Raw genomic sequence first — 54,318 nt, forward strand, 5'->3', positions numbered from 1 at the left:
GCCTGGTCGAGCTATGCCGACATCGCCTTCCAGCAGGTCGTGTCGACGGTCGAATCCGATATCGATCTCACCCTGAACAGCATCGACGGTCTCGGCAAGGTCGTCGGGAATGCGACCTATTCCTATAGTGGACAGCGCCTTCAATCCGTGACCGTCGCCTTCGACAGTGGAGAAGGATGGCACACGGCGAAGGGCCGCGTCGTCAGCAATCAGAACGTCGATCTTTCCGCCGTCGCCCTTCACGAGATCGGGCATGCGATCGGGCTCGACCACTACAATGCCAAGCCGGAGGTGATGAACGCCATCCTGGATCCCACCATCTCCAGCCTCGCGGCCGGCGACATCGCGGGCGTCCAGGCGCTGTACGGCGCTCGCAGCGCCCCGATTCAGGCAGCACCGCCCGCCCTGGTCGTGCAGGCCGAGGTCACGGCCGTGCACCGTTTCTACGACACCAAGACCGGGGACCATTTCTACACCACGAGCGGCGCCGAGAAGGCGCAGATCCTGCAGACCCTGCCGTGGTTCACCTACGAGGGAACCCCGTGGGCGACCCCGACCCCGGGGGCCGACACCGTCGACGTGTTCCGGTTCTTCGACACCGGCACGAACGCGCATTTCTTCACGACCAGCGTCGGCGAGCGCGACCAGATCATCAAGACCAACCCGTCCTACATATACGAGGGCGTCGCGTTCGAGGCCTACGCGGATGCCAGCGCGCCCGGCACCGTGACGCTGGAGCGGTTCTTCAACACCAAGACCGGCCAGCATCACTTCGCCGGCAATGCCGAGGAGGCCGCCGGCATCAACCAGGGCGCTGCCGGTGCGGGCTGGATCGACGAGGGCAAGGGCTTCACCGTGCACGCGCCCAGCGACGGCATGCTGTTCGCCTGACTGCGCTACGACGGTCGCCCTACTCGCCCTCGGCCTCGAACATCTCGTCGAAGGAATAGCCCGAGCCGCGCACGGTGCGGATCGGGTCGCTCTGGCGCGGACGGTTCAGGGCCTTGCGCAGGCGGCCAACATGGACGTCGACGGTGCGCTCGTCGATGTAGACGTCGTGGCCCCAGACCCCGTCGAGGAGCTGCTCGCGGGAAAACACCCGGCCGGGGCTCTGCATCAGGAATTCGAGCAGCTTGAACTCGGTCGGCCCGAGATGGATCTCGCGGCCCTCCCGGCGGATGCGGTGGCTGACCCGGTCGAGCTCGATGTCGCCGGCCACCAGCAGGTTGGCCACGTGGGCGGGCTTGGCCCGACGCAGCAGCGCGCGCACCCGCGCCAGCAGTTCCGGAACCGAGAACGGCTTGACGATGTAGTCGTCGGCGCCCGTGCCGAGACCGCGGATGCGGTCGCCCTCCTCGCCGCGCGCCGTGAGCATGATCACCGGCAGGCGCTCGGTCTCGCGCCGGGCCCGGATGCGGCGGCACAGCTCGATGCCCGACAGGGCCGGCAGCATCCAGTCGAGCAGGACGAGGTCGGGGACCTGCTCCTGCAGGCGCAGGTCCGCCTCGTCGCCGCGCGCGGCGGAATCGACGATGAAGCCCTCGGCCTCGAGGTTGTAGCGGAGCAGGAGGGTCAGGGCCTCCTCGTCCTCGACGATCAGGATACGCGTACTCATCGTGCGCTTTCGATCAGGCGGAGTCAGGCCGCGCCAGGCATGTCCACCGTGGCGTAGTTGGACGCGTCGTTCTTGGGTCGCTCCCGCTCCGCCAGCAGGTTCTCGCCGGTGACCAGGTAGTGGATCGTCTCGGCGATGTTGGTGGTGTGATCGCCGATGCGCTCGATGTTCTTGGCCACGAACAGCAGGTGGGTACAGAACGAGATGTTGCGCGGGTCCTCCATCATGTAGGTCAGGAGTTCGCGGAACAGCGAGTTGTAGAGCGCGTCGATGGCGTCGTCGCGCTCCCACACGTCGAGCGCCGCCTTGATGTCGCGGCTGGCATAGGCGTCGAGCACGTCCTTGAGCTGCTCCTGCACGAGGTCGCTCATGTGCTGGACGCCGATGACGATCTTCTGCGGCTGGATCTGGTCGGCGATGGCCACGACGCGCTTGGCGACGTTCTTGGCGAGATCGCCGATGCGCTCGATATCGTTCGAGACGCGGATCGCCGTCACCGTCTCGCGCAGGTCGATGGCCAGCGGCTGGCGCCGGGCGATCAGCAGGATCGCCCGCTCCTCAATCTCGCGCTGAAGCGTATCGAGGCGGGTATCGGCCGCGATGACGGCCTGAGCCAGGGGAGAGTCGCGGCGCACCAGGGCCTCGCCGGCCTCGGTCATCATCTTCTCGGCGATGCCGCCCATCTCGGAGATCGAGCGGCGCAGGTTCTCAAGATCCGTGTCGTAGGATTTGACGATGTGGTCGGGCATGGGTCGCACTCCTCGGTCGGGCCCGCCTGTCCGGTGCCCGCCACGGCATGGGATCTGGCATGGGTTCTGGCATGGGGTCTGGCGTGGACCGGATCAGCCGAAGCGGCCGGTGATGTAGTCCTGGGTCTGGCGCTTCTCCGGATTCATGAAGATGCGCGTGGTGGGTCCGAACTCCACCAGTTCGCCGAGATACATGAAGGCGGTGAACTGCGAGATGCGCGCCGCCTGCTGCATGTTGTGGGTCACGATGACGATGGTGAATTCCGAGCGCAGCTGCTCGATCAGCTCCTCGATGCGACCGGTCGAGATCGGGTCGAGGGCCGAGGTCGGCTCGTCGAACAGGATCACCTCCGGGCGCTGGGCCACGGTGCGGGCGATGCAGAGGCGCTGCTGCTGACCGCCGGAGAGGCCCATGCCGGATTGCTTGAGCTTGTCCTTGACCTCGTCCCAGAGGGCGGCCTTGCGGAGCGATTCCTCGACGCGCACGTCGAGGTCGGCCTTGGGCAGCTTCTCGTAGAGGCGCAGGCCGAAGGCGACGTTGTCGTAGATCGACATCGGGAAGGGCGTCGGCTTCTGGAACACCATGCCGATGCGCGAGCGCAGCTCGTTCAGGTCGACGTTGGAATCCAGCACGTTCTGGCCGTCGAGGAGGATTTCGCCCTCCGCCCGCTGGTCCGGATACAGGCTGTAGATGCGGTTGAAGGTGCGCAGCAGGGTCGACTTCCCGCAGCCGGACGGGCCGATCAGCGCCGTCACCTGGCGGTCGTGGAAGTTGAGGTTGACCGACTTCAGGCCGTGGAAGCTGCCGTAATAGAAGTTCAGGTCCTTGACGGCGATGCGGATCGGCGAGGTCTCGTCGGCCTTGTGGCGTCCGGTGAGCTGCGCGGAGGTGATCCCGGGGGCGGCGTTCATCGGTTCAGCATCCTGTCGAGCGAAGGGGAAGAAGCGGGAGGCGGGGCGCTGGAGGTCAGCGCGACCGCTCGGTCTTGATGACGAACCGGGCCACGATCGACAGGGCGAGGATCGTGACCGTGATCAGGAGGGCGCCGGCCCAGGCGAGCTGCTGCCAGTTCTGGTAGGGCGAGAGCGCGAACTGGTAGATCATCACCGGAAGGTTCGGGACGCCGCCCATCAGGTTGGGGGAGAACCAGCTGTTGTTGTTGAGCGCCGTGAACAGGAGCGGCGCCGTCTCGCCGGCGATGCGGGCGAGCGCCAGGATGATGCCGGTGACGATGCCGGCGCTGGCCCCGCGCCAGGTGATGCTCTTGATCACGATGGAGGGCGGCGCGCCGAGTGCCGCGCCGGCTTCGCGCAGGGTCGAGGGCACGAGGCGCAGCATGTCCTCGGTGGTGCGCACGATGACCGGGGTGGCGATGATGGCGAGCGCCACGGCGCCGGCCCAGCCCGAATAGGAGCCCATCGGGCGCACCATCAGGGTGTAGACGAACAGGCCGATGAGGATCGAGGGCGCCGACAGAAGGATGTCGTTCAGGAAGCGGATGACGTCGGCGAGCTTCGAGTTGCGGCCGTACTCGGCCAGGAAGGTGCCGGCCATCACGCCGACCGGGGTCGCCACCAGGATGGCCAGGACGGTCATCACGAGGCTGCCCAGGATGGCGTTGGCGATGCCGCCGCCCTCGGAGCCGGGTCCCGGCGTCGGCTCAGTGAAGAGCATCGGCGAGAAGCCCTTGATGCCCTCGACCACCAGCATGAACAGGATCGAGCCGAGCACCACGATGCCGACCAGCGTGGCGATCGTGCTGGCCAGGATCAGGGTCCGGTCGGCGATCCGGCGGCCCGAGCGGACCCGGCTGATCCGGGCCGGGGTGGCGGAGAGGGGGTTGGCACTGAGGGGGTTGGCGGCGTCCATGATGGGGTTCCTGACGTCTCGAAGCGCGGGGTCGCGGGCCTTGGAGGGATCCGGCTTCAGGCGACCTTGGCGCGGCGGGTGAGGATGCGGGCGATGATCAGGACGAAGAAGGTGATCACGAAGAGGATGCAGCCGAGCGCCATCAGGGAGTTCAGCTGCAGGCCGTCGGCCTCGTTGAACTCGTTGGCGATGCGCGACGCGATGGTGGAGCCCGGATCGAAGACCGAACCCGAGAGCCGGTTGGCGTTGCCGATGACGAAGGTCACCGCCATGGTCTCGCCGAGCGCCCGGCCCAGGCCGAGCATGATCGCGCCGATGATCGAGACCGAGGCCTGCGGCACCAGCACGTGGCGCACCACCTCCCAGGTGGTGCAGCCGATGCCGTAGGCGCTCTCGCGCAGCACGGTCGGGATCTGGTCGAGCATGTCGCGGGTGATCGAGGCCACGAAGGGCACGATCATGATGGCGAGGATGATGCCGGCGGTGAGGATGCCGACGCCGGAGGGCACGCGGGCGTAGAACAGGGTGCCGACGATCGGCATGCCCTCGACGAGGTTCGAGACCGGCACCTGCACGAAGCGGGCGAACAGGGGGGCGAACACGAACAGGCCCCACATGCCGTAGATGATGCTCGGCACCGAGGCGAGAAGCTCGATGGTCATCGAGACCGGCTTGCGGGCCCAGCCGGGGCAAAGCTGGGTCAGGTAGACCGCGATGCCGAGCGACAGCGGCACGCCGATCAGCAGGGCGAGGACCGCCGAGGCCAGGGTGCCCACGATGGCCACCAGGGCGCCGTACTGCTCCTGCCCGATATTCCAGGTGCTGGAGGTGATGAAGCCGAAGCCGAACTCGTTGAAGGCCGGCCAGGCGCCGTAGGCGATGGAGCCCAGGATGCCAGCCAGGAAGAGGAGCACCAGGAGGGCCGAGCCGTAGGAGGCCGTGCGGAACAGGCTGTCGCCGAGGCCGCCGGGCTTCTTGCGGACCGAGGCGCGGTCCCGCGTCAGGGCGATCTGGTCAGTCAAGGCGGCCATCCGAGTGTCTTCTCTTCACCGGGCGGCGTCCTACCCTGCGCCGGGCGTCGGCGCGAGAGGGGATCACCGGATCGTTGCCAGGGGGGGTGCGCCGGCCGAACCCGGCGTCGTGACGCCGGGCCGGTCTGGCACGCTTGCGCGAGGTGGCTCGCCCCGCGGGGCTCGCGGGCCGGAGCCCGCGAGGGTTTCGGCTCACATGTTGAAGACGGGCTTGCCGTCCTTGCCCTTGATCTCCTTCCACGCGTCGTGGATCTGGCTCACGACGGCGTCGGGCAGCGGCACGTAGTCGAGGTCGACCGCGAGCTTGTCGCCATTCTTGTAGGCCCAGTCGAAGAACTTCAGGACTTCGGCCGTGCGGGCCGGGTCGGTCGGGTCCTTGTGGACGAGGATGAAGGTCGCGGCGGTGATCGGCCAGGCATCGTCGCCGGGCTCGTTGGTCAGCGAGATGCCGAAGCCGGGGGCGGCTTTCCAATCGGCGCTGGCGGCGGCGGCCTGGAAGGCCTTGTCGTCGGGCTGCGGGAACTTGCCGGCCTTGTTCTGGATCAGAGCGTAGCTGAGCTTGTTCTGCTTGGCGTAGGCCGACTCGACGTAGCCGATGGCGTTCGGGACCTGCTTGACGGTGGCGGTGACGCCCTCGTTGCCCTTGCCGCCCTGGCCCACGGGCCAGCTGATGGTGGTGGCCGAACCGTAATCCTTCTTCCAGGGCTCGGAGACCTGGGACAGGTAGGTGGTGAAGATGTTGGTCGTGCCGGAGGCATCCGAGCGGTAGACCGGGGTGATGTTGGAATCGGGCAGCTTCAGGCCCTCATTCAGCTTGGCGATGCGGGCATCCGACCACTTGGCGATCTTGCCGGCATAGATGTCGGCGATGACGTCGCCGGTGAGCTTGAGCTTGCCCGGCTCGACGCCCGGGATGTTCACCACGGTGACGACGCCGCCCATGACGGTCGGGAACTGGACGAGGCCGTCCTTCTCCAGGGCGGGGCCCTTCAGCGGCGCGTCGGAGGCGCCGAAATCGACGGTCTTGGCCTGGATCTGCTTGATGCCGCCGCCGGAGCCGATCGACTGGTAGTTGAGGCCGAGACCGCTCTCCTTGCGGTAGGCTTCGGCCCACTTCGAATAGATCGGGAACGGGAAGGTCGCGCCCGCTCCCGTGATCTCGGCGGCCTGGGCCGGTGCGAGGGAGGCAAGGCCAAGTCCCACGAGGGTGGCAAGGGTAGTGAACTTCATCGAAGGATCTCCTGGAGGAGTGCGCACCGGATCACATGCCGCAGCGCGTCGTCCGGTGTGCACCGCGCCATACGGTGCGTTGGGCCAAGGCGGTATGACGATTGCGCGACAGTCTCATGACACACGCATCGGCGGTGGTTTGGCGCATTACAATCTGCGGGATTGACCGGTCGAGGCCAGCCCGGAGCGGTGCCGGGCCGCGCATGGGGTCGATGCCTTGAAACCCTGTCGCGGGACCGGTATCGCCGGCTCCCAGGGTGAGTCGGTGCCGAGGGGGCGTCGAGACAGGCCGGCATCGCCGCCGGGTCCGGTGACGTCGCGCCCGACCCCGCACCATCGTCGAAGGGATGCGCCATGACCGAGATCCGCCCTCGCCGCAGCGTCCTCGCGATGCCGGGCTCGAATCCCCGCCTGCTGGAGAAGGCCCGCACGCTTCCGACCGACGTGGTGATGATCGACCTGGAGGACGGGGTCGCGCCGGAGACGCGGGCCGCGACGCGCGAGGCCGTCGCCCGCGCGGTGGCGGAGCGGGGCTTCGGCCGGCGCGAGGTCGTGGTGCGGATCAACGCCCTCGACACGCCCTATGGCGAGGCCGACCTCGCCGCCATCGCGCCCGCCGGCCCCGACGCGATCGTGGTGCCGAAGGTGACGGGCGCCGATGCCCTGGTGGCCGTGGGCTCGCGCCTGCGCCGCCTCGGCGCACCGGACCGGACCCGCACCTGGGCGATGATCGAGAGCCCGATGGCGATCCTGCATCTCGCCGACATCGCGAGTTCGGCCCGCGACGTCGACACCCGCCTCGCCTGCCTGATGGTCGGGCCGAACGATCTGGCCAAGGCCAGCCGCCTGCGCCTCGGCGTGCCGGGCCGGCCGGCCCTGATGCCGTGGCTGATGAGCGTGATCGCCGCCGCCCGCGCCTACGAGATCGACGTGATCGACGGGATCTACAACGAGTTTCGCGATGCGGCGGGCTTCGCGTCCGAATGCGCGCAGGGGCGCGATTGCGGCTTCGACGGCAAGATGCTGATCCACCCGGACCAGATCGCGCCCGCCAACGCCGCCTTCGGCCCGAGCGAGGCGGACATCGCCTGGGCCCGACGCATCCTGGCGGCCTTCGCCGAGCCGGAGAATCGCGACCGCGGCGTCATCGGCCTCGACGGCAAGATGGTGGAGCGCCTGCATGCCGCGGAGGCGACCCGGACGGTCGCGCTGGCCGACGCCATCGCGGCGCGGACCGCATGACCGCCGAACCCGATGGTGCCGAGGGCCTCGCCGTCGACCTCTCCATCGGCCTCGCCGTCGACCTCGCCGTCGACTTGCGCCTGCTCGATTCCCGCCTCGCCGGCTGGGGATTTCCGCGCTGGGGCTCGGCCCAGGCCGCCGGCCTCGATCTCCACGCCTGCCTCGACGCGCCCCTGATCCTGGCGCCGCAGGGTCCGCCGGCCCTGATCCCCGCCGGGTTTTCCCTGGCGATCCGCGATCCGCGCTGGTGCGGCCTCCTCTTCGCGCGCTCCGGCCTCGGCCACCGCGAGGGCCTGGTCCTCGGCAACGGCACGGGCGTGATCGACGCGGACTACGAGGGGCCGCTGCTGATCTCGGCCTGGAACCGCAATCCGCCCGGCCCGGACGCCGCCGGCATCCGGATCGAGCCGGGCGACCGCATCGCCCAGCTCGTCTTCACCCGCGTGACGCGGCCGACCTTCGCGATTCGGGACGACACCGGGCATGACGGGCCCGGTACGGCTCCGCGCATCACCGAGTCCGGCCCCCGCGGCACCGGCGGCTTCGGCTCGAGCGGGCGCCGCTGAGGGACGCCGCTTCGCCCTTACACGATGCCGCTGCCCTCGAACGGCCAGGGCCGCCCGAGCTGCGCGGCGACGGCCTGGGGATCGTGCCCCACCGCCGCGACGGCCGCCTCGACCTCCTCGCGCGGCACCTCGAAGCGGCGGGCCCAATAGGCCAGGGTCCAGGGCTCCGAGACGTTGACGGTGGCGGGCTCGTGGTCGTTGTCGGGCGTGGCCGTGCTGCTCATCGGGCGGTCTCGCTTCGGTTGCTCTGCGCAGCGTCAACGCGCGGCGCCGCGCGCGGTCCCACCCGAACCCGGCGTTTCGGGGGAGAAACGATCCAGCCCCACGCAAGCCATCCTGGTTAGGTCCGCTCCATCGGATTTTTCCATCCCCAGCGGAGGCGTCGAGCCTTGGGCGTTCTGATCGGCCTCGTCATCGCAATCGGCTGCATGCTCGGCGGCTTCGTCGCCATGGGCGGCCATCTGGTCGTGCTCTGGCAGCCCTGGGAATTCGTCATCATCGGCGGGATGGGGGCCGGCACCTTCGTGATGGCCAACCCGATGAAGACGGTGGTCGACTCGGGCAAGGCCAGCCTCGATGCGCTGACCGGCAAGGTGCCGAAGCGCAAGGATTACCTCGCGCTGCTGGGCCTCCTGCACGCTCTGATGCGCGAGCTGAAGGCCAAGCCCCGCAACGAGGTCGAGCCCCACCTCGACGACCCGGCCAATTCCGAGATCTTCAAGGCCTACCCGGACATCGCCAAGAACGCCGACCTCGTGCTGTTCATCTGCGACTATGCCCGTCTCATCCTGATCGGCAACGCCCGCGCGCACGAGATCGAGGCGCTGATGGAGGAGGAGATCAGCGGCTACCGCAAGGATCGCCTCAAGCCCTACGGCGCGGTCACCACCGTGGCCGAGGCGATGCCGGCGCTGGGCATCGTGGCGGCGGTGCTCGGCATCGTGAAGGCGATGGGCGCCCTCGATCAGTCGCCCCAGATCCTCGGCGGCCTCATCGGCGCGGCGCTGGTGGGCACCTTCTTCGGCGTGTTCATGTCCTACGGCGTGCTCGGCCCCTTCGCCATCAAGATCAAGATCATCCGCGAGAAGCAGAACCACGTCTACGTCATCGTCAAGCAGAGCCTGATCGCCTACATGAGCGGGGCCGTGCCGCAGATCGCCGTCGAGCATGGCCGCAAGGGCATCGCCCTGAGCGACCGGCCCACCATCGACGAGGTCGAGAACGCCACCGTCAACGGCGGCGCGCAGAGGGAGGCCGCCTGAGCATGAACGTCCCCACCGGGAACGCCGCCGAGGTCCGTGCCCGCCTGATCGAAGCGGGCGGGCTCTCCCTCGACCGCATGCCGATGCTGCACGTGGTGTTCGACCGGCTCACCTCGGGCTGCTCGGACAACCTCAAGCCCCTCGTCTCATCGCCGGTCTACTTCTCCTTCAGCGGCGTCACCAGCGGCCGCTTCGGCGAGATGCTCGACGCCTACGAGAACAACGCGATCGCGGGCATCTTCCACGCCCCCGAATGGGACAGCCACATCCTGGTCGGCCTCGACCGCGACTTCCTCTTCACCCTGGTGGAGGCTCTGTTCGGTGCGGATGGGGCCGAGCCGCCGGTGGAGGACGAGCGCCCGTTCTCCAGCCTCGAGATCCGCCTCGCCCAGACCATCCTGGAGCAGGTCGGCAAGGCCCTCGAATCGTCGTTCGCCCTCGTCTCGATGACGCCGTTCCGGTTGGAGCGCACCGAGACCCGGATGGAGTTCGCGGTGATCGGCGGGCGCAACAACAAGGCCGTCGAGGCCAAGTTCTCGGTTCAGGCGCTCAATCGCGGCGGCGAGATGTTCCTGATCCTGCCCCAGTCGGTGATCAACCCGATGCGGCCGGCCCTCGCCAAGGTGCTGACCGGCGACTCGGCCGCCCGCGACCCGAAATGGACGCAGCAGATCGCCGCCGAGGTGCAGAAGGCGGAGGTCACCCTGCGGGCGGTGCTCGAGGAGCGCACGCTCACGCTCGGCGAGATCGCGGACCTCAAGGTCGGCCAGGTCATCGGCCTCGACGCGACGCCGTCGACGCGGGTGAAGCTCGAGGGCAACGACCGGGCGCTGTTCTGGTGCCACATGGGCCAGGCGCAGGGCTCCTACGTGCTGCGCGTCGACGAAGCCATCACGCAGGACCAGGAGGGCGTGCCCCATGACCCCGTGGGTTGATACCATTCTGCTCCTCGCCCTCATGGCGACGAGCGCCTGCGTGGTGCCGATGTACCTCAAGCTGAAGCGCCTCGACCGGACGCAGGCCGAATACGGCCGCATCCTGACGCAGTCCGGTCAGGCCCTGGCCCAGGCGGGCGAGGCGGTGCGCAACTTCAGCACCGAGGGTCGCGAGATCCTCGAAGCGCTCGACCAGCGCATCGGCGAAGCGCGCCAGACCCTGGCCGAGCTGGAGGCCAGCCGTCGCGAGATCGCGGGTCGCGAAGGACCAAGTGGCGAAGGACCGGATCGCGAAGGACCGGGCCGCGAAGGACCGGGCCGCGATGTGGCGGCCACAGGTCGGCACCAACTGACCGCCTGACGCCGATCCGCTTGCGTGCGGACCGACTTTCCCCGATCCTTATCCCTTCCGCACCCGGCCGGCCTCCTGTCCGGCCTTCGATTGCAGCCCCTGACGAGCGGATGATGAGCAACAGCCCCTTCGACGATGCGGACATCGCCGCCGCCGGCACCGCCCCGGTGTTCCCCAGCGTGTCGGTCGACGTGCCGGACGGGAACGACGCGCGGATCGGCGACGGCCGCAACCTCGATTCGATCCTGCGCATCCCCGTGCTGATCCAGGTCGTGCTGGGCTCCGCCACCATGCCGGTGGCCAACCTGATGAAGCTCGGGCGCGGCGCCATCGTGCCCCTCGACCACCGGGTCGGCGAACCCGTCGACGTCACCGTCAACGGTCGGGTCGTGGCGCGCGGCGAGATCGTCGTGGTCGAGGAGGACAATTCCCGCTTCGGCGTCTCCCTGACCGAGATCGTCGGCCCGGCCGACGCCGGCCAGAACGGCTGAGGACGAAGACCGTGGCGAGCGTGCCGATCCCCCAACGGGCCCCGGGCGCCCATCGGCCCCTCAACCCGGTGGACGAGGTCGCGGCCCTGCTCCTGGCCATGGGCAAGCCCGCGGCCGGGCGCCTGCTGAAATATTTCGAGCCGGACGAGATCCGCCGCATCACCCGCTCGGCGACGCAGCTCGGCACGGTCAGCGCGCATCAGCTCGACGACATCGTCGAGATGTTCTCGCACGAGTTTTCCGCCGACGGCCGTCTGATCGGCACCGCGTCCGAGGTGGAGAAACTGCTCACCGGCCTGATGCCCGCCGATCAGGTGGCCGCCATCCTGGCCGATGTCCGGGGCGATGCCGACCGCTCGGTCTGGGAACGCATGGCGGCGGTCTCCGAGGGCGTGATCGCGAGCTACCTCGTCAAGGAGCATCCGCAGACGGCGGCCCTCATCCTGTCGCGCCTCAAGCCCGCAGCGGCCGCGAAGGTGATGGCCCATCTGCCCCAGCCCACCCGCAACACGGTGATGCGGCGGATGCTGAGCTTCAAGCCGGTCTGCGACGAGGTGATCGCCACCATCGAGCGCGCCCTGAACGAGGACCTGCTCGCCAACGGGGCCCGCAATGCGGGGGCGGACACCCACGCCAAGATGGCCGACATCATCAACAAGATGGAGCGCACCCAGATCGACGAGGTGCTGTCCAGCCTGTCCGAATCGCGGCCGAAATCCGTCGAGATCCTCAAGGGCCTGCTCTTCACCTTCGACGACATCGTCAAGCTGGCGCCGCGCGCCCGCACCACCCTGTTCGACGCGGTGCCCAACGATCGCCTCGTCCTGGCCCTGAAGGGCACCGATGCCGAGTTCCGCGGCGTCATCCTGAGTGCGCTCTCCGCCCGCGTCCGCCGCATGGTCGAGCACGAATTGAACGGCGGCGAGCCGGCGGCCCAGAAGGACGTGACCGAGGCGCGCCGCAGCATCACCGATCTCGCCCTGGAGATGGCCGGGCGCGGCGAACTCGAAATCAACGCCGAGGGCGAGGTCGAGACCCTCGTCCGCTAGGGCGAGCGGTCCCGACCCGGTCATGCGATGTCCGACGACGACAAGGAGAGCAAGACCGAGGCGGCGACCGAGCGCAAGATCCGCGAGGCGGTCGAGAAGGGCAACGTCCCATTCTCGCGCGAGGCGCCGATCTTCGCCTCGATTCTCGGGCTGCTCATCGCCCTCAGCTTCGGTCTCCGCGAGTCCCTCACGCCCCTGATCCAGGCGCTGGCTCCGTTCCTCGACCACCCCCGCGACTTCGCCCTCGAGAACAACCAGGACGTAGCGCGCCTCCTCGAGGCCACCGCCCTGGCGGCGGCGCGCTTCCTGGTGCCGATCGTACTGGTCATCGGCGGCTGCGGCCTCGTCTCGGCGCTGATCCAGAACGTGCCGAGCCTCGTCCTCGAACGCATCCGCCCGCAATGGTCCAGGGTGTCGCCGATGGCCGGCTGGGGACGGATCTTCGGAAAGGCGGGTCAGGCCGAATTCCTGAAATCGGTCCTTAAATTTTTAAGTGTCAGTCTCATTGCCCTGCTGCTCCTGCGCTCGGAGGGCGGCAAAGTCGTGAGTGCCATGTTCGCCGACCCGAGCCAGATCCCGGATCTCATCCTGACGGTGTCGATCCGGCTCATTTCGGTCGTGTGCATCGCCACGATCGTCATCGTGGCCGCCGACCTGGTCTGGTCGCGGATGCGCTGGCAGCGCTCGCTCCGGATGTCGAAGCAGGATCTGAAGGACGAGCACAAGCAGACGGAGGGCGATCCGCTGGTGAAGAGCCGGCTGCGCTCGCTGGCGCAGGATCGCTCGCGCAAGCGCATGCTCGCCAACGTCAAACAGGCCACCGTGGTGATCGCCAACCCGACGCACTACGCCATCGCGCTGCGCTATGCCCGCGACGAGCAGCCCGCGCCCCTCGTGCTGGCCAAGGGCAAGGACCTCGTCGCCCTGCGCATCCGAGAAATCGCCGAGGCGAACGGCATCGCGGTGGTGGAAGACAAGCCTCTCGCAAGGTCCCTGTACGACAGTGTCGAGGTGGACCAGATGATTCCCGCGGAGTTCTACAGCGCAGTGGCTCAGATCCTGTTCTTCCTGTTCTCGAAGGCGCGCTGATGACCGAAACGTCGTTTTCCGCCGAAGCCTCGCCCTGGCACGAGCCGGACGTGCTCGCCGATGCCGAGCGCGTCTTCGCCACCGCGATCCGCGACTTCATCGCCGAACTCTGCCTGCTCGACGGCGGCATCCTGATCGGATGGGTTCAGGCTGCGCGACACGGCAACATCGCCGACCTCGTCGCCTCCTCGGCCGAACCGTTCTTCAAGGAAGCGACGATCGCCTATGCGGACGGCGCCGACGTGCAGTTCGACTGGGGCCGCTCCCTCACCGTCGTGCTCGACATGGAATTCGTCACCGAACCCGTGACCGTCTTCTTCAAGCTGATCCTCGACGGGGTCTATGTCGGCGTCGCCATCCAGCGCATCCTCGCGGACCGGGACATCCGCGCCGACCAGGACATTCACGCCGACCAGGACATCCGCGCCAAAAAGGACATCCGCGCCAAAAAGGAACTCGGCTTCTGCCTCGCCGAATTCAAGGCGGCCCTGGAGGATGCCAGGCTGGTGCGCGCGGCGGCGTGATGCGGCACGATCTCGGGCGCGGCAATTTGGTATGCCAAAGCGGTTCGATCACGTTCGCGTGTGCTCATTAAGCCATTGACGGCGCGGCCGATGCTCGACATTGCTAAATAATAGCCGAATCGAACCGCCCTGCTTTGTCTCCGCCTACATTGACTAAGCGCCGGCGGAACTTTCAGTTGTCTTGCCTATGCGCGTTGACACGTTCGCCTGTGATTGACGCGCACGGTGACCCGGAGACTGTCAATGTACGTCCTGGTCGATGAGCGGCCATCAGTAAATTCCGGATACAAGGCCAGCTTCGATCGCGAAGGCATCTCCTCCCTCGGGCTCGATCCGCAGGAATTCACGCACTGGTTCCAGTCCTCATCGCCGGTCGACCGGGAGGCGATCCAGGGCTTCCTGCTCGGGGATTTCGAGGGCCGGGCGCGCTGCGCCGGTCTGATCCGGAAGATGTCGCGCGCCCCGATCATCGCGCTGAGCGATGTGCGCTCGCTCGACCAGACCCTCCAGCTGTTCGAGGCCGGCATCGACGACGTGCTGCCGAAGCCCGTCCACATCCGCGAGATCCTGGCGCGTTCGGAGGCGATCTGGCGCCGCGTCAATGCCGAGACCCAGCCGGTCCGGGAAACGACGCCCGAGGCCGCGCGCCTGAAGGTGCATTTCGATGGCCGCGACCCGGAGGTCGACGGCGCGGTGCTGCCCCTGCCGCGCCGGGAACGGCACATCCTCGAATGCCTGGTGCGCCATCGCGGCCGCCGCATGACGAAGGCGCAGATCTACAACATCGTCTACGGCGTCTACAGCAACGGCGTCGAGGAAAGCGTCATCGAGGGCCACGTCAGCAAGCTGCGCAAGAAGCTCAGCCAGCGCCTCGGCTACGATCCGATCGAAGCCAAGCGCTTCATGGGCTACACCTTCGTCGGCTGATCTCCCTCACTGGCAGAAGCTGCGCGCCCCCGGGGTCCAGGCTCCGAAGCCGGTGGCGATCATGTTGGCGATGACCCGGCAGACATACTGCTTCTGCGCCGGGTTGTTGTTCGGCCCGGCATGGTAGCGCGCCACCGCCAGGGTCCAGCTGCCCTCGCGCGCCTTCAACTGCTTCAGGAACAGGGTGGCGTACTCGACGTTCTGGCGCGGATCGATCATCGCCTCCAGGCTCGCGAATTTTTCGCGGTGGTAGTGATGGTTGATCTGCATGCAGCCGAGATCGACGAGCTTGATCCCGCCGGCCCGGGCCTGGGCGAGCTGGCTCATCACGTCGGCGGCGCTGGTCCCGAAATAGGCCCGCCCCTGGATGTTCATGGCGTAGGGCTGCAGCGAGCCGCGCCTGCCGCTCTCGGTCAGGCCCACCGCGTAGAGCACGCCGAGCGGTACCCCGTGCCGGGCCGAGGCGCCCGCCATCTCGCGCTCGCAGATATTGGCCGAGGCGGGCAGCGCGGCGGCCTTGGCCGGCGCCGGCGGCGCGCTGTTGGCGACCGCCGCGCCCGGAAGGCTAGAGGTAAACGCCGCTGCGATCAGGGCTGCTCGAAACGCTCTCATGCATCCGCTCTCGGGAATCGTGGGAGGCCGCACCGGACTCGTCCGGGGCACGCCGGCCCGACTGGTCGGGCGTCGCACGGCCGTGGTTCGCGCCGGACTCGCCCTGCGCCGGGAAGCCTTGTGCGCCCTGTCCCTGTTGCGAGCCTGGATTGGCCGACCCGTCGCCCTGCGGGCTGGCCGGCAGGATGGTGACCGTCACGGCCTCGGAACGATATCCGGCCTGACGCAGGAGGTCGTTCAGGACCGCACCGCCCTCGCGCAGGAGACGCGCCGTGTCCTCACGACCAGCCTGCAGGCTCAGCGCGAGCTGACCGTCGCGCAGCCGCATCCGCACCAGGACGGTGCCGAGATCCGCCGGGTGCAGTTGCAGCGTCAGGAGCCTCAAAGGCCCCTCCCCCTGGGCTGCGCCGGGAAGCACAGGCGGGCCGGGTGGAAGCGCCGCCACGACGGCGGCAGCGACCTGCTGCGCGGGGGCGGCCGCGGGGCCGGGCAAGGCCCCGGTTACAAGGCCGGGATCGGCGATTCCCGGCAGGGACGGAGCCGGGCTCGGCGCGGACGGGATGGCGGCGTCGCCAGCCCCGGAGGCGACCGCCGGCGCGATCCGCCACCCGGCATCCGCCATCGTCCGGGCGAGGCCGGCGGACTGGACCGGCCCACCGCTGGACGGCAGCGGACCGCGCAGCGCGGAGGCGACGCCGAGATCCGGCGTCCGCGCGGCCGCGCCGGCTCCCCGAGTTTCGCCGGGGCCGGTTTGGGCATCCGCCCGCGCCTCGGCATCCGGGGATGCGGCCCCGAGCCCGGCCGGGGGGCCGGAGGGCGCGCCCGGGAGCGGAGACTCGTTCGCGCCGGCACTCTGCGCGCGCGCCGCCGCCAGCCGCGCCGGATCGGCCAGGGCTGCGGCCACCGCTCGGTCCGGGTCCTGAACCGGGCTCGCCGAGCCCGAATGAGCCGCAGCCGCGACCGGCGCACCGCCCGGAGGTGACACGGACGGGGATGCGGGCATCGCCGCGGCATCGAGCAGACCGGCGGCCTCATGCGCCAGAGATGCCGCATCGGGCGGGCCGAAGGCCGGGGTTCCGGCGATGATCGCCTGGCTGCCCGTCCCGGCTCCCGATGGAGAGGTGCCGGGCAGGAGGTTCGGGCGAACCGGGGCGAAGTGGGTTTCGCGCTGGAGTACCGTGACGCGGGTGCGCGCCTCGGCCGTTCCGGCCGCGGCCTCCATCCCCGGTGCCCCGATGGCGAGGCTGGCGTCCGACCCGGCCGCCAGAGCCACGCCGTCAACCTGCACGGCCGCCGAGGCAACGCCCTGGCCCGGCAGGGCGCGGGCCACCAGCGTTTCCAGCGTTTCTTGAGGCAGGTCGTGCGGTCTCGGTGCCGGCGTCCCGCCGGACGGCATCAGGAGGGCGAGGAGGGCCATCGGGCCGGAGCCCTCGCCGGGTGACGGCGCCTGTGCGTCGGCGGACGCCGGATGGCCCTCCGCCTCCGCCGTCTTGTCCTCCCGCGATGCTGTCTCGCCGTCCCGCGACGCTGTCTTGTCGTCGATGCCGGCGGCGTCCTCCCCGCGCTTCCCGCGCTCGGCCTTCGGCGGAACGGTGTCGCCCGGGGCTCGCGCACCGTGCAGGGCTCCGAGCACGGTCCCGAAGGCGTCGGCGCCGGGCTCCGGCGTCTCGTATCCGGTTGAGCGGGACCCCGCCGGATCGGTGAGGGGTCGGGAACCGGGATAAGTGGCACCGAGCGCGTTCATCGCTCACTCCTCCGCATGATCTCGTCGACGCGCCCGAGCGCGCCCTGCGCCCGCGCGATGGCGGGGGCGACGGGCAGAACCCGGGCGCCCGTCGGCTCCGCTGCGGCCGGAATCGGCGCCGGGGCCGGCGCTGGGGCCGGGGCCGGGGCCGGGGCCGGGGCCGGGACAAGGGCCGGGGCAACGACATTCGCCCGGATTCCGCGCGCGGTCGACAGGGCCGCATCGAGCAGGTCGCGGTCGGCGGGCTCCAGCAGGGTGCGATCGGTCATCCGCAGAGTCTCGATCGATTCCTCGAAGCGCCCGTCCACCACGACGAGGGCCGCCGCCCGGTAGAGGCGCGCCCGCATGGCATCGACCGAGCCGGGCTCGGTCAGGGTGACGCCGCGCTCGGCGGCGAAGACCGCCGTCCCGCCCTTGCCCTGGTCGAGGGCCGCGCGGGCGACGAGGAGGTAGAGTTCGCGCCGTCCCTCGACCTCGATCTCGTCGAGCATGGCCTGGAGGCGCCCGAACCGGGTGTCGTCGCCGGTGAAGTCGAGCCGGGTGAGCGCGGCGGCGAAGCGCTGGCGGAAATTGCCGGCATAGACCGAGTGGCGGAAGCGGCGCAGATACTGGATCGCCAGGGTCTCGAACTTGGACAGGTCGTTGGCCTGGGCGAGGACGAAGATCTCGCGGCGCAGGGCCCCCTCCTCCACCAGCGTACCGGGCGCCAGCAGACGCGCCAGGTCGAGCAGGCGGACCGATTGGGTCGGATCATCGCGCACGACGAGCGCGGATTGGGCCAGGGCGAGCTGGCCACCGAGGCTGACCGGCACCGATTGCGGGTCGATCTTGACCAGCAGGGCCCGGGCCTCCTTCTCGCGCCCCTCCAGATAGGCGAGCGCCCCGAGGACCAGGGGCGTTTCGGCCTCCGGCAGCTTGCCCGAGGCGACGAGGTGGCGCAGCACCGTCGGCCCACCGCCGCCCAGAGCGAAGCTGACGGCCGCATTCAGGGCGGCGGAGTCGGTCCAGACCTCGGGTTCGAGGGCGAGCATGCGCGATTCCGCCAGCGCCAGAAGGGCGCGCTGGCCCTGATGCGCCTGGGCCGAGCCCTGGGCGATGCGGTCCTGCAGCAATTGCAGGGTCCGAACGAGTTCGACCGGGACCGGGCGCGGCTTGACCGGCAGCGGCTCGATCGGCGCGGCCGCGGCGGCGCCACTTCCGTGATCGCCGATAGGAGAGCTTGCCGGGGCGTTTGTCGCTCCCCCCGCAGGGGAACTTCCGTGGCCGCCCATCGGGGAACTTCCATGAGCATCGGCCGCTCCGGCCGGTGCGGCGAGCATCGCACCGGCGACGAAAAGGCCGCCGGCGAGCCACGCCCGGCGCAATCCGGCGCCCGCCCTCATTCGGGGCGCGCCCGCAGCAGGATCTCGATGCGCCGGTTCTCGGCGGCCTTCGGGTCGGCGCCGTTGCGCGGCTGCCGGTCGGCATAGCCCTCGATGCGCTCGAGGCGGGCATCGGCGACGCCGCCGCGCACCAGCATGTAGGAGGCCATCTGGGCGCGGGCCGAGGACAGGCGCCAGTTGTCGTAGACCTCCGAGCGGAACGGCCGCGCATCGGTGTGGCCGCGCACGATGATCCGCCCGGGACGGTCCTTGAGGATGCGGGCGACCTGCTCCAGGGCGCGCACCACCTTGGCCTGCGGCTCGGCCGACCCGACGCTGAACATGCTGAAATTGACCTCGTCGGTGAGGCTGATGAGGATGCCCTCGCCGGTCCGCCGAACCTCGGTCCGGGGTGCCGGAGCGCCCCCTTGCGACGGCAGGACCTTGGCGATCTCCGCCTTGATCTCGGCCATCGCGGCGGTCTCGGCCGCGTCGGCCGCCTGCTTGGCATCCCGAAGAATCTTCTCCGCCGCTTCCGCAGCCACCTTCGCTTCGGACGCCTTCGCTTCGGACGCCTTCACCTCGGACGTCTTCACTTCGGAGGCTTTGGACTCCGACGAGGGCTTGGAATCCGGCACGGCCTTGCCGTCCTTCGGACCCGCGACCGGATCGGGTTTGCCCAACATCGCCAGGACCTTGGAATCCGTCTCGCCGGGCAGGGCCGACGCGACCCGGATCGGCGCCGGCTTCGGGCCGGGGGCCGCCCCGCGGGCATCGGGCAGACTGTCCTGGCGCAGGGGCGTCACCGTCGCGGTGGAGCCGGCCTGCTCGGTCCGGGTCTTGGCCAGCGGCGCGACCTGCCAGTAGAGCGGGTCGAACGGATCGCGCGCGGCCTCGCCGCCCTTGATCCCGGGCTCGCCGGTCTCGATGGCGACCGCGTCGGCGGAGGCGGTCTCGGGGCCGGACTCGATCTCGGCGGCGAGCTTGGCCAGCACCGCGTAGGGGTCCTGGAACAGGGCCGCCTCGCGCGCCCGGGTGCCCGGCGCGGCGGAAGCGCCCTTGCCGTCGCTCTTCCCATCACTTTTGCCCCCGGTCTTGCCCTCCGTGCTGCCCTCGCCCGTGCCTCCGTCCGGCTTGCCCTCCTCGGGGGTCGGCTCTCCGGGCTTGTTCTGGGGATCGCGCAGGCCGCGGCGGTCGAAGCTGGAATCGGCGAGCTTCACCGGGTTGAAGTATTCGGCGATGGCGGATTTCGTCTCCTTGGTGGTGGAGCCGATCAGCCAGAGCACCAGGAACAGCGCCATCATGGCGGTCATGAAGTCGGCCAGCGCGATCTTCCAGGCGCCGCCGTGATGGCCCTCTTCCTCGCCGCCCCGGCGCCGGATGATGATGATCTCCTGGAGCTTGTCGTCCGCCATGGCGTCAGGCTCCCCCGACCGCGGCGGTCATGAGGCGGCCCCAGGCGCCGAGCTGGGTCTCGATCACGGTCTGGTCGGCCTGGACCGACACGTCGGCGGCATCCGACGGCACGAAGGCGACGGAGGCCTCGAAGGGGCCGAGCTTGCCCGCCACCGCCTCGAGGAGGTCGGCCGGGCCGCTCACCCGGACGGGCGCGCGCACGTCGCCGAGGATGCGGGCGAGGCTCCGGGCGAGTTCGTCGATGGCCTGGCGCCGCAGCGCCTCGGTCAGCACCGGCACCAGCAGATGGCCGACGCGGTCGGTCAGACCGGCCCCGAGCGTTTGGAGGGCCTCGGCGAAGCCGGCCGCGAGGCGGTCGCCCTCGTCGGCGCACCAAGCCTGGCGCATCTCGACGAGGCGGGCGTCGTAATCGGCCTGCAGGCAGGCGAGGACCGAGGCGGTCTCGGCCGCCGCCTCGGCCCGGCCGAGGTCGCGCCCGCGCGCCAGGCCCCTGGCCTCGGCATCGCGCAGCAGGGCCTCGCGGTCCTCGGGCGGGGCCGCCGGCTTGCGCAGCAGAGCCGCGAGGCCGTCGACGGGCCGGAGTGCCGGGGCGGCGGGCGGCCGGGCCGCCGGGGCGGTGCGCGCCGGCGCCACGGCGTCGGAGAAGTCTGGCAGGAAGCGGGCGATCGCGGCGGCCATCACGCGGCCTCACGCAGGAGCCAGCGCTTCAGGATCTCGGCGGCCTGGGCCTCGTCGGCTTCGATCATCTGCTCGAGTCTCTTCTGCGGCGAGCGGTTCAGCTTGTCGGCGAGGTCTTCGATCATGGCGCCGACCGGGTTCGAGGCGGGAGCCGCGAGGCTCGCCACGGCGGCCGAACCCGTGGCCGGCTGGGCGCCGGGTCCCGCCAGCGCGGCGTTCGGCGCGGCATCCGCCAGGGCCTGGATCTCGGCGGCGGCGGCGAGCGCCCGCGCCTCCTCCTGCTGTGCGGCGGGGATCTCCAGGATCGCCCGCATGGCCGGGCGCAGCCCGAACCAGATCAGCAGGCCGGCCACGAGCAGAATGGTGCCGGCGTTGATCAGGGTCGCCGACTGGCGCATCAGCACGTCGGTGAGGCTCAGGGGCGCCACCGGCTCCAGCGGCTGCCCGTCATTGACGAAGCCGACGGCCGCGACCTTCACGTTGTCGCCGCGCTCCTTGTTGAAGCCGGCGGCCGAGCCGACGAGCTGCTCGATCTCGGCGACCTGGGCGTCGATGGCGGCCTTGCTGGCATCCGGCCCGGCCAGTGCCGTGAGGCGGGCGCGGTTGACCAGCACCGCCACCGAGATGTGCTTGATGTTGTAGCCGTCGCTCACCGTCTGGATCGTCTTCGAGGAGATCTCGTAGTTGGTGAGGTCCTCGCGCTTCTGGGTCTCGTTGCTGGCCGAGTCGTTGCCGTCCGAGCGGGCGCGCTGGTCCGGCAGGTTCGCCTGCGCGGTGGTCGGGCGCTGCGCGGCGTTGCGGTTCTGCGAGTTCTCGGTCTCGCGCACGGCGCGGGTGGAGCGCTCGACGCGCTGGTCGGGGTTGAAGATGGTCTCGTTCTGCACCGTCTTGTCGGTGTTCAGGCGCGCCGCGACGCTGACCTCGAAGTTACCGACACCGAGATAGGGGGTCAGCGTCCGGCGGATATTGTCCTGCACCTCGTGACCGATGGTTTTCTCCAGGGTCGCCATCTTGCCGGTGGGGACGGCGTTGGCGTCGTCGCCCGAGAGCAGCAGCGATCCGTCCGAGCCGATCACGGTGACGCGGTCGGGCTTCATGCCGGGCACCGCGGAGGCGACGAGGTGGCGGATCGACTGGGCGCCGCTGACGTCGTCGGCCGGTTCGGTGCGCACCACGACGGAGGCCGAGGGGGGCTGCTGGTCGCGGCGGAACGAGCCCCGGTCGGGCAGCACGATATGGACGCGGGCGGCCTTCACGCCCTTCATGCCCTGGATGGTGCGGGCGATCTCGCCCTCGAGGGCGCGCACCCGGGTCACCTCCTGCATGAACGAGGTCATGCCAAGGGAGCCGAGATCGTTGAACAGCTCGTAGCCGGATTTGGCGCTCTGCGGCAGGCCCTTCTCGGCCAGCAGCATGCGGGCCTGGGCGGTGTGCCCGTAGGCGACGAGCACCGCGGCGCCGTCGGCGCTGACGTCGAAGGGAATGTTGGCGTCTTTCAGGACGCTGCCGATGCGGCCGACATCCTCGCGGCTGAGGCCCGTATAGAGCGGCTCCTGGGCCGGGCGGCTCAGGTAATAGGCGCCGAGGCCGACGGCGAGGAACACCACCACGCCGATCAGCGACAGGGCGGCGATGCGCCGTCCGCCGAGCGCGAGGATGTTGTTCCAGAGCCGTTCGGCGTGCTGAAGACCGGACATTCGGTGGGCTGCTCCGCTTCGGATCCGCGATCCGATAGCGTCCTGTCGCCCGCCAGCCTTGCGCGGAGATTGCGTCGCGGAGATCGCGTCGCAGCGCCATCGGGGCCGTCCGAACCCGACCCGGACCGGCCATCGGTCCGGAATGCGGTGCGCTCACGCACATCGACGGCGCTGCGCTTCATCCCCGTCAGGTCATCGATATCTTTGTCATAGACATCCGACTCCATGCCCGGCTAACCTCTGCATCGCCGACACAAATCGCAAGGTTATGTGGCGATCAGAACCGAACTTTGACGACTGGAATACGATTTGAAAACGCATGATTTCATGTGCAAAGAGGGGGCTTTGCATATCATTGGTCGGCATAAGCCAAATCATAGGCTGAGATTTTCTCACAATATGGTCTGAATACAGCCGACGTTCAGCGGGATGTGCGCCATCGATATTCGGCGCCCGCCGCTTTCGTCAGGTATAGGCAAGATGATCAAGCCGGCTCTGCGCGATCTCGGATGTGTCGAGACAGAAACGATCCCTGGCAGATCGAGACCTCGTCCAGCACCTGCCGTCTATGTCGGCGCCCCCAGTCACGCGCAGGCGGCGGCCACGCCGGCGATGCCCCCGGCCCGTCAGGCCGCGCAGCTGGTTTCCCCGCTGATCCGACCCGGTCTGCTGGCGGATCGCTGGTTTGACACCGTATTCCGCCGCGTCTCGGAACGGCGAAGCGTCCGGGCGGCCCGCTTCGAGTACATCGAGCGCGGCTTCGGCGAGGATCTGATCGCCGAGATCGATCCGGCCCGGCTCAAGCGTCGCCTGATCGACGTTGTCTCGGACGGTCGCGACCACGTTCGCCTGTCGCACTGGTTCCTCGACGGAGCCGAGTGGACCTCGGCCCTCGTGCCTCTGGAACCCTCCGAAGTCCACCTGGAGATGGAGGCGATCTTTCAGCCGGAAGACCGCCTGCATCAGACGGTCGCGTACCAGCAGCTTCTCGCGGTCGCGGCGCTCGGGCGCCCCCAGATCCACAATGGCGTCCGTCTCGCGACGCCGGAACTGATCCGGGATTATTTCCAACATTACCGGACTCTGCGACAGAGCATCGAGCAGCACGGATTTCTGCCACGCCAGCACGTGTCGCGTGAGATCGCCGGCGCCTTCGCCAGCACCAGCGTACGGAGCGGCCGGGCCGAGCTGAAGGAACGCGAGGTCAGCGTCGCCATCGCGGCCGATGGCGAACTCGTCCGCATCGTCGGAGGGCACCATCGAACCGCCATCGCGCAGCGCCTGGGCCTGCGGCGCATGCCGGTGCAGATCCGCCTGGTGCACACCCAGTGGCTGGCCCAGCAGGTCCGTCGCACGCGCCTTGCGCCGGCAAAGGCGCTACGAGCCGGAATCCGAGACCTGAAACACGCGGTCTGGCTTCTGGCGGTGCTGTGTCAACGCTTCATCGATGAAGGCGGCGCGTCGGCTGCCGTAATCCTCTGAGGCCGCCGGCAGGGCCGGTCGATACCACCTCCGCCACGGGGCCGAGGGGCTGCGAGCCACGCCCTCGAATTTGTCAGGGATTCGTGGAAACCGGATGTCCCGACCCGACAAACGACGAAAGACACCAGAGTCCGGCTGGTTCGGAATGACCCGGACAGATCCTAGAAGAACGACCGGACCAGGCCTCCGACCAGCATGTTCCAGCCGTCGATCAGGATGAAGAACAGCACCTTGAACGGCAGCGAGATCACGGTCGGCGGCAGCATCATCATGCCCATCGACATGATGATGGTCGACACGATCATGTCGATGACGAGGAACGGCAGCGCGATCAGGAAGCCGATCTCGAAGCCGCGGCGCAGTTCCGAGATCATGAAGGCCGGGATCAGGATACGCAGGTCAACCTTCTCGCCGCCCTCGGCGCGGGGGATGTTGCGGCTGGCCAGATCGGTGAAGGTCTGAAGATCCTTCGGCCGGACATGCTGGGTCATGAACTCGCGGAACGGCTCGACCAGCTTCGGGATCGCCTCCTCCTCGGAGATGCGGTTCTCGGTGAGCGGCTTCAGGCCCTCGTTCCAGGCCCGGTCGAAGGTCGGCGCCATCACGTAGAACGTCATGAACAGCGACAGGCTGACCAGGAAGATGTTGGCCGGCGTGCTCTGGAGGCCGAGGCCCGAGCGCAGGAACGAGAACGCGATGGCGAAGCGCGTGAAGCTCGTCACCATCACGAGGAGGCCCGGGGCCAGCGACAGCACGGTGAGCAGGGCCACGAGTTGCAGGATGCGCCCGCTCGCCGCGCCGTTGCCGGCCGGGAGCAGCGCATCGAGCGCCGGCAGCCCCGTGGCGGACTGGGCGAGTGCCGGCTCGGCCAGGACGAGGCCGGCAGCGAGGACGAGGCCTGCCGTGATGAGCGGTTTCATGCGGACCGATTTCATGAGGACAAAAGTCTTGGGGCTTCCGACCGGTCGCGTCGCGGATTGCGCCTCGGCGCGTCCGGCAGGACGGGGGCGACTGAATTCCCGCACCTCCGAAGAAGCGGACCGCGATCGGAAATCGGATGATGGCGGTCAGCCGCGGATGGGCGTGAGGCACCGCGGGCCCCCCTCTCCTGAAAGAAGAGGGACCCGCGCAACCCGCGCGTTCCGGGAAGGCCGTGGCGGCTGGGGAGAGACCACCGGCCGGGGATGGAGGATATCGCAGCCATGGGGCGCCCTACTGCACCACCAGCGTCTCGACGATCAGTTCGCGCACCTGTCCCTTGGTGCGAAGCGCCACGCGCTCGTTGAGGTCCTCGCGCAGGTGCAGGAGGCCGCTGGGGCCCTCGATCTGCTTGGTCGTGACGGTGCGCAGATAGGCGACGATATCGGAGCGGATCTCCGCCAGGGCGAGGTCGGGGTTCGGCACGGCGCCGGTCTTGAACACCACCGAGGATTCGAGCCGGATCCAGGCCTCCGTGGTGTCGGCGAGGCTCGTCACCACCGAACCGACGCTGCGCAGCGCCACGTCGCCGGTGTATTTCAACACCTTGACCGCCTTGTCCTCCTCGTCCTTCTTCTTCACGTCCACCGCCTTCTCGACGGTGGAGAGGAGGTACATGCCGAGACCGCCGCCGGTGCCGATGGCGACGAGGCTGGTGAGCGCGAGGGCCGCGATCCAGCCCTTGCCGCCCCCCGCCTTCGCGTCGGTCTTGTCGTCCGCCTTGGCCGCCATGGCTCGGGTCCCGCCTTCCGGTTCGTCGAACGGCGCCTCAGAACGGCGCCAGGGTCTCGAAGACCTGCTGGCCGAAGGTCGGCGCCTGCACGTCGGTGATGCGGCCGCGGCCACCGTAGGAGATGCGCGCCTCGGCGATCTTGTCGTACTCGATGGTGTTCTTGCGCGAGATGTCACGCGGCCGGACGATGCCCGCCACGGTGAGCACGCGGACCTCGTTGTTGACCCGCACCTCCTGCGAGCCGCTGATGACCACGTTGCCGTTGGGCATCTGCTCGGTGACCACGGCGGCGACCTGCAGGCGCAGCACCTCGGAGCGGTCGATGTTGCCCGCGCCCTTGGTCTCGGTCGAGGAGCGGATGCCGGTATCGGCGGTGGCCGTGTCCTTGAGGGCCGAGACGCCGTAGCCGAAATCGAAGCCGAGGCCGGACTTCTGACTGCGCGAGCGGTCGCTCGAATTGCCGAACTGCGCCTTGTCGTCGATGAGGATCGAGACCGTGATGACGTCGCCGACATTGCGGGCGCGGGGATCCTGGAACATCTCGGCGCTGCCCGGCGCCCAGGTCGAGTGGTAGGTGCGCCGCCCGAGGGAGCCGTAGGTGGTGGGCAGCGCCTCGCGCGGCGGCTGCAGGCCGGTGCCGATCGGGGTCAGCAGCGGCGGCTGTCCCATCCGGTCCATCGGCGTGTTGCAGGCGCCGAGAGCCGGCGCCAGGAGCGCCAGGGCCAGACCGGCCCGAAGGGTGTTGCGGGACATCAGGATTTCTCGCTCTCGCGGGCCTTCTTGCCCATCTCGGTCATCATGCGGGCCAGCTGCGCGGCACGGGCCGCCTCCATCTCGCTCAGGATGGCGCTGGCGGTGCGGGCGTTGAGCTTGGTCAGGATCGCGGCGGCCGACTCGTCCGGCATGTTGGCGAGCTGGAGCGCGGCGGCATCCGCCCGCATCTTGGTGTAGATCGCCACCACGCCCTCGTCGGCCTTGGCCAGGAAGGCGTTGCGCCGGGTGAGCCAGGCCTCGTACTCGGCGCGCTTGGCCTCGAGCTGGGCGATGCGTTCCTCGACCTGCTTCTCGAGCACCGCGAGCTGCTCCTTCTGCCAGGCGAAGCGGGCATCGGCGGCGGCATCCGCGATGCTGGCACAATAGGCCGGCGGCTTGGGTGCGGGCCGTACCGGCTCCGGCGCGGCCTCGGGCGCCTTGACCTCGGCGACCTGGGCGGACTCGATGGGCTTCGACGGCTCGGCGGGTTTGGCGCCTTCGGCCTTCGGGTCGATCGCCCCGGTCGTCTCGATGATCCGGGTGTCGACGATCCGGGCCTCGACCGGCTTGATCGCGACAGAAGGCTTCGGCTGCGCCGGCTTGAACGGGCCGGGGTTCAGGCCCGAGATGGCGGGCTTGGCGCCCTCCAGCGCCCGGGCCGGGCCGAGCCCGAACGAGGCGAGCGCCAGGGCGCCGAGGCACACGAGCAGGCGCAGGGCCATCGGGACCAATCCGCCGGGTGGTCCCATCGGGGTCCGGGCCGGCACCACGAGCCGGGCCGGCTCGCCCACCGGCGACAGGGTGTTGCCGGCGCTCATTGCACCACCAGCTCCGCCTGGAGGGCTCCGGAGGTCTTCACCGCCTGGAGGATCGAGATGATGTCGCTGGGCTTGAGCCCGACATTGTTGAGTCCGCGCACCAGGGTCTGGAGATCCGAGCCGCCGATGATCGCCATCCGGCCCGGCTGCTCGTTGACCGCCACCTCGGTGCGCGGCACCACGGCGGTCTGTCCGTTGGAGAAGGGGGCGGGCTGCGAGACCTCGGGCGCCTCGGTGACCCGCACGGTGAGGTTGCCGTGGGTCACCGCCACCGTGGAGATCTGGACGTTGCGGCCGATCACCACCGTGCCGGTGCGCTGGTCGACGACGACGCGGGCCGGGGTGTCGGGATTGACGGTGAGGTCGCCGATCTCGGCCACGAAGCGGGTCTGGGCGATGTTGCTCGGGCGCTGCAGGGCGATGGCGCGCTGGTCGCGCGGCGCGGCCACCCGGCGGTGGAAGCGGGCGAGCGCGTAGGCGTTGATGGCGTCGGCCACCATGGTGGCGGTCTTGAAATCGGGGTTCTTCAGCTCGAACACCAGTTCGGGCAGATCGCGAAAGGTGCCCGGCACCTCGCGCTCGATCAGGGCGCCGTTGGGGATGCGGCCGGCGGTCGGCACGCCCTGCGTCACCGTCTCGGCCTGGCCGCCGACGCTGAAGCCCGAGACCGCCAGCGGCCCCTGCGCGGCGGCGTAGGTCAGGCTGTCGCCGCCCATCAGGGGCGTCATCAGCAGGGTGCCGCCCTTGAGCGAGGTGGCGTCGCCGAGCGAGGTCACGGTGACGTCGATGCGCGAGCCGGTGCCGGTGTAGGGCGGCAGGTCGGCGGTCACCATCACGGCGGCGACGTTGCGGGTGCGCAGGCGGGCGTCGCGCACGTTGATGCCCATGCGGTCGAGCATCGATTGCAGCGACTGCTCGGTGAACTGGGCGTTGCGCAGGGTGTCGCCGGTGCCCTGCAGGCCGGTGACGAGGCCGTAGCCCACGAGCTGGTTGTCGCGCACGCCCTTCAGGGTGGCGATGTCCTTGATCCGGGTCCCCGCCGCGGTGGCGGGCGCGGGCAGGACCAGAAGCATCGCCGCGATCAGCGCCAGAACGCGGCGCATCAGCGGTCCCCGGTCCGGATTCGGCCGTCGGCCATCACGGTGCCGAGCACGATGCGGTTGGTGTCGGTGTTGCGCACCCGGATGACGTCGCCGAGGCCGCCGTTCTGGAGCGGCGCGCCGACGGCGGTGATGAGCAGGCCGTGCTCCTCGAACACGATCTGGGTCGGCGTGCCCCGGCTCACGAGGCGCGGGTCGTCGACGGCGTTGACCGGCACCGGCTCGCCGGGCAGCAACATCCGCTTGGCGATGCGGCCGGTGATCGCCAGCGGCGCGTCGACCACGGCGGTGCGGGCCCGGAAGTTCTCGGGGTAGGCCTGCATCCGCAGCATCGTCTCCTTGATGGTGTCGCCGGGATAGATCGTCACCGTGGGGACCGGCAGCATCAGGTCCGCGGCCGAAGCCGAGCCGGCGAGGAGACCCAGCCCGGCGGCGAGGGCCGCGCGGCGCCCGGTGCGCTTGAGAAAAGCCATGACGTGGTCGCGCCCTTGAAAGCTGGCCCGGTGGGGCGGCCGCCGGCCGCGCCGGGAGGCCGGAGCCCCCCGACGCCGCGGCGTCGGTGTGAAGGTCGGTGGTGCAGGCGCCGGAGGGCGCCTAGCGGATGCCCTTGGAGACCGTGCCGGCCATCTCGTCGGCGGCCTGGATCACCTTCGAGTTCATCTCGAAGGCGCGCTGGGCCGTGATCATGTTGGTGATCTCCTTGACGGGATCGACGTTCGAGCTTTCGAGGTAGCCCTGCTGCAGCTTGCCGAAGCTCGGATCGCCGGGCACGCCGGTGACCGGCGCGCCGGAGGCGCCGGTCTCGCGGTAGAGGCCGTTGCCCAGGGGCTCCAGGCCGGCATCGTTGGCGAAGTTGGCGAGCGTGATCTGGCCGAGGTTCTGCGGCTGCACCTGCCCGTCGACCTTGGCGAAGACCTGGCCCGACAGGTTGATCACCACGTCGACCGCCCCGTTGGGGATGAGGATCGCCGGGTCGAGGGCATAGCCCTCCAGGGTCACGATCTGGCCGGCATTGTTGCGGTTGAACGCGCCGGCGCGGGTGTAGTTGATCTCGCCGTTGGGGTTGGTGATCTGGAAGTAGCCCCGGCCGTTGACCGCGAGGTCGAGCTGGTTGGCGGTGTTGGCGAGCGGCCCCTGCCGGTGCAGGTTGCGGATGGCGGCGGTGCGCACGCCGAGACCCAGCATGGCGCCCTCCGGCACCGGCTCCTGGCCGGCCTGGTTGGGCACGCCCTGCTGGCGCTCGGCCTGGTAGAGCAGGTCGGTGAACTCGGCCCGCGCGCCCTTGAACCCGGTGGTGTTCAGGTTGGCGATGTTGTTGGCGATGACCTCGAGGTTCATCTGCTGGGCATTCATGCCCGTGGCCGCGATGGCGAGCGCTCTCATAGGTTCACGGTTCCGTCGGGTCGGTGCGGCAGGGTTTTGAAACGATCAGATCGGCGAAAAACTCAGATCGGGAGAGCTTCAGATCGGCAGAGCCTCAGATCGGCATGCGGCTGAGTTCGAGATAGGCGGCGACCACCTTGTCCCGGACCGCGATGGCGGTCTGCAGGCTCTGCTCGGCCGACATCACCGCTTCGACCACCTGCTGCGTCGAGGCCTTGCCCTGGATGCCCGAGATGGCGGTGGCCTCGCCGGTGCGCAGCGAGGTGCGCAGGCCCCCGGCGAGCTGGGCCATGACGTCGGCGAAATCGGTGCCGGGAGCGGCCGGGGTGGTCGCCGGCATCACCGGAAAGCTGGTCCGCGCCAGGGGCAGCGCGGCCTCGGTGCGGGTGAGGCCGGCGGCCCGGTCGAAGGCGGCGAGCGAGGTGAGGGCTTCGATCATCGCTTGGGTTCAGGTCCTCAGGAGGTCGATGACGCTGGCGACCATGGCGCGAGCCTGCTTGATCACCTGCACGTTGGCTTCGAAGGAGCGGTTGGCCTCGCGGATGTCGGCCATCTCCATCAGGACGTTGACGTTGGGCATCTTGACGTTGCCCTCGGCATCGGCGGCCGGGTTGCCGGGGTCGCGCTCGATGCGGAAGGGCGCGTCGTCGGTGCCGATCCTGCGCAGGGCGACGGTGGGGCCGCCGGCCGCCCGGTCCAGGGCGGAGCGGAAGGTCACGGTCTTGCGCGCATAGGGGTCTGACCCCGGGGCGTCGCCCGTGGACTGGGCGTTGGCCACGTTCTCGGCGGCGATGCGCAGGCGCAGGGACTGCGCCTCCATGCCGGCGGTGGCGAGACGGGTGGAGGCGGCGAGCGGGTCGATCATCAGCTGCCCCGGACCGCCGCCTTGAGCATCCGGTCGAAGGCCTTGACGATGCCCATGTTGAGGTTGTGCTGGCCGCTGACCTCGCCGGCCTTGAGCATCTCCTGCTCCAGGCTGACGGAGCTGCCCGTCGACAGGGCGTCCCAGGCCTCGGCGGCCGCGACCGGCTTCGTCGGGATGCGGCCCTCGCCCGTGGTGACGTGGGCGCTCTGCGTCATGGCCAAGCCGGACGCGGCGGTGCGCGCCATCACCTCGGAGAACGGCACCACGTCCCGCGCCTTGTAGTCGGGCGTGTTGGCGTTGGCGACGTTGCTGGCGATGGTCGCCTGCCGCACCCCGAGGTAGCGCGCCTGCTGCGAGGCCAAATCGAAAAGATAGACGCCCGTCACGGCTGGCTCCGGTCCCGATCGTTCATGACCGGAGCATTAGGGCGGCTATCTTGTCCGAGGCTGGCGGGGGTGGGCGGGCGATTTTCTCAAGGCTCAAAGCCTCGGCTGGGGCCACCCGGCCGTCAGACTCTAAGAGCCTGCGGTAGCTTCGTAAGAGAGGCCTCGCGGGCGACAGCAACCAAGCTTCGACACGGAATCGACCACTCTCTCGGAGGCGGCTGCGTTGCGCGGCTATTTCCCTTTCAGCCAAGCGGCATTGATCCACGATCGCGGCGCAACACGGAGCGAAGAAAACGCTTTCCCGCCGTCGACGTCTGAGAGACGCAGAACCTGTTCGCCGGGAGGGCATACGATCCCTCCCAAGGACCGACCGCCCAACCGGAGATCCGGCTGTTGCTGCGGAGCCAGTGAAAGCATTGCAAAACCCGTTTTCTCAGCAATCAATTTCGCGACACACTTTCCCGACAGAATCGAGCTGCTGTGTTGCGCGCACGGTCTCAAACCTGCGAGCCGTTGGGAAAACGGTCGGTTTTCTGACATTAACCCGCGGACCGTCTAAATCGGTTTGATCCGGAAGCAATAAGAAAACATTCTTGTATTAACGACGTCGTGCTTGCTCAAGACGGACAAGCCTACGCACAACGATGAGAGACATTGCTAGAGCTGCGCGAGGGACACACCTTTCTCGACAAATAACCGAATGAAACCGATTGCCCATACTCCGCGCCCGCGCTTGACGATCAACAAGTTGTTACAAAAGAGCAGGCAAATCCTCGCCTAGAAGAAGATTTTGGATTTGATAACATCGATCCTAAGTATTTTTTACTCGGTTTACCCCCGTGGATCTTTGATAAGCTCGTAAAAATTTCGGATCGATGAGCCGTAGCGATAGGTTCTTCGGCCTAGCAACACTAAGGATCGCATCCCCATGGCAGACACGTTTACGTTCCGCATTTCGGAAGACCGGTTCGAGTATAAAGCTGACGCTGAGTTCGTTGTAAAGATAAACGGAGTGGCATATAGCGATACGCTTACTTCTACATCATCGCATACAGCAGGATTATACCAGGACTTTAGTTTTACGGGCGACTTCAGTAATGCCCAACAGGTTTCGGTTACATTTCTGAATGATATTTCTAACGGTATGGGTGCTGACCGGAACCTATATGTCGATAGTTTTAGCTTTAATGGTAATACCGTGAGCGGCTCAAGCGCTTCGTATACGAATGGTGCGCCGTCTTTCGGAAGCACAGGTCTTTATAAGACGTTCGATACAGCAGCGTTCAACGTCAATGGGCATGCGGGCAACACCGAAGTCGGTACGTATACGTCTGAGGGTGTGCACCGCTTCTTCAACACGAAGACCGGCGGGCATTTCTTCACGATCTCTGACGCGGAAGATGCACAGGTGCTAGCTACCCGTCCTGATCTGCGGCCCGAAGGAATTGGCTTTGGTGGATTTGCCACGGACCAAGGTGCGGCGACGGAGGAGGTATACCGCTTTTTCAACACCAAAACCGGTGGTCACTTCTTCACGACTTCGGAGGGCGAGCGTGACGAAGTGATCGCCACCAACCGTGACTACAAACTGGAAGGCGTGGGCTTCTACGACTTTGCGGTCGATCAAGGCGCTGCAACGGAGGAAGTGTACCGCTTTTTCAACACGAAGACTGGTGGACACTTCTTCACCGCCTCTGAAGGCGAGCGCGATCAAGTGATCGCTACCAATCATGACTACAAATTTGAAGGTATTGCTTTCTACGCTCCGGAACATGCAGGTACATTTATAGTTTAAACTCGGCACGACACCAATCCGTCGAATAAACGTCCCGCGAGCGTGACGGCAGATATCTCGCTGCCGTCACGCTTGTGCAGGTCGGCATGGAGAGCCACGCCAGCGAGAGCGAGCTCGTCTTTGCGGACAGCCCCGTACCGGCCCGACCGTGTTGCGTTCAGAACCAAACTTATGATTTCCAATCAGCTTTTCCTAACGGGTTTGAGCGTCAGGTTTACGGTCGTTTGATCGAACCCAAACGTATTCCCGACGGGTGCACGCAATCGCTCATCCGCCGCCCGCTAGGGCAGCTCGGTTCACGCCGGGGCAGCAAGCGACCCTTGGCGTCGTAGCCAACGAGCGGGGATATTTGCGTAACTCCAAATAATCGTTGACGCGAGAATTTATGTGGTTACACATAAGCAATGGTGGTGACCTTCCACCCCGCGAAAAGAGATGAGGCGTTGACCGAGCGCGGCCGCGATTTCGCGCTGGCATCCGAGGTGTTTGCCAGTTCCCTCGTCACCGTCCTCGACGACCGACAGGAATACGGCGAGGAACGCCTCGTCACGGTCGGCCTGCTGATCGGCCGGATGGTGGTGGTGTGCTGGACGCCGCGCGGCGAGGATCGCCATGTTTTTTCGATGAGGAAGGTCAATGACAGCGAGCAAAAGAAATACGCTTCGCTCCTCCGTTAGGGGAATTGGGGCAACCGACCTCGCCAAGGTGGACTCTCACGAGATCACCGCCGAAGAGTACGATGAGATTCCGGAGCTGACTGACGAGATGATGAGCCGGGCCGTGCCCGGCGACGGCGTCGAGTTGCTCAAGCGGGGTCGCGGCCGGCCGCCTTCCGACAGCCCTAAGCGACAGGTCACATTGCGCCTGGACGGAGATTTGGTCGAGGCGATGCGGGCGAGTGGGCCGGGTTGGCAGACCCGCGCGAACGACGCCCTGCGCAAGCGGTTCAAGGCGTAGTGGCTCGCTCTTCGCCGCGGCAAACATCCGGCTAGGACAACAGACCCGATGGCGATCATCGAAGCCGAGGCCATGTGGGAGACGCAAGGCCCAGACGAGTAGAGAAAACGACCGTTTGTTCCGCCTACCAGATGCTGATTCATTCAATGCCACAGCGGGCGGATACGCACCGGATTACGCCTGCCTTGTGATCGTACAGCCTCGCAGCTTTGATGATTGTGGCCCGCTGGACCCCTCACTTCACCTCAGGGCAGGTGCTTGCCTTGATCCCATCGCATCATCCCGCCCGAAACACCGCACAGCGTCACGGCGTCGGACAATCGCTTGCGCTGAAGATCTGACCCGATGGGGACGGCGATCTCTCTTGCAGGTCGGCCTGCTTGACACAGCGTGGCCCCACCCCCTCAGTGGCCCCATCGCACCGTCACCGGGGCGCCACAGAACAACAAATCGGCCCCCTCTGTTCCGCACCCCACGCCCCACTGTGCCGATGTCCCCTCCCCCCGTCTCCGTCCGGTCCGCCCCGTGAGCGAGGCGCGCGTGCCCGGCCTTCGGGTCCTGCTGCCCGACGCGGCCCGCTATGCCGGCGGGGCGAGCGTCGGGCCGGAGGAGAACGCGCACTGGGTTCCGGCCAAGAACCGCTGGTCGCGGGTGGTGCTGCCCTTCGGGGGGCTGGTGCCGGAGGCGTGGTGCCATCTCGGCTTCCGGCTCGCCTGGGCGCCGGAGGAGACCGCCGGCTCGGCCCTCGACTTCGCCCTGGTGGGGATCGACTTCCTGGCCGAGGACGGGTCGAGCCTCGATTTCGACCACGTGCCCGGCCTCGACCGGACGCTGCTCGATCCGCACGGCACCTGGATCGCCGGCCCCGCCACCCTGCCGCCGGAGACGCAGGGCGCGCGGGCCGGGCGCATCCACCTCGCCTTCCGGGTCCCGGCCCCGGCCACCCGCCTCACCGTCACCCTCCGCTCCTGGCGCAACAGCGCGCCCTTCACGGTCTCGGAGGCCAGCCTCGCCCAGGGGCCGCAGCTGGCGCCCTCGCCGGCCCTGATCCCCCGGGTGCGGCACCGGCTCGGCCCGGAGCCGGCCTGGATCGACCACGCCCTGGTGCCGGGCGGCGGCCTCGTTTTGCGCGGCCAGCTCTACACGCCGCATCCCGGCGCCCACGCCGCCCTGGCGCGCATCGTCTACCGCGACCGCCAGGGCGCGGATCTGGCGCCGCCCTATCCAGGAACGATCTCGGTGCCGGGGCTCGGGGCGCTGATCGACCTCTCCGCCCACCAGCAGGCCCGGCGCTTCACCCTGGAGCTGCAGCCCCCCGCCGGGGCGGCGCGGGTGTCGGTCGGCTTCGCCACCTGGGAGGCGGACGGGCCGGCGGTGGAACTCCTCGGCCCGCCGGAGGTGGCGCTGGAGGATCGCCTGCGGCTGGAGAGCCTGGGCGCCGACGACCTTCTCGGCCCGACCGACTTCCTCGCCCGTCTGGCCGAGCGCCTGTCGCTGCCCGGCGCCGCCTTCGCGGGCTGGTGCCCGCAGCCCGAGGCGGTGGCGGCCCTGCCCCCGGTGCTCGCCCGCGCCCGCGCGATCCAGCGCGGCGAAGGCCATCGCGCCCTCGGCCTCGACCGGGCGCTGCGCCTCGCCGGCCATCCGGCCTGGACCGTGCCGGAGGCGCCGGACTGGCGCGAGGACCCGTTCCGCTCGGTGCCCTGGCGCCTCGAGTACCAGTCGCTGGCCTGGCTCGGCGCCCTCGCCGAGGCGCCCGGCGGCGGCGGTGCCGCCCTGGCGCTCGCCCTGTCCTGGTCGCGGGCCAACCCCTGGGGCGCGCCCACCGACGGCCTCGCCCTGCATCCGGCGGCGCTGGCCGCGCGAACCGAGACCTTCGTGCGCCTGCTGGCGCGGGCCGGCAAGCCCGGCGGCCCGGCCGCCCTCACGCTCACCGGCGAGGTGGTGCGCCACGGCTTCGCGCTGGCGGAGATCACCGGGCAGAACACCTTCGGTCGCTCGATCCACCAGATCCAGGCGGCGGCGACGCTGTGGCTCGTCGCCCGCGCCCTGCCGCTGCTGCCCCTCGCCGGCCACTGGCTGTCCCTGGCCCGCGCCGCCCTCGACACCGGCCTCGCCCCGCTCCTCGATGCATCGGGCCGGTTCTCCGACCCGTCGCTGCACCAGCGCCTCGAACTTCTGACCCTCCTGCGCGCCCTCGGCCTCGCCCTCGACTCCGACGACGCCGCCGAATCGGCCCTGAAGGACCGCCTCGACCGGGCCGTGGCGGCCGGCCTGCCGAGCCTCGCCGGACTGCTCGATCCGAGCGGGCGGCTGCCGCCGTTCGGGGACGCGCCGCACGGCGAGGATGCGGCCGGCTGGATCGGTCGCCTCGGCGCGGAAGCCGGACGCGCACTCGTCGCCGAACGCTGGTCGGAAACCCCGCGACCTCGACGCGACCGTCCTGGTATACCGCGCGTCGTTTCCGAGCCCGCGACGGGCCGGATCGACCCGATCGCGGGCCTGATCGCGCAGCGCCACGACGCCCCTGGCCGGGGCTGGGGCCACTTCGCCTGCACCTTCGCCAGCCAGGGCCAGGGGCCCGGCCCGGGCCATCGCGACGCCGGTTCCTTCGCCTATGCCTGCGAGGGCGTGCGCTGGATCGTGGAGGCCGGCGGCTCGTCCCAGGTCGAGACCGGGGCCGCCCGCCACCACCTGCTCTCGGCCGCCGGGCACAATACGGCGACCCTTCAGCACCGCGAAACCACAGCCGGATCAACGCTTTACCTCGGGGCCGAGCGCCTGATCGGCGCCACCGTCCACCGCCTCGCCACCCAGGGGTACGGGCCGGACATCGCCCATCGCCGGGTCTTCCTGGTGCTCGACGACCTCTCCGGACTCGTGGTGCTGGACCGTTTCACCGGCCCCGGCGGTCCCCTCGCCTTCGAGGCCGCGGCCCACCTGTCGCCCGGAATCCTGGTGGCCCTGGCGGGTCCGCGCCGCGCGATGGCGCAGTCCGGCCGGCATCGCCTCTCCCTGTCTCCGGTGGCGATCACCGGGCGCAGCGCCGGCCTCACCCTCCGCAACGGCTGCAACGCCCATCCCGGCGCCCTCAGGGGCTTCGTCACGGCCGCGTCCGGCGGGCTCCAACCGACGAGCGTGCTCGGCTATGCCTTCGCGGGCGCCGGCGCGGTCTGCGGTGGCCTCGCCCTGGCGGCCGATGCCGACGCCGACCAGCGGCTCACGGCGTTGCTGGAGGAGGCCGCCTTCGGCCGCCTGCTGTCGGAGGACTGAGCGGCCGCCCCTACGAGCGGACCTCGCGCTTGGCGACGAAGTTGAACTCCTCCACCAGCACGTCCTTCACCACATCCGATCCGAGACGGAGATTGACCTGTTTACGGATCTCGGCAAGGCGCTGGGTGACGTTGTAACGGGACAGCCGTTTGAAATCGATCGCCCGGTCTGTGTAGATTTGCCGGAATGTTTCATCGATCACGAAGGCATTTGGTGGCACCGAAAGCGTATGCATCAGGCGCGCATCGGCGGTGAACACCAAGACGGCAATGATGTATCCCTGCACCTTACCGTCGACCACCATCGGAACATTGATGGGTGCTAGTTTTTGATACTGAAGTCCTTCAAGATACGGCTCGGCCTTCTTGGCGAACAGCCCGGCACCCCAGGTCACGGCGCCGTAGCAGGACAGGATGGTGAGGCCGCAGATCCACAGGCCGGTGACGAGGATGCGCATGACGGGGTGCAGGCCTCAGCGTCGGACGTGGCCGGAATAGGTGCCGTCGGATTCGGCATCGCGAAGGGTGTCCGCGACGATGCCGGAGATCTCCTCGACGGCACGCAGATGCAGTCCCACGACGTCCTGGTTGCGCTCCAGGACTCCGCGCAGGCGCAGGAGCTGATCCAGCAGCGGCGGCTCGAGCTCGGCAGGATCAAGGCCGCGCGTCAGGCGTGTGAGTTCGAGCAGGCTCTGGCTCTTGCGCCGGTTCACCGCCTCCTGATCGATCGGGCGATGCGCCAGCAGCGCTTCGGTCTCGGCCGCGACGGTCGCTTCGAGGCGCTTCAGGGATGCGAGCAGCATGGTCTTTCAGATCTCGGAGGTCTTGTTGGACAAAGCATTGGAGGGGGCCGCCGGGTGCAGTGGACGGGCCGCCTCAAGCATTTTCGCGATGCCGAGGCCGCCGGCCTTGGCCACCTGCGTGCCAACCTGATCAGCCAGCATCGATTTCCAGATCCCACCGGCATTGCCCTTGCCGAAGACAGCGTTGGACTTCGACGGCATCATCGTTTCGACGAACTGGCGCAGAACGAACGCTTCGAACTGCTTGTAGGGATCGCCTGCCTTGCCGGCTCCCGAGACCGCATTGTCGGTCTGCAGGGCGGTCAGCGTCCCGCGTGCATCGAGGGGCATGTGCACCGAGACGCCGGCCATGCGGTAGGCATCACCGAAGGCCGCAGGATCGGCTCCCGGAGCCGACAGCTTGGCGGCGGCCTCCTGCACGCGGCCGGGATCGGCGGCGCGGGCCACGTCGAGGACGATGTCGGTCGGTGGAGAGATGCTCATGGCGGGCGCCGGTCGGGTTCGAGGGGCCGATCGTTGAGGGGCTTAGACGCCGTGGCTTTCGGCAGGCTTGCGTGGTGGCGGCGATCAGTCCGGGGCGTGGCCGGCGCGGGCGACCATGAGGTCGAGTTGCTCCTGCAGAGCGTGCTGCTCGCGCTCGTGGGTGCGGAGCTTCGCGAGGCTTTCGGCCTGCCGCGCGGTGCGCTTTTCGGCGAGGCCTCGGGCCCGTAGTATTTCAGACAGTCGCGTCGAGGTCGCGGCGATTTCGGTCGCCTCGCTGGCGAGACCGCGCAGGCGACGGGACGCGGCGTCCAGGAACAGGCCCTGCATGGTCTCGCCGGCGAGTGTCGTCAGCAGGGCGGCCCGGTCGGCCTCGATCCCGGCGGCCTTCGCGCGGGCGTCGGCGAGATCGCGCTCGGCGAGGCTCCGCATCTGCTCCTGGACCTTGAGCAGGCGCTGGGCGCGGACGAGGCGAAGGCGGGTGGTCATGGTCTCAGCCCCGGCGCAGGTAGTCGAAGTAGCCCATCACGAACTGCATCAGGAATTCGTTGCTGATCAGGTACAGCAGCATCAGCCCCCCTGCCATGATGAACGGCGTGGCGATGAAGTAGACCGGGATCTGCGGCACGAGCTTGTTGATGAATCCGGCCGCGAGATTCACCGCCACCGCGTAGACGAGGAACGGCGCGGTGATGCGCAGGCCGAGGACGAAGGCCGTGGTCACCTGATCGACGATGCGCACCAGGGCGACCTGCGAGCCGATACCCTCGCCGGGCGGGATACGGCCGTAGGAATCGATCAGGCCGCGAAACAGCTCCCAATGCAGGTCGGCGGCGAACAGCAGGGCGGCCGCCGCCATCATGATCATCGCCTCGACGGCCGGCACCGGGTCCATGCCCTCGGCAACGGAGCCCGGCATGCCGCCGAAGCCCACCATGGTGGCGGCGGCGTTCACCACGGTCTCGAGGACCACGTAGTAGATCCGCCCGAGGAAGCCGAGGACGAGGCCGGTCAGGCTCTCGGTGACGATCCAGCCGAAGGTCGCGCCGGGATCCTGCGCGGAGAGCTTGCCCTGGAACAGCGGCAGCAGCAGCGGAGTCAGGGCGAGCGAGACCGCGAGCGAGATCAGGAGGCGGACCTGCGCCGGAACGCGGGGGCTGGAGAAGCCAGGGACCACCAGGAGGCAGGCGCCGACGCGGCAGAAGATCAGGAACACGCCCAGGAAACTCTCGGGCGCGAACAGACTCGCGGCCGACAGCACCGTCACGAGATCGTCCCGAGGGAGCGGATCTCGACGCCGCGGGCGATCTCCAGGTGCGAGAGCACGGCCAGCGTCGGATAGAGCCGCTCAATGATCATGCGCACGTAGGGGCGGGCGTCCGGCGCGGTGACGAGAGCGAAGTTGCGGGTCTCGCGCATCTGCTTGCGGATGGCTTCGGAGGCCTCGGTGCCGAACTGCTCCACCAAGCGCGGGTCGATGTCGAACTCGATGACCTCGCCCTTGCCGTCGCGCTTCAGGCTCTGGTGGAAGGAAAGGTCCCAGGCGCTCCCCAGGCGCAGCACCGCCAGAACGCCGTTCTCGGCCAGGTCGCCGCAGATCTGCTGGGCGATACGCATGCGGACATGCTCGGCGATCTGCTCGGCCCGGCGGGCATGGGGCGTGATCTCGGCCACCGCCTCCAGGATGAGGTGCAGGTTGCGGATCGACACCCGCTCGGAGAGCAGCAACTTGAGCACCGCCTGCAGGCCCGAATAGGAGATCTGCGACGGGCAGATCTCGTCGAGCAGGCGCTTGTACTCGGGGTCGAGGCGGTCGAGCAGGTTGCGCATGTCCTTGTAGGACAGCAGCGTCGGCAGGTTGTTGCGGATGACTTCGGACAGATGGGTCAGCAGCACGGACGAACCGTCGATGGGTTCGAAGCCGCCGCGCCGGACCTCGCCCGCATAGGCGTCGAGCACCCAGCGCGCCTTCATACCGAAGGCGGGTTCCCGCACCTCGTCGCTCGGCACGTCCGGCACCGGCCCGTCGCCCACCACCACGAGCAGTTCACCGGGCCGCAACTCCTGGGTCGCCACCACGGTGCCGTGGATCAGGATCTGGTAGGATTTCGGCGGCACAGCGAGGCTGTCGGTCAGCTTGATGTCCGGCACCACGAAGCCGTACTGGCGCGCGAACTTGCGGCGCATCTTGGCGACCCGGTGCGACAGTTCGGATTGCCCGCCCTGGATCTGAGCCGAGATCTGGCGTCCGAGGCACAGCTCGATCTCCGGGGTCTTCAGCGATTCCTTGACGGATTCGCGGACCGCGATCTGCTTCTTCTCCTCTTCATCGGCGGTCTTGGCATCGACCAGGGCCTGCTGGGCGGCGAGCCGGCGCGGAATGGCGTAGGCGGTGAAGGCCATCAGCCCGGACAGGACCATGAAGGGCAGGAACGGCAGGCCCGGCACCAGGGCGAACATCGACATCAGCGCCGAGGCGACCCACAGGGCGCGGGGATAGGCGCCGAGCTGGCCGAGCACCGCCTGCTCGGCCGTGCCCCGCGTGCCGCCCTTGGAGACCAGCAGGCCGGCGGCCAGCGAAACGATCAGGGCCGGGATCTGCGAGACGAGGCCGTCGCCGACCGAGAGCTTGGTGAAGACGTCGGCCGCCTGGCCCAGCGGCATGCCGTGGCGGGTGGTGCCGATGATGATGCCGCCGAAGACGTTGACGGCGATGGTGATGAGGGAGGCGATGGCCTCGCCGCGCACGAACTTCGAGGCGCCGTCCATGGAGCCGAAGAAGGCGCTCTCCTCCTCCAGTTCGCGGCGGCGGTGCTGGGCTTCCTTGTCGTCGATGAGCCCGGCATTGAGATCGGCGTCGATCGCCATCTGCTTGCCGGGGATCGCGTCGAGCGTGAAGCGCGCGCCGACTTCCGCGATGCGGGTGGCGCCCTTGGTGATGACGAGGAAGTTCACCGTGATCAGGATCAGGAAGACCACGATGCCGATAACGAAGTCGCCGCTCATCACGAACTGTGAGAAGCCCTGGATGACGTGACCGGCCGCCGCCACGCCGTGCTGGCCGTTGGCCAGGATCAGCCGGGTGGTGGCGATGCCGAGCGCCAGCCGCAGCAGGGTGGCGATGAGGAGGACGGTCGGAAAGGCCGAGAACTCGAGCGGCTTCTTGATCCACAGCGCCACCATCAGGATCAACACCGACAGGGCGATCGAGAAGGCGAGCCCGACATCGAGCAGGATCGCCGGCACCGGCAGGAACAGGATCGCCAGGATGGCGACGATGCCCGCCGCGAAGCCGATGTCCCGCTGGGACCGGCGCTCTCCTGCAATCGTGGCGCTTGCCGCCATGGCGGATACTCAACCCCCGTGAACCGATACGGGCTTGTCGCTGCGCAAGCTTGCGCGAGGATCGCATCAGGGCTGCCACCGTCAGGAACGGGATCTGCGGCTTCCCTCAGAAAGGACGGGGCGAGGGTGGATTGGACACCCCTCCGTGCAAGCGTCCGACCCATCGATCGACCGCATGGTCCCGACGGGGAGACGCATGTGGTCGAGGACAGCCTGGAGGCCGACGATTCCGTTCCGAAGACAACCTCGTGCTAAAGACGGCGCGGGCGTTGCTGAGGCTCGGGACTTCAACCCAGGCCAGCAACATCCGCGTCGCGTCTTCGAAAGTTTCCATCGACCCATGCCCAAGATCAGCTCCACGCTCCTTCTGCTCGGCGCCATCCTCTTGCCGAGCAGCGCCGTCCTCTTGCCGAGCGGCGCCGTCCTCTTGCCGAGCGGCGCCCTTGCCCAAGCGACGCCGATCCGCGAGTTGCTGAAGCTCTCCTGCACGGGAGACTACCTCGAGCATTGCAGTATGCATCCGCCCGGCGGACCGGAGGTCGAGGCCTGTTTCCGAGAGAACATCCGCAAGCTCTCGCCGGATTGCGCCCAGGCGATCCGGACCTATCAGCGCCAGAAGAAATCGGGCCGGTGAAACCCGGCGTAGACACCAGGATTCTCCCCTGAAGCGGATCGGGATCACGCCGTGTCGCAGGCCGAAGCAGGAGCAGACCCCGTCCGGTTCCGCGATGCCGGCGAGACGGCCCTGGTGGTCGAGTTCGGAGCGCGGGTCGACCCGGAGCTGAATGCCCGGGTGCTCGCCCTGGACGCGGCGCTGGAGGCGGCCCGGAACGCGGATTCGATCCCCGGACTGCGCGAGACGGTGCCGACCTATCGCTCGCTGATGATCCACTACGATCCGTTGGTGCTCGACCGCGACACCCTCCTGGCGCGGGTGACGACGTTGCTCGAACCGGCCGGCGCGGCGCCGCGCATCGGCCGCGGTTGGACGCTGCCCTGCTGCTACGACCCGGCCCTCGCGGAGGATATCGAGGCGGTCGCGGACTGGGTCGGGCGGCCGGCGGCCGAGGTGGCCGACCTGCACACCGGGGGCAGGTACCGGGTTTACATGTACGGCTTCGCGCCCGGCTTCGCCTATCTCGGCGGCCTGCCGGAGGCCCTGGCGATCCCGCGCCGAAGCCATCCGCGTCCACCCCATCCCGCCAGCGCGATCCTGATCGGCGGCGGCCTCGCGGCGGTGGCGACCCTCCCGATGCCTACGGGCTGGTACGTCCTCGGCCGCACCCCCGAACGTCTCTTCTCCGAGGCCCGCCCACGGAGCTTCCTGGTCGAGCCCGGCGACACCCTGCGCTTCGAGGCGATCGACGTCGCCACCTTCGCGGCCCTCGACGCGCGGGCGGCCCGGGGCGAGATCATCGCGCGGGCGGACGGATGATGGCGGAAGCCAGGCTGTGCATCCTCGGCGCGGGCGCGGGGGTCACGCTCCAGGATGCCGGACGCCACGGCGCCCTGCGCTACGGCATCACGCCGGCCGGACCGATGGACCCGCTCGCCCACGCCACGGCCAACCGCGCCCTCGACAATCCCCTCGGCGCCACCGCCATCGAGGTCTCGCTGGGCGGGCTGTCGCTCACGGTCGAGGGAGGGCCGGTCGACATCGCCCTGGCGGGGGGCGACCTGCGCATCGACCTCGACGGACGCCCCCTCCCCGGTTCCGTTGCCCTGACCCTGCGGCCGGAGGCGCGCCTGACCCTGCGGGCGGGGCGAGCCGGGGCCTGGAGCAGCCTCGCGGTGGCGGGCGACATCGCCGTGGCGCCGGTTCTGGGCTCGACCGCGACCCACACCCGGTCGGGCCTCGGCGGCCTGCACGGCCGAGCGCTCCAGGCCGGCGACACCTTGGGGGTGACGCATCCGCGTGCGGGGATCGGCGAGCCGGCACTTCTCGCGGTCCCCTGGCTGGACCGGCCCCCTAAGGTGATCCGCGTCATCCTTGGGCCGCAGGACGACCATTTTGAGGCCACCACCCTCGCGGCCTTCCTGGCCGGGCCCTGGCGGATCGGCCCGCGCGGCGACCGCATGGCGTGCTTTCTCGAAGGCCCCGCCCTTCCGGCCCGGACCCACGACATCGTCTCCGACGGGATCGCCATGGGGGCCATCCAGGTGCCGGGCTCGGGCGCGCCGCTGGTGCTGATGGCCGACCGCCAGCCCACGGGGGGCTATCCGAAGATCGCCACGGTGATCGGCGCCGATCTCGGTCGCCTCGCCCAGGCGCAGGCGGGCACGCGCCTGCGCTTTGCCGCCGTCGGCGTATCCGAGGCGGTGGCGGCGCGGCGGGCCGAGCGCGCGGCGCTGGAGCCGGCCATCGTGCGCACGCCCCTGGTGCGCACCGAGTTCCCCTCGGAATTTCTGCTCGGCACCAACCTCATCGATGGCGTGGTGGGCTAGGATCGCCCCCGCCGAGGAGACGCCGGATGCCGACCATCGATTTGAACGCCGATCTCGGAGAGGGTTTTGGAGCCTATCGCTGCGGCGACGACGCGGCCATGCTCGACCTCGTCACCTCGGCCAATGTCGCCTGCGGGTTCCACGCGGGCGACCCCGGGATCATGGCCGAGACCTTCGCCGGGGCGCGGGCGCGCGGCGTCGCCGTGGGCGCACATCCAGGCTTTCCCGATCTCGCCGGCTTCGGGCGGCGGCCGATGCCGTTCAGCGCGTCCGAGATCGAGCGGCAGGTCGCCTACCAGATCGGCGCAGCCCAGGCGCTGGCGGCCCTGGCCGGGCATCGCCTGACCTACGTCAAGGCGCACGGAGCGCTGGCCAACCGGGCGGCGGCGGAGCGGGATGTGGCCGACGCCATCGCGCGCGCGGTCCGGGCCGTCGATCCTGCCCTCGGGCTCCTGGCCATCGCCCGCACCGCCCAGGTCGCGGCCGGCGAGGCGGCGGGCCTCTCGGTGCATGCCGAAATCTTCGCCGACCGCGGCTATACCGAGGACGGCCAACTGATCCCGCGCGACCGGCCCGGCGCCCTGATCGCGGAGGCGGCCGTGGCGGCCGAGAGGGTGCTGGCGATGGTCCAGGCGGGCGGCCTCCTCACGGCCGACGGCACGCTGCTGCCGACGCGGATCGACTCCGTCTGCGTCCACGGCGACAGCCCGCATGCGGTGACGATGGCGCGGGCGGTCCGGGCTCGCCTGGACGAGGCCGGGATCGGGCTCGCGGCCTTCGCCTAGAACCCCGTGACGATGCGCCCGTAGGTGGCTTCGGCGAAGGTGTAGATCTGCGCGCCGATGAACGAGCTGGTGACGAGAAGCACCAGCAGGATCACCACGATCTTGGGCACGAAGGTGAGCGTCACCTCCTGGATCTGCGTCAGTGCCTGCAGCAGCGCCACCAGGATGCCGATCAGCATCGCGGCGCCGATCGCCGGGCCGGCCGCGACGATCACGGTCCAGATCGCGGCGCGCACGAGTTCGAGGGCGTCGACCTCGTTCATCCGGTGAGCGGCCTTGTCCTGAGAGTTGCTACGTCGGGCCGTCTCTAACCCGAACGCCGTCAGCGCGACAGCGAGATGCCTTCGGTGAGCAGCACGTCCTGGCCGTTGGTGAGGCGGGCGAGCGCGCCCTCGCTGGTGATCTTCACCGACTGGACTTCGCCGCTGGCGCTTCCGTCGGCGGAGGTGATGGTGCGGCCGATGATCTGGTCGGCCTGCGACAGGAAGCTGGAGGAAAGCAGCGAATCGAGCTTGGTGTTGGTCTTCGTCGCCTGCTCCACCTGCGAGAAGGTGGCCAGTTCGCTGACATAGGCCGTGGAATCCATCGGCTTGGTCGGGTCCTGGTTCTTCAGCTGCGTCATCAGCAGGGTGAGGAAGGTGTCGGCGTTCATCGAGGCGGCGATGCCCGTCGCCGACTTGGCGGCGGCGGCGGTGGTGGCCGTCTGAGATGTGGCCGGGCTGGTGACGCTGGCGACGCTCATCGGCGGGCCTCCTGGTGTGATGGCCGGATCAGGCCGGATGGACGGGGGATTCGATGGACGAGATCGTCAGCTCCGGGATGACCGCGCCCGCCTGCGGCGCTGGCGCCATCAGGGCGGCCTCCGCCGGGTAGAGGCCGCGGATCAGCTTCAGCGCCTCGATCAACCGGCCGGTCTCGACCAGCTGGCCGGCGCCGACGACGCCCTCCGCGATATCCGGATCGGTGACGGTGGCGAGAATGCCGGCCTGCAGGCTGCGGCACAGGGTGCGGGCGTCATCCGCGTTGGCCGGCTCCATCAGGATCGTCTGGACCGCGAAGTAGAGCTGGCGCAGGGGCGTGGTGGCGGCCTCGGCCTGGAGCACGTGGGTCTCGAGCAGGAAGGTGGCGTCGTTCAGAAGCTCCAGGGAGACCTTCCGGTCGACGCGCAGCACTGCACCGTTCACGTAGACGCGCTCGCCGGCGCGCAGGGACAGGCGCATGGCCCGGCTCACCGCAGGCCGTCCCGGATCGCGGTGTTGACCGCGATCAGCGACGACAGGGTCCGCTCGGGCGCGGCGATCACCGCGTTGGCCTCGTGCATGCTCCACAGGCCGATCGAGACGAGATCGGCGCACAGGTCCGGCGCCAGGCCGTTATCCTCGCTGGATAAGTCCTCGATCAGCACGCCCCACAGGCTCTGCAGGAAGCCGGCGGCCGAGGCGCGGTCGGTCTGCTGCGCGTCGGGCCGGTCGGCGATGCGCAGGAGGTCGATCGCCCGATCGAAGGCGGCGCGCTCCCGCTCGCGGGCGATCGCGGGGGCTTCCTCCATGATCTCGGCATAGGAAAACTGGTACATGTCGATCCTGTCCCGTGGGTCCGCGGCCCGCCGCGCCGTGGCGCTGGTCCGGGCCGGTGCATCGTGTGGGGTGGGACAACCCGGGCGGAGGGCGCTCCCCCCGCCGGACTGTCGCCCTAGCGTCGAGGCGTTCAGAGATAGTTGACGAGGTTGAGCTGCCGCAGCTGCGCGGTCAGGGCGTAGGAGATCTGCACCTGGGTCGAGAGGCGATCGACCCGGGTCTTGGCCTCGGCCTGGTCGACCCCCTCCATCTGCCCGATCTGGGACTGCAGCAGGGTTTTCTGGGCGTCGAGGCGGGTGTTGGCCTCGGTGATCGCCCCCTGCGACCGGCCGAGATCGGCCTGCAGGGTGACGAGCCCCCGGCTGGCCTCGCCGAGGAGCCCCGCGACCCGCTCGGTCAGGACGCCCCGTGCCTCCGCCGAGAGATTCTCAGCGCCGAGACTGGAGGCCATGACGTAGGCCATCGCGAGCTTGCGCAGAGCCGGCGCATTGGCGCTGACCGAGGTCTGCGTGGTCTCGCTGAGGGAGATCCGGCTGGTCAGGGGCGCGGTGCCCGCCTTGGACCAGGTGGCGCTCCAGCCCGCGGCGTCGAACAGGTCGCGGAAGACCGGCCCGTCGAGGAAGCTCGCCATGGCGGTCGGGGTGATCGCGGCGGCGCTCGGGTCGTCCTGGCCGATGCCGAACGCCGCCCGGAAGGCGGCATCGACGGCGGATTTCGCCGGGGAAGCCGGCGTGGTGGCATAGGCCGTCACCGGTGCTTCGCCGGCCCGCGTACCGCCGAAGACGAACTGGCCGCCCGCGGCGGTGTTGAGGAGCGCCGTGAGGGAGACGAGCTGGTTGGCCGCCATGTCCTTCAGCACCGCGACGCGCTGGTCCTGGGGCGTGCCGATCAGCGCCGTCAGGGTGGCGTCGGCGCCGCCCTGCATCTGCTTCAGAACGGCCTGGGTCGTCCCCAGGCGCAGGGTCGCGGCGTCGTTGCCCTCGCGCAGGGCGGTGAGTTCGGCCGAGGTCTGGCGCAGGCCGACGGCGAGGCCGGTCCGGCTGCCGAGGGCGAGGCCGACATCGGCGAAGCGGCCGGTGACGATTTCCTGGTTGGCCTTCGCCATGTCGGCCTGCATGCGGGCGACCCCGATGCGCGGCGTGTTCCAGAAGCTCAGAGTGGAGAGGGCGTTGGTCCGCATCGGGTCTATCGCACCGCATCCATCAGGGTTTTCAGGAGGTCGTTCACCAGCGTCAGCAGCTTGGCCGAGGCCGTGTAGGACCGTTCGAGGTCGAGGGTCATCGCCGTCTCGTCGTCGGCATTGACGCCGGTGGCGTTCGAGTAGGCATCCGAGGCCCGGGCCAGCAGGGTCGACTCGTAGTTCGACTCGGAGGTCGCGGCCTGGCGCTGGCTCGCAAGCCAGCCGACCGAAGCATTGGCGAAGTCCTGCAGGCTGGCGCGGCTGTTCAGCTCGGTGGCCGGATCGAACGTGCGGTCGGCCCCGACGAGGGCGGCCAGGGCGCGCAGGCGGTCGGGATAGGCCGTATCGGTGGCGGGCGCCGGGCTCGACCGGTACGCCGCGCCGGCGATGCCGCCATCCCGCAGACGGGTGACGTCGCCACCCTGCTGCGGGTCGACGGCGGCGTTGATCCGGATGCTGGCGGCGCCGCCCGGCTGGCCTGGACCGGCCCCGCCGGTGAACAGGCCCGCTTCCCGCGGCGGCGCACCCGCGACGATGCCGAAGCCGACATCGACCAGTGACCGGCCAGGGCTCGCGTCGATATTCGCGACGGTGAGCTGCGCGGCGGCGCCCGAGGTCGCCGTGGTGATGAAGGTCAGGCGTCCGAAGCCGTCGAGGGAGGCGCTGACCTTGCCGGCGAGCGGCGTGTTCGCGCTGTCGGCCGCGATCTGGCCGTTGATCGCGGCGAGAAATTCGGCCGGGGTCACGCGGGCCGGGTCCGCGGCGGCGGAGCCGATCGAGGCCTTGTTGATCACGATGTTCGCCGCGGAGCCATCGGCGAGGCGGAGCGCGAACGCGACCTCGTTGGCGCCGCTGAAATCGGCCGTACCGGCAAGTCCCGGCGCCGCACCGGGCCGGAACGCGCCCGTGTCGGCGAGCGCGCTGGTGCCGCTGACCTGACCAGTCGACTGTCCGACCGCGAAGGTCCCGGTCTCGGCGAAGGCGTCGACCAGTGCGTCGGCTATGCCGTCGAGCTGGGTCTGGTAGCGGGTGGCGACGCCATCACGCAGTTCGGCGAGCCCGGCGAGGCGGCCCGAACGCAACGGCATCGGCGAATTGGCGCCCGTCACCGGCACGCCGTCGACCATGACGGGGGAGCCCGTGGAGCCGGCCGAGAAGGGAGCGGTGGGCACGAACGAGACGCGGCGTGCACTGCGCTCGAACAGGGGAACGCCGCTGTCGGTGTAGATCGCGACGTCGTTGCCCGCCCGCACGACGGTGGAGATCCCGATCTCCTGCGACAGGCCGGCCAGGATGCGGTCACGGTCGTCGAGGGCGTCGGTGACGTCGGTCCCGTTGGCCGTCCCCCGGGTGACGATGCGGTTGGCCGCCTCGAACTGGGTCAGCAGATCGTTGATGCGCGAGACCGAGTCGGCCATCCCCGCATCGGCCTGCCCCTGCACGGTCTGGACGGCAGCGGAACCGGTGTTGAGGCTCGTGGCGAGATCGCGCGCCCGGTCGACCGCGTTGCGGGCGAGCGCCGCATCGTCCGGCTTGTTGGCGGCGGCCTGAAGTGCCGCGTTGAGCGCGCCGAGGCGCGCGGCGGGCGAGAGACCGTCGTCGGTGTCGCCGACGGAACTCTGCAGGGTGGTCAAACCGTCGAGGACCGCCTCGCTCGCCGCGACCGAAGAGGTTCCGGCGAGCTTGCGATCGAACAGGGCGGAATCGGTGGCGCGCTGGATGGAGACTGCGCTGCCCCCGCCGGCCGCCACCAGATTGGCGATCTTGCGGGTGTAGAACGGGTCGCTCGCCCCCGCGGTGTTGCGCGCGGCGACCGCGATCTGCGTCGAGGTCGCGACCAGCGAGGTTCGAGCTGAATTGAGGGCAAGGGCGAGGCCCATCGGGTGTTTCCTGGCAAGCGGGCGGGTAGTGGAGGGTATCGGCCGCCGCACCGGAGGGGCGCGGCGGTGGAGACGTGAGCAACCGCGCCGGCGCGGCGCGGAATTCCGTCAGCGCTTGAGGTTCATCAGGGTCTCGAGCAGCTCGTTGCCGGTCATGAACACCTTGGAATTGGCGGTGTAGACCGTCTGCGACTCGATCATCGTGGTCAGCTCGGTGCTGACGTCGACGTTGGATTGCTCCAGTGCGCTCGCCTTGACGGTGCCGAGGCCGCCGAGACCGGCGAAGCCGATCTGGATGTCGCCAGATTCGAGGGTGGTCTGGAAGACGTTGCCGGCGCGGGGGTTCAGGTTGTCGGGGCTCTTCACATCGGCGAGCGGGATCTTGAAGGCCCCGACCCGGGTGCCGTCGGCATAGGTCGCGTAGACGACGCCGTCCGAGCCGAACTCGGTCCCGGTCACGGCCGAGGGCGCCCGGCCGTTGGCGGTACCCTTGAGGTCGTAGGCTCCGGCGAGCTGCGTCGTGCTGCTCAGGTCGAGGGTGACGGTCTTGCCGCCCGGGACCGGGACATCGAGCTCGACAGGGCTGCTCAGCTTGCCGTTGGGTCCAAAGGTGAAGGCGGCCGGCGGGGCGAGGGGGAGGTTGTCCGGCCCGTAGACGACGGCAGTCCAGGTGTCGGCGGGAACTGCCGGCGCAGCGGCGACCGGCGGCACGGCGGTCGGGTCAGCGGCAACCGCCGCGCTCACAGGCGACTTCTTGAGGTAAACGTCGAGGGTCACGCTCTTGCCGAGGTTGTCGTAGGTGACGAGCGACGTCTTCTTGGAATAGTTGTCCTTCGACACGACGCCGCTCTTGTCCGGCGTATCGGCCGAGAGATTGCCGGTGATGGCGGCCCCGTCGGAGGGCGCCGCCCGCAGGCCGAGGCTCGCCATGTTGACCGGGACCAGGCCATCAGTGCTGTTGAGGGCCGGGCTCAGTTCCTTGCCCTCGACGATGGGATAGCCCAGCAGGGTGAAGCCACCCGAATTGACGAGGTTGCCGCTCGGACCGTCGACCACGAAGTTGCCGGCCCGGGTCAGGTAGGGCGACTGGCTCTCGTCCTGGACCACGAAGAAACCCTTGCCCCCGATGGCGAGGTCGGTCTTCGAACTCGTGAAGGCGATCGGGCCTTCGGCGCCGATCGAGCGGCGGATCGTGGTCTCGACCGCGCCGGATGTGTAGTTCGCCGTCGAGGCGCCCTCGATCAGCAGGGACGAGAATTCGGCGGCCGAGCGCTTGTAGCCGGTGGTGCTCGAATTCTGGACGTTCTCGGCGACCGTGGAAATGCGGTTCGACTGGGCGTTCATGCCGGAGACGCCGGTGCGCAAAACGCTGATGAGACTCATGACGTCACCTCAAGGATGGGGATCGCGGCACGGCGCGACGGCTGGCGGGCACTAAAGGAAGACAGGCTTGCGCGGGGCTGGACCCTGCGGCACCGGGCGCGCGCGGGGTTGAATTCGGACCGGAAATCATGATCCGCCTCACGTCCGCAGGGACTGGGCGAGTTCCAGGAACGCGTCCTGGCTCGCCGCCATGCCGGGCTCCTGGCGCAACGCTTCGTAGATGCGGGGGACCAGGAGGATGGCCTGGTCGAGCTCGGCATCCTCGCCGGCGCGGTAGCCACCCATCAGGCGCAGGTCGCGGGTCTCTTCGAACCGCGCCATCATCGCCTTGAGGCGGCGCACCAGTTCGCGCTGCTCGGGCGTCCAGACCTCGGATGCAAGGCGCGAAATCGAGCCGAGGAGATGCATCGCCGGGTAGCGGCCCTGCTCGGCGATGGCCCGGTCCAGCACCACGTGACCGTCGAGGGTGCCGCGGATGGAATCGGCGACCGGATCGTTGTGGTCGTCGCCGTCGACCAGGACCGAGAATACGCCGGTGATGCTGCCGGCACCGTCGAGGCCGGGACCGGCGCGCTCCAGGAGGCGCGGCAGGTCGGAGAACACGCTCGGCGGATAGCCGCGCGCCACCGCCGGCTCGCCGGCCGCCAGCGCCACGTCGCGGGCCGCATGGGCGTAGCGGGTGACCGAATCGACGATGAGCAGGACGGATTCGCCGGCATCACGGAAGGATTCTGCGATGGCCATGGCCATCTTGGGCGCCTGACGCCGCATCATCGGGCTCTCGTCGCCGGTGGAGACCACGATGACGGCCCGGGCCCGGTTCGGTGCCATCGCGCCCTCCAGGAACTCCCGCACCTCGCGACCGCGTTCGCCCACCAGGGCGACGACGACGCTGTCGAAGCCCGTGGCGCCGGCCAGCATCGCCAGCAGGGTCGATTTGCCGACGCCGGAGCCCGCGAAGATGCCGATGCGCTGGCCGAGGCAGAGGGGGGTGAACAGGTCGATGGCGCGGACGCCGGTGCGCAGGGGTGTCGTGACCCGCGCCCGTTCCATGGCGGGTGGCGGGGCGGCCTCCAGCGGCACGGCGCGGGCGCCCGGCACGAGATCGCCGAGCCCGTCGATGGGGCGCCCGAGGGCGTCGATCACACGCCCCTTCCAGCCCGGATCGGGCCGCAGGGTCGGGTCGCCGAGGCGATAGGCCAAGGTGCCGATCCCGGCCTCGATCCGGCTGTCGAACGGCTTCACGGTGACCCCGGCCGCATCGACGCGCACGACCTCGCCGATCTGTTCGCGTCCGTTGGCCAGGAAGCCCATGCGGTCGCCGAGGGTCATGAACGGCGCGACGCCGGCGATGCGGGCGGCGCTGGCGGTGACCTCCTGGATCGGGCCGCCGACGCGCACGAGCGGCAGGGCCTCGCGGCCCGTCGCCAGGGCCGCGCCGAGGCGGTCGAGGACATCGGTCATCGGCTCAGCCCTGCGGGCTCAAGGAGCGGATCGCCCCCGAAAAGGTGGTCTCGGTCTCGCTCGACAGGTTCGCGGCGCTCTCGAAGGCGCGCTGGATGGTGATCAGCTTCGTCATCTCCAGGACCGGGTTGACGTTGGCGCCCTCGACGTAGCCCTGCACCATGCCGATCCGGGTGAAATCCTGGACCGGACGGGCCGGCAGGTTGGAGGTTACGCCGTTCGGCTCGGCGCGGGTGAGCGTGCCCTTCGGGTCGAGGGTGAAGAGCCCGAGGGCGCCGACCTGATTGATGCCCTGGGACACGCTGCCGTCGCGCCCGATCGTGGGCGGGCCGGCCTGGGGGTCGAGCAGGATCGGGGCACCGCCCGGATCGAGCATCGGCTGCCCAGTGAGGCTGCGCAGCTGGCCCAGCGGGTCCATCGTCATGCGGCCGTCGCGGGTGTAGACGGGGCCGTTGGCGCCGCGCACCGCGAACCAGGCCTCGCCCTGCACCGCGACGTCGAGGGGACTGTCTGTCTTGATCGTCGGCCCGGCGCGCTGGGAGATATAGGTGTCGCCCGACGACGCGAAGGCCACCGCGCCCTTGCTCGCCTGGGCCAGGAGGGCGGTGAACTTGGTGTCCTCCGCCCGGTAGCCGCTGGTGGAGAGGTTGGCGACGTTGTTGGCGACGGCGTTCAGGCGCTTGTCCAGGGCGACCTGGGCCGAGAGCGCCACGTAGAGTGCGTTCTGCATGGCGCGTCAGCTCCCGAGGCGGATGCGTTGCAGGCTGAGGAGCAGGCTCGCGTCGAGGCCTTGCGCGCTCGAATCGGCGAACAGATTGAGGATCGGGGCCGAGGTGGCGTTGTTCTGCGCATCCCAGATCGCGGTGAAGCGCTGCACGAAGCGCTGCAGCGTGACCGGGTCCTTGAAGCTGGTGAGGTCGACCCGCTTCTCAATGATCGCGGCCTGCCGGGCGATGGCTTCGGACGACGATGCGTCCGGTAGGCCCAGCACCGTCTTGACCACCTGCGACAGGGCCGGATCGCCGAGCACGCCGTAGCCCGAAGACACCGTCGGGGCGATGCGGGCGAAGTAGAGCGCGAGGCGGACGCCGGCGTCCTCGCTGCCCGCGTCGGTTTCGAGGCTCTGGCGCAGATAGGCGGCGGTGGTGTCCGTGGTCGCGGCGGCGAGCGTCGTCGTGAAGGCGCCGTAGGTCTTGAAGTCGAAAGCCTTGGCGAAGGCGACGTAGCGGTCGTCGGCGAGGCGATTGGCGAAGGCCGTGCGATCGGTGACGCCCTCGGTCAGGACCTTGCGCATGAAGGCCTTCGCGTAGGTCATGTCTTCGAGGCCGTAGGCCTTCATCGCGTAGGCATAGAGGCGCCGGTCGCCGAGAAAGTCGTCGATGGATTTCACGTCGGCGATCTTGGCCTTGTAGTAGGCCGTCTCCCGGGCGACGTCGGGCTGCTTGGCCTTGCGCGCCAGGGTCGCGTCGAGGTCACGCGCGAGCAGCGAATAGCTGGTGAAGGTGCTGGTCATGACGGGGCGCGATCGCTGGTGGGGCCGGCGGTGTCTGGGCCGAGGGAGATCCGGGCGGACTCTCCCCGCTGTGGGCCGGATCGCTCTGGACCGGGTTCCTTGCGGCAGGCTGGTGCCTCCACGACGCGGCGACGAAATCCGGATCGGCGGAGCCTCACAGCGGTGTCGGCCCGATGATCGTCTCCGAGGTGATCACGACCCAGCCGGCGCCGGTGGCGCGGATGGACAGAATGCGGCCGGCGCCCGGCAGGACCGCCCCGGGCACCACCTGGCGCAGGCCCTCGGGACCCTCCACCAGCGCTGCGCCGTCGGCGACCCGGCGCAGGATGTATCCGCCGCGCGCGCTCGGCGATGATTCCGCCCGCTCCGGTGCCGAGGGCAGCGGGACGGGATCGGGCAACGCACCCGTGGTGGTCGGATCGAGGTCGAGGGCGGCCTCGCGCACCGGGGCGGCGCCCCGCTTGAAGAGGAAACCGCCACCGCCCGCCGGGAGGAACGGCTGCA

General features: G+C 69.2%; 59 protein-coding genes and 1 pseudogene (2 of these 60 cut by a window edge). 20 read left to right on the forward strand and 40 right to left on the reverse strand.

What is annotated here, in order from left to right; genetic code table 11:
• On the forward strand, positions 1 to 891 hold the 3' portion of the coding sequence (locus ASF57_RS15325; RefSeq protein ID WP_056484866.1) for a matrixin family metalloprotease. Its footprint begins 69 nt before the window's first position; 891 of the gene's 960 nt are visible here — the last part of the coding sequence; its start codon lies off the left edge, out of view; it ends in the stop codon at positions 889 to 891.
• 19 nt (positions 892 to 910) lie between these two features.
• On the opposite strand, the gene phoB is transcribed toward ASF57_RS15325, so the two are convergent.
• From phoB to pstS, 6 genes are all read right to left on the reverse strand, one after another.
• A complete protein-coding gene (gene phoB, locus ASF57_RS15330; protein ID WP_056181319.1) occupies positions 911 to 1,615 on the reverse strand; it encodes a phosphate regulon transcriptional regulator PhoB in 705 nt (234 codons plus the stop codon).
• A 23-nt stretch (positions 1,616 to 1,638) separates the two neighbouring features.
• Entirely contained in the window at positions 1,639 to 2,364 is a 726-nt protein-coding gene (gene phoU, locus ASF57_RS15335) for a phosphate signaling complex protein PhoU (RefSeq protein WP_056181321.1), read from the reverse strand.
• Between the two features lie 93 nt (positions 2,365 to 2,457).
• Positions 2,458 to 3,276, reverse strand: a complete 819-nt coding sequence (pstB, locus tag ASF57_RS15340) for a phosphate ABC transporter ATP-binding protein PstB (protein ID WP_056181324.1) — start codon at positions 3,274 to 3,276, stop codon at positions 2,458 to 2,460.
• 55 nt (positions 3,277 to 3,331) lie between these two features.
• On the reverse strand, positions 3,332 to 4,234 hold the full coding sequence (gene pstA / locus ASF57_RS15345; protein ID WP_056484868.1) for a phosphate ABC transporter permease PstA: 903 nt from the start codon (positions 4,232 to 4,234) through the stop codon (positions 3,332 to 3,334).
• A 56-nt stretch (positions 4,235 to 4,290) separates the two neighbouring features.
• Entirely contained in the window at positions 4,291 to 5,265 is a 975-nt protein-coding gene (gene pstC / locus ASF57_RS15350; RefSeq protein ID WP_056181330.1) for a phosphate ABC transporter permease subunit PstC, read from the reverse strand.
• A 192-nt stretch (positions 5,266 to 5,457) separates the two neighbouring features.
• Positions 5,458 to 6,495, reverse strand: coding sequence for a phosphate ABC transporter substrate-binding protein PstS (pstS, locus tag ASF57_RS15355; RefSeq protein WP_056484870.1), 1,038 nt, complete (start codon positions 6,493 to 6,495; stop codon positions 5,458 to 5,460).
• Between the two features lie 354 nt (positions 6,496 to 6,849).
• Here pstS and ASF57_RS15360 point away from each other — a divergent pair, with 354 nt between their 5' ends.
• Positions 6,850 to 7,737 (forward strand): CoA ester lyase, encoded by an 888-nt coding sequence (locus ASF57_RS15360; protein WP_056181337.1) that lies wholly within the window; start codon positions 6,850 to 6,852, stop codon positions 7,735 to 7,737.
• On the forward strand, positions 7,734 to 8,303 hold the full coding sequence (gene dut, locus ASF57_RS15365; RefSeq protein ID WP_082504024.1) for a dUTP diphosphatase: 570 nt from the start codon (positions 7,734 to 7,736) through the stop codon (positions 8,301 to 8,303). The genes ASF57_RS15360 and dut overlap by 4 nt, the downstream gene beginning before the upstream one ends.
• A 17-nt stretch (positions 8,304 to 8,320) precedes the next feature.
• Here dut and ASF57_RS15370 read toward each other — a convergent pair whose 3' ends face one another.
• Positions 8,321 to 8,527 carry a DUF3606 domain-containing protein gene (locus tag ASF57_RS15370; RefSeq protein ID WP_056484871.1) on the reverse strand — a complete coding sequence of 69 codons (207 nt, stop codon included), beginning with the start codon at positions 8,525 to 8,527 and terminating at the stop codon, positions 8,321 to 8,323.
• A 165-nt stretch (positions 8,528 to 8,692) separates the two neighbouring features.
• Between ASF57_RS15370 and motA the strand changes: the two genes are divergently transcribed.
• The 8 genes from motA to ASF57_RS15410 all read left to right on the forward strand — a co-directional run bounded on the left by motA (position 8,693) and on the right by ASF57_RS15410 (position 14,932).
• Complete coding sequence (gene motA / locus ASF57_RS15375; RefSeq protein ID WP_056181344.1) at positions 8,693 to 9,565, forward strand: flagellar motor stator protein MotA; 873 nt, start codon at positions 8,693 to 8,695, stop codon at positions 9,563 to 9,565.
• Between the two features lie 2 nt (positions 9,566 to 9,567).
• Positions 9,568 to 10,500, forward strand: a complete 933-nt coding sequence (locus ASF57_RS15380; protein WP_056181346.1) for a FliM/FliN family flagellar motor switch protein — start codon at positions 9,568 to 9,570, stop codon at positions 10,498 to 10,500.
• Entirely contained in the window at positions 10,484 to 10,861 is a 378-nt protein-coding gene (locus tag ASF57_RS15385) for a hypothetical protein (RefSeq protein WP_244476962.1), read from the forward strand. Before ASF57_RS15380 ends, ASF57_RS15385 begins: the two co-directional genes overlap by 17 nt.
• 104 nt (positions 10,862 to 10,965) lie before the next feature.
• Positions 10,966 to 11,343, forward strand: coding sequence for a flagellar motor switch protein FliN (gene fliN / locus ASF57_RS15390; protein WP_056181936.1), 378 nt, complete (start codon positions 10,966 to 10,968; stop codon positions 11,341 to 11,343).
• Between the two features lie 11 nt (positions 11,344 to 11,354).
• Positions 11,355 to 12,392, forward strand: coding sequence for a flagellar motor switch protein FliG (locus ASF57_RS15395; RefSeq protein ID WP_056181348.1), 1,038 nt, complete (start codon positions 11,355 to 11,357; stop codon positions 12,390 to 12,392).
• 27 nt (positions 12,393 to 12,419) lie between these two features.
• The gene (gene flhB / locus ASF57_RS15400) at positions 12,420 to 13,481 is read left to right on the forward strand and encodes a flagellar biosynthesis protein FlhB (protein WP_056484874.1); all 1,062 of its coding nucleotides are present in this window, start codon (positions 12,420 to 12,422) and stop codon (positions 13,479 to 13,481) included.
• Complete coding sequence (locus tag ASF57_RS15405) at positions 13,481 to 14,005, forward strand: hypothetical protein (RefSeq protein WP_244476963.1); 525 nt, start codon at positions 13,481 to 13,483, stop codon at positions 14,003 to 14,005. Before flhB ends, ASF57_RS15405 begins: the two co-directional genes overlap by 1 nt.
• A gap of 243 nt (positions 14,006 to 14,248) precedes the next feature.
• On the forward strand, positions 14,249 to 14,932 hold the full coding sequence (locus tag ASF57_RS15410) for a response regulator transcription factor (RefSeq protein ID WP_056484876.1): 684 nt from the start codon (positions 14,249 to 14,251) through the stop codon (positions 14,930 to 14,932).
• Between the two features lie 6 nt (positions 14,933 to 14,938).
• Here ASF57_RS15410 and ASF57_RS15415 read toward each other — a convergent pair whose 3' ends face one another.
• Genes ASF57_RS15415 through fliF form a run of 6 tightly spaced genes read right to left on the reverse strand, consistent with a single transcriptional unit; the run spans position 14,939 to position 22,440 of the window.
• Positions 14,939 to 15,544, reverse strand: coding sequence for a transglycosylase SLT domain-containing protein (locus ASF57_RS15415; protein ID WP_082504025.1), 606 nt, complete (start codon positions 15,542 to 15,544; stop codon positions 14,939 to 14,941).
• A complete protein-coding gene (locus tag ASF57_RS15420) occupies positions 15,498 to 17,288 on the reverse strand; it encodes a flagellar hook-length control protein FliK (protein WP_056484879.1) in 1,791 nt (596 codons plus the stop codon). Before ASF57_RS15420 ends, ASF57_RS15415 begins: the two co-directional genes overlap by 47 nt.
• The gene (locus tag ASF57_RS15425) at positions 17,285 to 18,670 is read right to left on the reverse strand and encodes a chemotaxis protein MotC (protein ID WP_056484881.1); all 1,386 of its coding nucleotides are present in this window, start codon (positions 18,668 to 18,670) and stop codon (positions 17,285 to 17,287) included. The genes ASF57_RS15420 and ASF57_RS15425 overlap by 4 nt, the downstream gene beginning before the upstream one ends.
• Positions 18,667 to 20,064: a MotB family protein gene (locus tag ASF57_RS15430; RefSeq protein WP_056484883.1), complete on the reverse strand. Its 1,398-nt coding sequence runs from the start codon at positions 20,062 to 20,064 to the stop codon at positions 18,667 to 18,669. Before ASF57_RS15430 ends, ASF57_RS15425 begins: the two co-directional genes overlap by 4 nt.
• Before the next feature lie 4 nt (positions 20,065 to 20,068).
• On the reverse strand, positions 20,069 to 20,743 hold the full coding sequence (locus ASF57_RS15435; protein WP_056484885.1) for a hypothetical protein: 675 nt from the start codon (positions 20,741 to 20,743) through the stop codon (positions 20,069 to 20,071).
• Entirely contained in the window at positions 20,743 to 22,440 is a 1,698-nt protein-coding gene (gene fliF / locus ASF57_RS15440) for a flagellar basal-body MS-ring/collar protein FliF (protein ID WP_056484887.1), read from the reverse strand. The genes ASF57_RS15435 and fliF overlap by 1 nt, the downstream gene beginning before the upstream one ends.
• Positions 22,441 to 23,052: 612 nt before the next feature.
• Here fliF and ASF57_RS15445 point away from each other — a divergent pair.
• Positions 23,053 to 23,922 (forward strand): hypothetical protein, encoded by an 870-nt coding sequence (locus ASF57_RS15445; RefSeq protein WP_056484889.1) that lies wholly within the window; start codon positions 23,053 to 23,055, stop codon positions 23,920 to 23,922.
• A 161-nt stretch (positions 23,923 to 24,083) separates the two neighbouring features.
• On the opposite strand, the gene fliP is transcribed toward ASF57_RS15445, so the two are convergent.
• The 10 genes and pseudogenes from fliP to flgB form a co-directional block, all read right to left on the reverse strand.
• The gene (gene fliP, locus ASF57_RS15450) at positions 24,084 to 24,857 is read right to left on the reverse strand and encodes a flagellar type III secretion system pore protein FliP (RefSeq protein WP_056484891.1); all 774 of its coding nucleotides are present in this window, start codon (positions 24,855 to 24,857) and stop codon (positions 24,084 to 24,086) included.
• Between the two features lie 277 nt (positions 24,858 to 25,134).
• Positions 25,135 to 25,632: a flagellar basal body-associated FliL family protein gene (locus tag ASF57_RS15455; protein WP_056181381.1), complete on the reverse strand. Its 498-nt coding sequence runs from the start codon at positions 25,630 to 25,632 to the stop codon at positions 25,135 to 25,137.
• 37 nt (positions 25,633 to 25,669) lie between these two features.
• The gene (flgH, locus tag ASF57_RS15460; RefSeq protein WP_056181384.1) at positions 25,670 to 26,386 is read right to left on the reverse strand and encodes a flagellar basal body L-ring protein FlgH; all 717 of its coding nucleotides are present in this window, start codon (positions 26,384 to 26,386) and stop codon (positions 25,670 to 25,672) included.
• Positions 26,386 to 26,772 (reverse strand): annotated as a pseudogene (locus ASF57_RS27370) (MotE family protein); the annotation flags it as partial. The gene flgH and the pseudogene ASF57_RS27370, both read right to left, overlap by 1 nt.
• A 428-nt stretch (positions 26,773 to 27,200) precedes the next feature.
• Positions 27,201 to 28,307, reverse strand: coding sequence for a flagellar basal body P-ring protein FlgI (gene flgI, locus ASF57_RS15470; RefSeq protein WP_056484894.1), 1,107 nt, complete (start codon positions 28,305 to 28,307; stop codon positions 27,201 to 27,203).
• On the reverse strand, positions 28,307 to 28,690 hold the full coding sequence (flgA, locus tag ASF57_RS15475) for a flagellar basal body P-ring formation chaperone FlgA (protein WP_244477012.1): 384 nt from the start codon (positions 28,688 to 28,690) through the stop codon (positions 28,307 to 28,309). Before flgA ends, flgI begins: the two co-directional genes overlap by 1 nt.
• Positions 28,691 to 28,898: 208 nt before the next feature.
• Complete coding sequence (gene flgG, locus ASF57_RS15480; protein WP_056181393.1) at positions 28,899 to 29,687, reverse strand: flagellar basal-body rod protein FlgG; 789 nt, start codon at positions 29,685 to 29,687, stop codon at positions 28,899 to 28,901.
• A 94-nt stretch (positions 29,688 to 29,781) separates the two neighbouring features.
• Positions 29,782 to 30,126, reverse strand: coding sequence for a flagellar hook-basal body complex protein FliE (locus tag ASF57_RS15485; RefSeq protein WP_056484898.1), 345 nt, complete (start codon positions 30,124 to 30,126; stop codon positions 29,782 to 29,784).
• Between the two features lie 9 nt (positions 30,127 to 30,135).
• A complete protein-coding gene (gene flgC, locus ASF57_RS15490; protein WP_056181398.1) occupies positions 30,136 to 30,552 on the reverse strand; it encodes a flagellar basal body rod protein FlgC in 417 nt (138 codons plus the stop codon).
• On the reverse strand, positions 30,552 to 30,938 hold the full coding sequence (flgB, locus tag ASF57_RS15495; protein WP_056484901.1) for a flagellar basal body rod protein FlgB: 387 nt from the start codon (positions 30,936 to 30,938) through the stop codon (positions 30,552 to 30,554). The genes flgC and flgB overlap by 1 nt, the downstream gene beginning before the upstream one ends.
• A gap of 928 nt (positions 30,939 to 31,866) precedes the next feature.
• Here flgB and ASF57_RS24895 point away from each other — a divergent pair.
• From ASF57_RS24895 to ASF57_RS15515, 4 genes are all read left to right on the forward strand, one after another.
• On the forward strand, positions 31,867 to 32,733 hold the full coding sequence (locus ASF57_RS24895) for a carbohydrate-binding domain-containing protein (RefSeq protein WP_082504026.1): 867 nt from the start codon (positions 31,867 to 31,869) through the stop codon (positions 32,731 to 32,733).
• A 404-nt stretch (positions 32,734 to 33,137) separates the two neighbouring features.
• Positions 33,138 to 33,410: a BrnT family toxin gene (locus tag ASF57_RS15505; RefSeq protein ID WP_056484905.1), complete on the forward strand. Its 273-nt coding sequence runs from the start codon at positions 33,138 to 33,140 to the stop codon at positions 33,408 to 33,410.
• A 28-nt stretch (positions 33,411 to 33,438) separates the two neighbouring features.
• Positions 33,439 to 33,690 (forward strand): BrnA antitoxin family protein, encoded by a 252-nt coding sequence (locus tag ASF57_RS15510; RefSeq protein ID WP_056181414.1) that lies wholly within the window; start codon positions 33,439 to 33,441, stop codon positions 33,688 to 33,690.
• A 525-nt stretch (positions 33,691 to 34,215) separates the two neighbouring features.
• The gene (locus ASF57_RS15515) at positions 34,216 to 36,960 is read left to right on the forward strand and encodes a heparinase II/III family protein (RefSeq protein ID WP_156376171.1); all 2,745 of its coding nucleotides are present in this window, start codon (positions 34,216 to 34,218) and stop codon (positions 36,958 to 36,960) included.
• Positions 36,961 to 36,970: 10 nt separating this feature from the next.
• On the opposite strand, the gene ASF57_RS15520 is transcribed toward ASF57_RS15515, so the two are convergent.
• The 6 genes from ASF57_RS15520 to flhA all read right to left on the reverse strand — a co-directional run bounded on the left by ASF57_RS15520 (position 36,971) and on the right by flhA (position 41,587).
• Positions 36,971 to 37,417 (reverse strand): hypothetical protein, encoded by a 447-nt coding sequence (locus ASF57_RS15520; RefSeq protein WP_056484907.1) that lies wholly within the window; start codon positions 37,415 to 37,417, stop codon positions 36,971 to 36,973.
• Positions 37,418 to 37,432: 15 nt separating this feature from the next.
• The gene (locus ASF57_RS15525; protein WP_056181418.1) at positions 37,433 to 37,762 is read right to left on the reverse strand and encodes a hypothetical protein; all 330 of its coding nucleotides are present in this window, start codon (positions 37,760 to 37,762) and stop codon (positions 37,433 to 37,435) included.
• A gap of 6 nt (positions 37,763 to 37,768) precedes the next feature.
• Positions 37,769 to 38,245, reverse strand: coding sequence for a rod-binding protein (locus ASF57_RS15530; protein ID WP_056181421.1), 477 nt, complete (start codon positions 38,243 to 38,245; stop codon positions 37,769 to 37,771).
• A gap of 84 nt (positions 38,246 to 38,329) precedes the next feature.
• Positions 38,330 to 38,731, reverse strand: a complete 402-nt coding sequence (locus ASF57_RS15535) for a hypothetical protein (RefSeq protein ID WP_056484909.1) — start codon at positions 38,729 to 38,731, stop codon at positions 38,330 to 38,332.
• Positions 38,732 to 38,735: 4 nt separating this feature from the next.
• Positions 38,736 to 39,509: a flagellar biosynthesis protein FliR gene (fliR, locus tag ASF57_RS15540; protein WP_244476965.1), complete on the reverse strand. Its 774-nt coding sequence runs from the start codon at positions 39,507 to 39,509 to the stop codon at positions 38,736 to 38,738.
• A complete protein-coding gene (flhA, locus tag ASF57_RS15545) occupies positions 39,506 to 41,587 on the reverse strand; it encodes a flagellar biosynthesis protein FlhA (RefSeq protein WP_056181430.1) in 2,082 nt (693 codons plus the stop codon). Before flhA ends, fliR begins: the two co-directional genes overlap by 4 nt.
• 340 nt (positions 41,588 to 41,927) lie before the next feature.
• Between flhA and ASF57_RS15550 the strand changes: the two genes are divergently transcribed.
• From ASF57_RS15550 to ASF57_RS15565, 4 genes are read left to right on the forward strand one after another with little or no spacing between them, the layout of a single operon-like run.
• Positions 41,928 to 42,221 carry a hypothetical protein gene (locus ASF57_RS15550; RefSeq protein ID WP_244476966.1) on the forward strand — a complete coding sequence of 98 codons (294 nt, stop codon included), beginning with the start codon at positions 41,928 to 41,930 and terminating at the stop codon, positions 42,219 to 42,221.
• A 51-nt stretch (positions 42,222 to 42,272) separates the two neighbouring features.
• Complete coding sequence (locus tag ASF57_RS15555; protein WP_056484911.1) at positions 42,273 to 43,022, forward strand: allophanate hydrolase subunit 1; 750 nt, start codon at positions 42,273 to 42,275, stop codon at positions 43,020 to 43,022.
• Entirely contained in the window at positions 43,022 to 44,032 is a 1,011-nt protein-coding gene (locus ASF57_RS15560; protein WP_056484913.1) for a biotin-dependent carboxyltransferase family protein, read from the forward strand. The genes ASF57_RS15555 and ASF57_RS15560 overlap by 1 nt, the downstream gene beginning before the upstream one ends.
• Positions 44,033 to 44,058: 26 nt before the next feature.
• A complete protein-coding gene (locus tag ASF57_RS15565) occupies positions 44,059 to 44,817 on the forward strand; it encodes a 5-oxoprolinase subunit PxpA (protein WP_056181440.1) in 759 nt (252 codons plus the stop codon).
• On the opposite strand, the gene ASF57_RS15570 is transcribed toward ASF57_RS15565, so the two are convergent.
• The 11 genes from ASF57_RS15570 to ASF57_RS15620 all read right to left on the reverse strand — a co-directional run.
• A complete protein-coding gene (locus tag ASF57_RS15570; RefSeq protein ID WP_056181443.1) occupies positions 44,814 to 45,080 on the reverse strand; it encodes a flagellar biosynthetic protein FliQ in 267 nt (88 codons plus the stop codon). The two genes, ASF57_RS15565 and ASF57_RS15570, sit on opposite strands and share 4 nt — an antisense overlap.
• A 59-nt stretch (positions 45,081 to 45,139) precedes the next feature.
• Positions 45,140 to 45,559, reverse strand: a complete 420-nt coding sequence (gene flgD / locus ASF57_RS15575) for a flagellar hook assembly protein FlgD (protein WP_056181446.1) — start codon at positions 45,557 to 45,559, stop codon at positions 45,140 to 45,142.
• Between the two features lie 28 nt (positions 45,560 to 45,587).
• Positions 45,588 to 46,037, reverse strand: a complete 450-nt coding sequence (flbT, locus tag ASF57_RS15580; protein ID WP_056484915.1) for a flagellar biosynthesis repressor FlbT — start codon at positions 46,035 to 46,037, stop codon at positions 45,588 to 45,590.
• Positions 46,038 to 46,045: 8 nt separating this feature from the next.
• On the reverse strand, positions 46,046 to 46,393 hold the full coding sequence (gene flaF, locus ASF57_RS15585) for a flagellar biosynthesis regulator FlaF (protein WP_056484917.1): 348 nt from the start codon (positions 46,391 to 46,393) through the stop codon (positions 46,046 to 46,048).
• Positions 46,394 to 46,524: 131 nt separating this feature from the next.
• Positions 46,525 to 47,574 carry a flagellar hook-associated family protein gene (locus tag ASF57_RS15590; RefSeq protein ID WP_056484921.1) on the reverse strand — a complete coding sequence of 350 codons (1,050 nt, stop codon included), beginning with the start codon at positions 47,572 to 47,574 and terminating at the stop codon, positions 46,525 to 46,527.
• Between the two features lie 5 nt (positions 47,575 to 47,579).
• Positions 47,580 to 49,454: a flagellar hook-associated protein FlgK gene (gene flgK / locus ASF57_RS25850; RefSeq protein WP_056484923.1), complete on the reverse strand. Its 1,875-nt coding sequence runs from the start codon at positions 49,452 to 49,454 to the stop codon at positions 47,580 to 47,582.
• Positions 49,455 to 49,562: 108 nt separating this feature from the next.
• A complete protein-coding gene (locus ASF57_RS15600) occupies positions 49,563 to 50,837 on the reverse strand; it encodes a flagellar hook protein FlgE (protein WP_056484925.1) in 1,275 nt (424 codons plus the stop codon).
• A 138-nt stretch (positions 50,838 to 50,975) separates the two neighbouring features.
• Entirely contained in the window at positions 50,976 to 52,301 is a 1,326-nt protein-coding gene (gene fliI, locus ASF57_RS15605) for a flagellar protein export ATPase FliI (protein WP_056484927.1), read from the reverse strand.
• A 4-nt stretch (positions 52,302 to 52,305) separates the two neighbouring features.
• Positions 52,306 to 53,031 carry a flagellar basal-body rod protein FlgF gene (gene flgF / locus ASF57_RS15610; RefSeq protein WP_056181467.1) on the reverse strand — a complete coding sequence of 242 codons (726 nt, stop codon included), beginning with the start codon at positions 53,029 to 53,031 and terminating at the stop codon, positions 52,306 to 52,308.
• A gap of 6 nt (positions 53,032 to 53,037) precedes the next feature.
• The gene (locus tag ASF57_RS15615; protein ID WP_056181469.1) at positions 53,038 to 53,814 is read right to left on the reverse strand and encodes a DUF1217 domain-containing protein; all 777 of its coding nucleotides are present in this window, start codon (positions 53,812 to 53,814) and stop codon (positions 53,038 to 53,040) included.
• A 154-nt stretch (positions 53,815 to 53,968) separates the two neighbouring features.
• Positions 53,969 to 54,318: the 3' portion of a hypothetical protein gene (locus ASF57_RS15620; RefSeq protein WP_056484929.1), read on the reverse strand. It continues 205 nt past the right edge of the window; only the last 350 of its 555 coding nucleotides appear in the window; the start codon falls outside the window, past its right edge; its stop codon occupies positions 53,969 to 53,971.

It is taken from the genome of Methylobacterium sp. Leaf117 (assembly GCF_001422985.1).
GTDB lineage: Bacteria > Pseudomonadota > Alphaproteobacteria > Rhizobiales > Beijerinckiaceae > Methylobacterium.

Coding starts and splice junctions, on each gene's coding strand:
- fliN (WP_056181936.1), top strand. CDS start 10,966: ATGAGCAACAGCCCCTTCGACGATGCGGACATCGCCGCCGCCGGCACC.
- ASF57_RS15530 (WP_056181421.1), bottom strand. CDS start 38,245: ATGAGCATCTCTCCACCGACCGACATCGTCCTCGACGTGGCCCGCGCC.
- flhB (WP_056484874.1), top strand. CDS start 12,420: ATGTCCGACGACGACAAGGAGAGCAAGACCGAGGCGGCGACCGAGCGC.
- ASF57_RS15420 (WP_056484879.1), bottom strand. CDS start 17,288: ATGAACGCGCTCGGTGCCACTTATCCCGGTTCCCGACCCCTCACCGAT.
- fliI (WP_056484927.1), bottom strand. CDS start 52,301: ATGACCGATGTCCTCGACCGCCTCGGCGCGGCCCTGGCGACGGGCCGC.
- ASF57_RS15590 (WP_056484921.1), bottom strand. CDS start 47,574: ATGCGGACCAACGCCCTCTCCACTCTGAGCTTCTGGAACACGCCGCGC.
- ASF57_RS15505 (WP_056484905.1), top strand. CDS start 33,138: ATGGTGGTGACCTTCCACCCCGCGAAAAGAGATGAGGCGTTGACCGAG.
- pstB (WP_056181324.1), bottom strand. CDS start 3,276: ATGAACGCCGCCCCCGGGATCACCTCCGCGCAGCTCACCGGACGCCAC.
- flaF (WP_056484917.1), bottom strand. CDS start 46,393: ATGTACCAGTTTTCCTATGCCGAGATCATGGAGGAAGCCCCCGCGATC.
- ASF57_RS15370 (WP_056484871.1), bottom strand. CDS start 8,527: ATGAGCAGCACGGCCACGCCCGACAACGACCACGAGCCCGCCACCGTC.
- ASF57_RS15360 (WP_056181337.1), top strand. CDS start 6,850: ATGACCGAGATCCGCCCTCGCCGCAGCGTCCTCGCGATGCCGGGCTCG.
- ASF57_RS15565 (WP_056181440.1), top strand. CDS start 44,059: ATGCCGACCATCGATTTGAACGCCGATCTCGGAGAGGGTTTTGGAGCC.
- ASF57_RS15570 (WP_056181443.1), bottom strand. CDS start 45,080: ATGAACGAGGTCGACGCCCTCGAACTCGTGCGCGCCGCGATCTGGACC.
- ASF57_RS15410 (WP_056484876.1), top strand. CDS start 14,249: ATGTACGTCCTGGTCGATGAGCGGCCATCAGTAAATTCCGGATACAAG.
- ASF57_RS15430 (WP_056484883.1), bottom strand. CDS start 20,064: ATGGCGGACGACAAGCTCCAGGAGATCATCATCATCCGGCGCCGGGGC.
- phoU (WP_056181321.1), bottom strand. CDS start 2,364: ATGCCCGACCACATCGTCAAATCCTACGACACGGATCTTGAGAACCTG.
- flgH (WP_056181384.1), bottom strand. CDS start 26,386: ATGTCCCGCAACACCCTTCGGGCCGGTCTGGCCCTGGCGCTCCTGGCG.
- pstC (WP_056181330.1), bottom strand. CDS start 5,265: ATGGCCGCCTTGACTGACCAGATCGCCCTGACGCGGGACCGCGCCTCG.
- flgK (WP_056484923.1), bottom strand. CDS start 49,454: ATGGGCCTCGCCCTTGCCCTCAATTCAGCTCGAACCTCGCTGGTCGCG.
- ASF57_RS15615 (WP_056181469.1), bottom strand. CDS start 53,814: ATGACCAGCACCTTCACCAGCTATTCGCTGCTCGCGCGTGACCTCGAC.
- flhA (WP_056181430.1), bottom strand. CDS start 41,587: ATGGCGGCAAGCGCCACGATTGCAGGAGAGCGCCGGTCCCAGCGGGAC.
- flgC (WP_056181398.1), bottom strand. CDS start 30,552: ATGATCGACCCGCTCGCCGCCTCCACCCGTCTCGCCACCGCCGGCATG.
- ASF57_RS15520 (WP_056484907.1), bottom strand. CDS start 37,417: ATGCGCATCCTCGTCACCGGCCTGTGGATCTGCGGCCTCACCATCCTG.
- ASF57_RS15535 (WP_056484909.1), bottom strand. CDS start 38,731: ATGACCACCCGCCTTCGCCTCGTCCGCGCCCAGCGCCTGCTCAAGGTC.
- ASF57_RS15445 (WP_056484889.1), top strand. CDS start 23,053: ATGCCCCCGGCCCGTCAGGCCGCGCAGCTGGTTTCCCCGCTGATCCGA.
- pstA (WP_056484868.1), bottom strand. CDS start 4,234: ATGGACGCCGCCAACCCCCTCAGTGCCAACCCCCTCTCCGCCACCCCG.
- ASF57_RS15550 (WP_244476966.1), top strand. CDS start 41,928: ATGCCCAAGATCAGCTCCACGCTCCTTCTGCTCGGCGCCATCCTCTTG.
- ASF57_RS15425 (WP_056484881.1), bottom strand. CDS start 18,670: ATGAGGGCGGGCGCCGGATTGCGCCGGGCGTGGCTCGCCGGCGGCCTT.
- fliP (WP_056484891.1), bottom strand. CDS start 24,857: ATGAAATCGGTCCGCATGAAACCGCTCATCACGGCAGGCCTCGTCCTC.
- ASF57_RS15435 (WP_056484885.1), bottom strand. CDS start 20,743: ATGGCCGCCGCGATCGCCCGCTTCCTGCCAGACTTCTCCGACGCCGTG.
- ASF57_RS15560 (WP_056484913.1), top strand. CDS start 43,022: ATGGCGGAAGCCAGGCTGTGCATCCTCGGCGCGGGCGCGGGGGTCACG.
- ASF57_RS24895 (WP_082504026.1), top strand. CDS start 31,867: ATGGCAGACACGTTTACGTTCCGCATTTCGGAAGACCGGTTCGAGTAT.
- flgI (WP_056484894.1), bottom strand. CDS start 28,307: ATGCGCCGCGTTCTGGCGCTGATCGCGGCGATGCTTCTGGTCCTGCCC.
- flgA (WP_244477012.1), bottom strand. CDS start 28,690: ATGCTGCCGGTCCCCACGGTGACGATCTATCCCGGCGACACCATCAAG.
- flgD (WP_056181446.1), bottom strand. CDS start 45,559: ATGAGCGTCGCCAGCGTCACCAGCCCGGCCACATCTCAGACGGCCACC.
- flgG (WP_056181393.1), bottom strand. CDS start 29,687: ATGAGAGCGCTCGCCATCGCGGCCACGGGCATGAATGCCCAGCAGATG.
- ASF57_RS15415 (WP_082504025.1), bottom strand. CDS start 15,544: ATGAGAGCGTTTCGAGCAGCCCTGATCGCAGCGGCGTTTACCTCTAGC.
- ASF57_RS15385 (WP_244476962.1), top strand. CDS start 10,484: ATGACCCCGTGGGTTGATACCATTCTGCTCCTCGCCCTCATGGCGACG.
- pstS (WP_056484870.1), bottom strand. CDS start 6,495: ATGAAGTTCACTACCCTTGCCACCCTCGTGGGACTTGGCCTTGCCTCC.
- ASF57_RS15455 (WP_056181381.1), bottom strand. CDS start 25,632: ATGGCGGCCAAGGCGGACGACAAGACCGACGCGAAGGCGGGGGGCGGC.
- flbT (WP_056484915.1), bottom strand. CDS start 46,037: ATGCGCCTGTCCCTGCGCGCCGGCGAGCGCGTCTACGTGAACGGTGCA.
- dut (WP_082504024.1), top strand. CDS start 7,734: ATGACCGCCGAACCCGATGGTGCCGAGGGCCTCGCCGTCGACCTCTCC.
- ASF57_RS15525 (WP_056181418.1), bottom strand. CDS start 37,762: ATGCTGCTCGCATCCCTGAAGCGCCTCGAAGCGACCGTCGCGGCCGAG.
- ASF57_RS15600 (WP_056484925.1), bottom strand. CDS start 50,837: ATGAGTCTCATCAGCGTTTTGCGCACCGGCGTCTCCGGCATGAACGCC.
- flgF (WP_056181467.1), bottom strand. CDS start 53,031: ATGCAGAACGCACTCTACGTGGCGCTCTCGGCCCAGGTCGCCCTGGAC.
- ASF57_RS15405 (WP_244476963.1), top strand. CDS start 13,481: ATGACCGAAACGTCGTTTTCCGCCGAAGCCTCGCCCTGGCACGAGCCG.
- ASF57_RS15380 (WP_056181346.1), top strand. CDS start 9,568: ATGAACGTCCCCACCGGGAACGCCGCCGAGGTCCGTGCCCGCCTGATC.
- fliF (WP_056484887.1), bottom strand. CDS start 22,440: ATGTCCGGTCTTCAGCACGCCGAACGGCTCTGGAACAACATCCTCGCG.
- ASF57_RS15485 (WP_056484898.1), bottom strand. CDS start 30,126: ATGATCGAAGCCCTCACCTCGCTCGCCGCCTTCGACCGGGCCGCCGGC.
- phoB (WP_056181319.1), bottom strand. CDS start 1,615: ATGAGTACGCGTATCCTGATCGTCGAGGACGAGGAGGCCCTGACCCTC.